Annotated in this window: 49 protein-coding genes (1 of these 49 only partly in view); 26 read left to right on the top strand and 23 right to left on the bottom strand. The window is 68.3% G+C overall.

Features of this window, described 5'->3' with window-relative positions:
* The first annotated feature begins 161 nt into the window (after positions 1-161).
* Positions 162-2,072, top strand: a complete 1,911-nt coding sequence (locus C1931_RS11385; RefSeq protein ID WP_108756426.1) for a CocE/NonD family hydrolase — start codon at positions 162-164, stop codon at positions 2,070-2,072.
* 169 nt (positions 2,073-2,241) lie between these two features.
* Here the strand turns inward: C1931_RS11385 and C1931_RS11380 are convergent, their stop codons facing one another.
* Positions 2,242-3,366, bottom strand: coding sequence for an alkene reductase (locus C1931_RS11380; protein ID WP_325051536.1), 1,125 nt, complete (start codon positions 3,364-3,366; stop codon positions 2,242-2,244).
* 146 nt (positions 3,367-3,512) lie between these two features.
* On the opposite strand from C1931_RS11380, the gene C1931_RS11375 reads away from it, so the two are divergent.
* The 7 genes from C1931_RS11375 to C1931_RS11345 all read left to right on the top strand — a co-directional run bounded on the left by C1931_RS11375 (position 3,513) and on the right by C1931_RS11345 (position 11,709).
* Entirely contained in the window at positions 3,513-4,271 is a 759-nt protein-coding gene (locus tag C1931_RS11375; RefSeq protein ID WP_108756424.1) for an SDR family NAD(P)-dependent oxidoreductase, read from the top strand.
* 123 nt (positions 4,272-4,394) lie between these two features.
* Positions 4,395-4,844 (top strand): MgtC/SapB family protein, encoded by a 450-nt coding sequence (locus C1931_RS11370; RefSeq protein ID WP_108756423.1) that lies wholly within the window; start codon positions 4,395-4,397, stop codon positions 4,842-4,844.
* Positions 4,845-5,146: 302 nt separating this feature from the next.
* Entirely contained in the window at positions 5,147-6,805 is a 1,659-nt protein-coding gene (gene lldP / locus C1931_RS11365; protein WP_108756422.1) for an L-lactate permease, read from the top strand.
* Between the two features lie 53 nt (positions 6,806-6,858).
* A complete protein-coding gene (gene lldR, locus C1931_RS11360) occupies positions 6,859-7,623 on the top strand; it encodes a transcriptional regulator LldR (protein WP_108756421.1) in 765 nt (254 codons plus the stop codon).
* An 18-nt stretch (positions 7,624-7,641) separates the two neighbouring features.
* Positions 7,642-8,781, top strand: a complete 1,140-nt coding sequence (gene lldD, locus C1931_RS11355; protein WP_108756420.1) for an FMN-dependent L-lactate dehydrogenase LldD — start codon at positions 7,642-7,644, stop codon at positions 8,779-8,781.
* Complete coding sequence (gene dld, locus C1931_RS11350; RefSeq protein WP_108756419.1) at positions 8,778-10,481, top strand: D-lactate dehydrogenase; 1,704 nt, start codon at positions 8,778-8,780, stop codon at positions 10,479-10,481. Before lldD ends, dld begins: the two co-directional genes overlap by 4 nt.
* Before the next feature lie 340 nt (positions 10,482-10,821).
* Entirely contained in the window at positions 10,822-11,709 is an 888-nt protein-coding gene (locus C1931_RS11345; protein ID WP_108757740.1) for a hypothetical protein, read from the top strand.
* Between the two features lie 87 nt (positions 11,710-11,796).
* Here the strand turns inward: C1931_RS11345 and C1931_RS11340 are convergent, their stop codons facing one another.
* Entirely contained in the window at positions 11,797-12,093 is a 297-nt protein-coding gene (locus C1931_RS11340; RefSeq protein ID WP_108753333.1) for an I78 family peptidase inhibitor, read from the bottom strand.
* Positions 12,094-12,224: 131 nt separating this feature from the next.
* Between C1931_RS11340 and C1931_RS11335 the strand changes: the two genes are divergently transcribed.
* Together C1931_RS11335 and C1931_RS11330 are read left to right on the top strand one after the other, a co-directional pair.
* Positions 12,225-12,872: a decarboxylase gene (locus tag C1931_RS11335; protein WP_234412653.1), complete on the top strand. Its 648-nt coding sequence runs from the start codon at positions 12,225-12,227 to the stop codon at positions 12,870-12,872.
* A gap of 50 nt (positions 12,873-12,922) precedes the next feature.
* The gene (locus C1931_RS11330; protein ID WP_108756418.1) at positions 12,923-13,699 is read left to right on the top strand and encodes a CDP-diacylglycerol diphosphatase; all 777 of its coding nucleotides are present in this window, start codon (positions 12,923-12,925) and stop codon (positions 13,697-13,699) included.
* Here the strand turns inward: C1931_RS11330 and C1931_RS11325 are convergent.
* Together C1931_RS11325 and C1931_RS11320 are read right to left on the bottom strand one after the other, a co-directional pair.
* On the bottom strand, positions 13,696-14,307 hold the full coding sequence (locus C1931_RS11325) for a GNAT family protein (RefSeq protein ID WP_108756417.1): 612 nt from the start codon (positions 14,305-14,307) through the stop codon (positions 13,696-13,698). The genes C1931_RS11330 and C1931_RS11325 overlap by 4 nt on opposite strands.
* Before the next feature lie 74 nt (positions 14,308-14,381).
* On the bottom strand, positions 14,382-15,023 hold the full coding sequence (locus C1931_RS11320; RefSeq protein WP_108756416.1) for a hypothetical protein: 642 nt from the start codon (positions 15,021-15,023) through the stop codon (positions 14,382-14,384).
* 171 nt (positions 15,024-15,194) lie between these two features.
* On the opposite strand from C1931_RS11320, the gene C1931_RS11315 reads away from it, so the two are divergent.
* Complete coding sequence (locus C1931_RS11315) at positions 15,195-16,355, top strand: amidohydrolase family protein (protein ID WP_108756415.1); 1,161 nt, start codon at positions 15,195-15,197, stop codon at positions 16,353-16,355.
* 615 nt (positions 16,356-16,970) lie between these two features.
* On the opposite strand, the gene C1931_RS11310 is transcribed toward C1931_RS11315, so the two are convergent.
* Positions 16,971-17,852: a LysR substrate-binding domain-containing protein gene (locus C1931_RS11310; protein ID WP_108756414.1), complete on the bottom strand. Its 882-nt coding sequence runs from the start codon at positions 17,850-17,852 to the stop codon at positions 16,971-16,973.
* A gap of 107 nt (positions 17,853-17,959) precedes the next feature.
* Here C1931_RS11310 and C1931_RS11305 point away from each other — a divergent pair, with 107 nt between their 5' ends.
* Both C1931_RS11305 and C1931_RS11300 read left to right on the top strand, forming a co-directional pair.
* Positions 17,960-18,655, top strand: a complete 696-nt coding sequence (locus tag C1931_RS11305; protein WP_108756413.1) for an ankyrin repeat domain-containing protein — start codon at positions 17,960-17,962, stop codon at positions 18,653-18,655.
* A gap of 46 nt (positions 18,656-18,701) precedes the next feature.
* Positions 18,702-20,159, top strand: a complete 1,458-nt coding sequence (locus C1931_RS11300; protein ID WP_108756412.1) for an amidohydrolase family protein — start codon at positions 18,702-18,704, stop codon at positions 20,157-20,159.
* Positions 20,160-20,262: 103 nt separating this feature from the next.
* Here the strand turns inward: C1931_RS11300 and C1931_RS11295 are convergent, their stop codons facing one another.
* On the bottom strand, positions 20,263-20,913 hold the full coding sequence (locus C1931_RS11295; RefSeq protein ID WP_108756411.1) for a response regulator transcription factor: 651 nt from the start codon (positions 20,911-20,913) through the stop codon (positions 20,263-20,265).
* On the bottom strand, positions 20,906-23,923 hold the full coding sequence (locus tag C1931_RS11290) for a sensor histidine kinase (protein WP_108756410.1): 3,018 nt from the start codon (positions 23,921-23,923) through the stop codon (positions 20,906-20,908). The genes C1931_RS11295 and C1931_RS11290 overlap by 8 nt, the downstream gene beginning before the upstream one ends.
* A 104-nt stretch (positions 23,924-24,027) precedes the next feature.
* Here C1931_RS11290 and C1931_RS11285 point away from each other — a divergent pair, with 104 nt between their 5' ends.
* From C1931_RS11285 to C1931_RS11255, 7 genes are all read left to right on the top strand, one after another.
* Positions 24,028-24,360 (top strand): hypothetical protein, encoded by a 333-nt coding sequence (locus C1931_RS11285; protein ID WP_108756409.1) that lies wholly within the window; start codon positions 24,028-24,030, stop codon positions 24,358-24,360.
* 78 nt (positions 24,361-24,438) lie between these two features.
* Positions 24,439-24,879, top strand: coding sequence for an AraC family transcriptional regulator (locus C1931_RS11280; protein WP_108756408.1), 441 nt, complete (start codon positions 24,439-24,441; stop codon positions 24,877-24,879).
* Positions 24,880-24,881: 2 nt separating this feature from the next.
* Positions 24,882-25,538 carry a hydrolase gene (locus tag C1931_RS11275; protein ID WP_108749849.1) on the top strand — a complete coding sequence of 219 codons (657 nt, stop codon included), beginning with the start codon at positions 24,882-24,884 and terminating at the stop codon, positions 25,536-25,538.
* A 2-nt stretch (positions 25,539-25,540) separates the two neighbouring features.
* Positions 25,541-25,966 carry a DoxX family membrane protein gene (locus C1931_RS11270; protein WP_108749848.1) on the top strand — a complete coding sequence of 142 codons (426 nt, stop codon included), beginning with the start codon at positions 25,541-25,543 and terminating at the stop codon, positions 25,964-25,966.
* 119 nt (positions 25,967-26,085) lie between these two features.
* The gene (locus C1931_RS11265) at positions 26,086-27,933 is read left to right on the top strand and encodes an amidohydrolase (RefSeq protein WP_199913931.1); all 1,848 of its coding nucleotides are present in this window, start codon (positions 26,086-26,088) and stop codon (positions 27,931-27,933) included.
* Positions 27,912-29,195, top strand: a complete 1,284-nt coding sequence (locus C1931_RS11260; protein ID WP_108756406.1) for an alginate export family protein — start codon at positions 27,912-27,914, stop codon at positions 29,193-29,195. Before C1931_RS11265 ends, C1931_RS11260 begins: the two co-directional genes overlap by 22 nt.
* Complete coding sequence (locus C1931_RS11255; RefSeq protein ID WP_108756405.1) at positions 29,189-30,835, top strand: MFS transporter; 1,647 nt, start codon at positions 29,189-29,191, stop codon at positions 30,833-30,835. Before C1931_RS11260 ends, C1931_RS11255 begins: the two co-directional genes overlap by 7 nt.
* A 104-nt stretch (positions 30,836-30,939) precedes the next feature.
* On the opposite strand, the gene C1931_RS11250 is transcribed toward C1931_RS11255, so the two are convergent.
* Positions 30,940-31,764 carry an alpha/beta hydrolase gene (locus tag C1931_RS11250; protein WP_108749844.1) on the bottom strand — a complete coding sequence of 275 codons (825 nt, stop codon included), beginning with the start codon at positions 31,762-31,764 and terminating at the stop codon, positions 30,940-30,942.
* 165 nt (positions 31,765-31,929) lie between these two features.
* Between C1931_RS11250 and C1931_RS11245 the strand changes: the two genes are divergently transcribed.
* Positions 31,930-32,292, top strand: coding sequence for a hypothetical protein (locus C1931_RS11245; RefSeq protein WP_108756404.1), 363 nt, complete (start codon positions 31,930-31,932; stop codon positions 32,290-32,292).
* A gap of 64 nt (positions 32,293-32,356) precedes the next feature.
* Here the strand turns inward: C1931_RS11245 and C1931_RS11240 are convergent, their stop codons facing one another.
* The 13 genes from C1931_RS11240 to C1931_RS11180 form a co-directional block, all read right to left on the bottom strand.
* Positions 32,357-33,061: a DUF2968 domain-containing protein gene (locus C1931_RS11240; protein ID WP_108756403.1), complete on the bottom strand. Its 705-nt coding sequence runs from the start codon at positions 33,059-33,061 to the stop codon at positions 32,357-32,359.
* Between the two features lie 98 nt (positions 33,062-33,159).
* Positions 33,160-35,313, bottom strand: a complete 2,154-nt coding sequence (locus C1931_RS11235; protein WP_108756402.1) for a TadG family pilus assembly protein — start codon at positions 35,311-35,313, stop codon at positions 33,160-33,162.
* Between the two features lie 8 nt (positions 35,314-35,321).
* A complete protein-coding gene (locus C1931_RS11230; protein WP_108756401.1) occupies positions 35,322-35,756 on the bottom strand; it encodes a DUF3613 domain-containing protein in 435 nt (144 codons plus the stop codon).
* Positions 35,753-36,613 carry a Flp pilus assembly protein TadD gene (locus C1931_RS11225; RefSeq protein ID WP_108756400.1) on the bottom strand — a complete coding sequence of 287 codons (861 nt, stop codon included), beginning with the start codon at positions 36,611-36,613 and terminating at the stop codon, positions 35,753-35,755. Before C1931_RS11225 ends, C1931_RS11230 begins: the two co-directional genes overlap by 4 nt.
* A gap of 5 nt (positions 36,614-36,618) precedes the next feature.
* Positions 36,619-37,542: a type II secretion system F family protein gene (locus C1931_RS11220; protein WP_108756399.1), complete on the bottom strand. Its 924-nt coding sequence runs from the start codon at positions 37,540-37,542 to the stop codon at positions 36,619-36,621.
* Positions 37,543-37,570: 28 nt separating this feature from the next.
* Positions 37,571-38,518 carry a type II secretion system F family protein gene (locus C1931_RS11215; protein ID WP_108756398.1) on the bottom strand — a complete coding sequence of 316 codons (948 nt, stop codon included), beginning with the start codon at positions 38,516-38,518 and terminating at the stop codon, positions 37,571-37,573.
* A 2-nt stretch (positions 38,519-38,520) separates the two neighbouring features.
* Positions 38,521-39,870: a CpaF family protein gene (locus C1931_RS11210; protein ID WP_108749836.1), complete on the bottom strand. Its 1,350-nt coding sequence runs from the start codon at positions 39,868-39,870 to the stop codon at positions 38,521-38,523.
* Positions 39,855-41,111, bottom strand: a complete 1,257-nt coding sequence (locus C1931_RS11205) for a fimbrial protein (protein ID WP_108756397.1) — start codon at positions 41,109-41,111, stop codon at positions 39,855-39,857. The genes C1931_RS11210 and C1931_RS11205 overlap by 16 nt, the downstream gene beginning before the upstream one ends.
* Before the next feature lie 23 nt (positions 41,112-41,134).
* Entirely contained in the window at positions 41,135-42,493 is a 1,359-nt protein-coding gene (locus C1931_RS11200; RefSeq protein ID WP_108756396.1) for a type II and III secretion system protein family protein, read from the bottom strand.
* Positions 42,494-42,511: 18 nt separating this feature from the next.
* Positions 42,512-43,552 carry a Flp pilus assembly protein CpaB gene (gene cpaB / locus C1931_RS11195; RefSeq protein WP_108756395.1) on the bottom strand — a complete coding sequence of 347 codons (1,041 nt, stop codon included), beginning with the start codon at positions 43,550-43,552 and terminating at the stop codon, positions 42,512-42,514.
* 24 nt (positions 43,553-43,576) lie between these two features.
* Positions 43,577-44,050: a TadE/TadG family type IV pilus assembly protein gene (locus tag C1931_RS11190; protein WP_108753307.1), complete on the bottom strand. Its 474-nt coding sequence runs from the start codon at positions 44,048-44,050 to the stop codon at positions 43,577-43,579.
* Complete coding sequence (locus tag C1931_RS11185; protein ID WP_108756394.1) at positions 44,047-44,574, bottom strand: A24 family peptidase; 528 nt, start codon at positions 44,572-44,574, stop codon at positions 44,047-44,049. The genes C1931_RS11190 and C1931_RS11185 overlap by 4 nt, the downstream gene beginning before the upstream one ends.
* 99 nt (positions 44,575-44,673) lie before the next feature.
* Complete coding sequence (locus C1931_RS11180) at positions 44,674-44,877, bottom strand: Flp family type IVb pilin (RefSeq protein WP_108749830.1); 204 nt, start codon at positions 44,875-44,877, stop codon at positions 44,674-44,676.
* A gap of 694 nt (positions 44,878-45,571) precedes the next feature.
* Between C1931_RS11180 and C1931_RS11170 the strand changes: the two genes are divergently transcribed.
* The 4 genes from C1931_RS11170 to C1931_RS11155 all read left to right on the top strand — a co-directional run bounded on the left by C1931_RS11170 (position 45,572) and on the right by C1931_RS11155 (position 52,610).
* Positions 45,572-46,552, top strand: a complete 981-nt coding sequence (locus tag C1931_RS11170; protein ID WP_108749828.1) for an AraC family transcriptional regulator — start codon at positions 45,572-45,574, stop codon at positions 46,550-46,552.
* 200 nt (positions 46,553-46,752) lie between these two features.
* Positions 46,753-51,303 (top strand): YadA-like family protein, encoded by a 4,551-nt coding sequence (locus C1931_RS11165; RefSeq protein ID WP_108756392.1) that lies wholly within the window; start codon positions 46,753-46,755, stop codon positions 51,301-51,303.
* A 62-nt stretch (positions 51,304-51,365) separates the two neighbouring features.
* Positions 51,366-52,199 (top strand): OmpA family protein, encoded by an 834-nt coding sequence (locus C1931_RS11160; protein ID WP_108756391.1) that lies wholly within the window; start codon positions 51,366-51,368, stop codon positions 52,197-52,199.
* Positions 52,200-52,319: 120 nt separating this feature from the next.
* Complete coding sequence (locus C1931_RS11155) at positions 52,320-52,610, top strand: hypothetical protein (protein ID WP_108753301.1); 291 nt, start codon at positions 52,320-52,322, stop codon at positions 52,608-52,610.
* Positions 52,611-52,629: 19 nt separating this feature from the next.
* On the opposite strand, the gene C1931_RS11150 is transcribed toward C1931_RS11155, so the two are convergent.
* Both C1931_RS11150 and C1931_RS11145 read right to left on the bottom strand, forming a co-directional pair.
* On the bottom strand, positions 52,630-54,402 hold the full coding sequence (locus tag C1931_RS11150; RefSeq protein WP_234412810.1) for a chloride channel protein: 1,773 nt from the start codon (positions 54,400-54,402) through the stop codon (positions 52,630-52,632).
* Positions 54,403-54,464: 62 nt separating this feature from the next.
* Positions 54,465-56,543, bottom strand: coding sequence for a TonB-dependent siderophore receptor (locus C1931_RS11145; protein ID WP_108756389.1), 2,079 nt, complete (start codon positions 56,541-56,543; stop codon positions 54,465-54,467).
* A gap of 131 nt (positions 56,544-56,674) precedes the next feature.
* Here C1931_RS11145 and C1931_RS11140 point away from each other — a divergent pair, with 131 nt between their 5' ends.
* On the top strand, positions 56,675-57,292 hold the 5' portion of the coding sequence (locus tag C1931_RS11140; RefSeq protein WP_108756388.1) for a M14 family metallocarboxypeptidase. The gene runs 303 nt beyond the window's last position; the window shows 618 of its 921 coding nt (coding positions 1-618); it begins with the start codon at positions 56,675-56,677; the stop codon falls past the right edge of the window.

Here is a 57,292-nt window from a genome sequence, read left to right as displayed (position 1 = left end):
CAGGAATACGGTAGCGCCGGGCCATGCCCGGCGAGCGCAGCGGCCGCCGACCGCACATGTGCCATCAGTCGTGCCCCGGACACCACAGAACGCAAAGCCGGCGCACACTTCGGCGCGGTGGGCAGGAGTACGCTGGAACCTTTCCTGCCGAGGGGTCATCCATGCATGTGCGTGCCGTTGCTGTAGCCATCGCCCTGTGCCTGTCCAGCAGCGTGCTGGCCGCCGATACCCCGCCGATGACCCCGGACATCAGTGGCAAGCCGTTCGTTGCACCGGATATCGGCCGCGACTACGACAAGCGCGTGGTGATGGTGCCGATGCGCGACGGCACCCGCCTGTACACCGTGATCGTGGTGCCCAAGGGCGCCCACAATGCGCCGATCCTGCTGACCCGCACCCCCTACGATGCTGCCGGCCGCGCCAACCGCAGCGATTCGCCGCGCATGCGTGACCTGCTGCCACAGGGCGACGAGGTGTTCGTCGACGGCGGCTATATCCGCGTGTTCCAGGATATCCGCGGCAAGTACGGTTCCGAAGGCGATTACGTGATGACCCGGCCGCTGCGCGGGCCGCTGAACAACACCAAGGTCGACCACGCCACCGATGCCTGGGACACCATCGACTGGCTGGTCAAGCACGTGCCGGAAAGCAACGGCAAGGTCGGCATGCTGGGCTCGTCCTACGAAGGCTTCACCGTAGTGATGGCGCTGACCAACCCGCACCCCGCGCTGAAGGTGGCCGCGCCACAGAGCCCGATGGTGGATGGCTGGATGGGCGATGACTGGCTGAACTACGGTGCCTTCCGCCAGGTCAACTTCAACTACTTCGCCATGCAGACTGAGAAGCGCGGCAAGGGCACGCCGCTGCCCAGCCTGGGCTACGACGACTACAGCACCTTCCTGCGCATCGGCTCGGCCGGTGACTACGCGCGTTTCACCGGCGTGGACCAGCTGACCTGGTGGAAGAAGCTGGTGCAGCACCCGGCCTACGATGCGTTCTGGCAGGGCCAGGCGCTGGATGCGGTGATGGCCAACACCCCCTTGAAGGTGCCCACGATGTGGCTGCAGGGCCTGTGGGACCAGGAAGACATGTGGGGCGCCAACCATGCCTACCAGGCCATGGAAGGACGGGATACCGGCAACAACCACAACTACCTGGTGATGGGCCCGTGGCGGCACAGCCAGGTGAACTACAGCGGCAGCGAACTGGGCGCCCTGAAGTTCGATGGCGATACCGCCCTGCAGTTCCGCCGCGATGTGCTCAAGCCGTTCTTCGACCAGTATCTGGTGGACGGTGCGGCGAAGGCCGACACCCCGCCGGTGCTGGTCTACAACACCGGTGAAAACCACTGGGACCGCCTGCAGGGCTGGCCGCGCAGCTGCGAAACGAACTGCACGGCGGCCAGCAAGCCGTTGTACCTGCGTGCCGGCGGCAAGCTGGCCTTCCAGGCGCCGGCGGCAGGCGAGGGCGACTACGAGGAGTACGTGTCCGACCCGGCCAAGCCGGTGCCCTTCGTGCCGCGCCCGGTGCGCTTCGCCGACCGTGACATGTGGACCACCTGGCTGGTGAAGGACCAGCGCTTCGTGGATGGTCGGCCCGACGTGCTGACTTTCATCACCGAACCGTTGCGCGAACCGCTGCGCATTGGCGGTGCGCCGGTGGTGCACCTGCAGGCGTCCACCAGTGGCACCGACAGCGACTGGGTGGTGAAGCTGATCGATGTGTATCCGGACCAGGAAGCATCGACGCCGGAGATGGGCGGCTATGAGTTGCCGGTCTCACTGGCGATCTTCCGCGGCCGCTACCGCGAAAGCTTCAGCGAGGCCAAACCGCTGGCCGCCAACCAGGTGCTGCCGTACCGCTTCGATCTGCCCAACGCCAACCACACCTTCCAGAAGGGGCACCGGGTGATGGTGCAGGTGCAGTCCAGCCTGTTCCCGCTGTATGACCGCAACCCGCAGACCTACGTGCCGAACATCTACCTGGCCAAGCCGGGCGATTACCAGAAGGCCACGCAGCGGGTCTGGCACAGTGCCGCGCAGGCCAGCTACATCGATCTGCCGGTGTATTGAGGGGGCGGGGTGACGCCGGGCATGGCCCGGCGGACCCGATTGTGATGACGTCCAACACGTGTCGACCAAGGTCGACACCTACCAGAGCGGGTGGCAGCGCCGGGCCATGCCCGGCGGATGCGTTCCAGAGCGGGTGGTAGCGCCGGGCCATGCCCGGCGGATGCGCGGCTTATGCGCCCAAGGCGGGGTAATCGGTGTAGCCGTGCTCGCCGCCGCCATACAGCGTGGCCGGGTCCAGCTCGGCCAGGGCCGCGCCGCTGCGCAGGCGTGCAACCAGATCGGGGTTGGCGATGAACGCACGACCGAACGCAACCATGTCGGCGTAGCCGCTGGCGACGGCCTGCTCGGCACTGTCCACGTCATAGCCGTTGTTGGCGATCCACGGGCCGCGGAAGCGGGCACGCAGCGCGGCGTAGTCGAATGCGATGTTGTCCCGGTCACCGCCGGTGGCGCCTTCGATCACGTGAATGAAGGCCAGCCCTTCGATGCTGTCCAGACGTTCCACCGCGCGGTTGAACAGCGGCTGCGGATCGCTGTCGTGTGCATCGTTGACCGGGGTGACCGGCGACAGACGCACGCCGGTACGGGCCGCGCCGATGGCCTCGGCCACGGCACTGGTTACTTCAAACAGCAGGCGCGTGCGGTTTTCGATGCTGCCACCGTAGGCATCGCTGCGGTGGTTGCTGCCGTCGCGCAGGAACTGGTCGATCAGGTAGCCGTTGGCTGCATGGACTTCCACGCCATCAAAGCCCGCCGCGATGGCGTTGCGTGCGGCGATGCGGTAGTCCTCGATCAACGCCGGAATTTCATCGATGGCGAGTGCGCGCGGCGCGGACACATCCTCGAAGCCGTTGGCGGTGAAGGTCTTGCCGTTGGCGCGGATCGCGCTGGGTGCCACCGGCACTTCACCTTCCGGCAGCAGGCTGGTGTGGGAAATGCGGCCCACATGCCACAACTGCAGCACGATGCGGCCGCCTTCTGCGTGCACGGCATCGGTAATGGATTTCCAGGCCGCAACCTGTTCGGCGCTGTAGATGCCCGGGGTGTCCAGGTAGCCCTGGCCAAGCGGACTGATCTGGGTGGCTTCGGCAATGATCAGGCCGGCGCTGGCGCGCTGCTGGTAGTAGGTGACCGCCAGCGGCGACGGCACGCGATCGGGCAGGGCGCGGTTGCGCGTAAGCGGGGCCATGGCGATGCGGTTGGCAACGGCGATATCACCCAGGCGGGTGGGCGTGAACAACACGCGGGATTCAGCACTCATCGGGGGTCCATGCACGGCAGGGGAGGTGTGCATGAGCATAGGGCGCTGCGCGTTGCAGCGATGGGAAGGATCGTTGCGTGGCGGCGGTGCGCCGCGTGCCGTTTCCGTAACACGTTGCGGCGTAGATTCGAGAGCAGGCGGGCAGGCCCGCATCGATTGCCAACACGTGGAGTACACAGATGATCGACTATCAGCTGGGCGGAAAGACCGCCATCGTTACCGGCGGTGTTTCCGGCATCGGCTTGGCCGTGGCCGAGCTGCTGGCTGCATCGGGCGCGCGCATTTCGGTGTGGGACCTGAAGCAGGACGCCGTGGATGCGACCGTACAGGCCTTGAAGGCCAAGGGTGCCGAAGCGATCGGCATCGCGCTGGACGTGACCGACGAGGCAGCGGTGGAAGCGGCCGTGCAGCGCACGGTGAGCGAACTGGGCGGGCTGGATGTGGCCGTGAACAATGCCGGTATCGGCGGCCCGGCGGCCAGCAGCGGCGATTACCCGGTTGATGGCTGGAAGCGCGTGGTGGATGTGAACCTGACCAGCGTGTTCCTGTGCCAGCGTGCGCAGATCCAGGCGATGCGCGCGGCGGGCAAGGGCGGCAGCATCATCAACATGGCCTCGATCCTGGGCCAGGTGGGCTTTGCCGGTTCCACCGCGTACGTGGCGGCCAAGCACGGCGTGGTGGGCCTGACCCAGACTGCGGCATGGGAACACGCCGCCGACGGCATCCGCATCAACGCCGTCGGTCCGGGCTTCATTGCCACGCCGCTGCTGGACAAGATGGATGCCAACGCGCGTGCCACGCTGGAAGCCAAGCATGCCCTGAAGCGGCTGGGCAAGCCGGACGAGGTGGCGGCGCTGGTGGCCTGGCTGGCCAGCAATGACGCCTCGTTCGCGACGGGGACCTATTACGCGATCGATGGCGGTTACCTGGCGCAGTAATGCGCTGAGGTGCGGTGCCGCCGGGCAGGGCCCGGCGCTACCGGGTGAACCGCCCGTGCGGGCGCCTTCACTGTGGTGCCACGCGCCGCGCGCGACGCTCCGGGAAAATCCCGGAGCCTGCCGATGGAACTTACCCAGGACGTATCCATCCTGCTGCGCGTTGCCGCCGCCATGCTGTTTGGCGGCGTGCTGGGCGTCGAACGCGAGATGGGCAAACATGCCGCGGGCCTGCGCACACACATGCTGATTGCAGGCGCGGCGGCGCTGATCGTCGGCCTGGGCGATTCGGTGGCCGAACATTTCCAGCAGGAGCGCTACCGCGACCTGCTGCAGGTCGATCCGGTGCGCCTGATCGAGGCCGTGGTGGCCTGCGTGGGGTTCGTTGCCGCCGGCACCATCCTGCGCGGCAACCGCGAAGACCAGGTCAGCGGGCTGACCACCGCCAGTTCTCTTGTGATGGCCGCCGCCATCGGCATTGCCGTGGGCATTGGCAAGTACGTGATCGCCATGGGGGTGAGTGTGCTGTGCCTGCTGGTGCTGGCGGTGATACGGCGGGTGGAGAAGAAGCTGTGAGTGCCGGGGTGGGGTCAGAGCCCCTGCGGGGATCCGACCCCGATGCCATGTAGGTCGCAGCCCCTGCGGGGATCCTACCCCGCCGCGCCCAGGGTCAGATCCCCGCGAGCGCTCTGACCCTTTCCGCCGAATGGTCCTACCAATAAACCAGAACTAACGCTATGGTCTAATAGGCGTCCTGCGGGAATAGCGGTTCAATCCGCCATCAGTGGTGCATTTGTTGCGGGTAATGGTACGACCAATATTCGCGCGCCACGGACCGCCCCACTGCGGTGGGTTTCCCGTCAACGCCGAGATTCTTCATGCAGCCCTGGCAACACCTGTACGACCCCGCCGGCAACCTGTGGTTGTCCAGCCTGATCGCGCTGCTGCCGATCGCCTTCTTCTTCGTCGCCCTGGCCGTGCTGCGCATGAAGGGCTGGCTGGCCGGCACGATCACCGTGGCCATCGCGCTCGGCGTGGCCCTGCTGTTCTACCGCATGCCGCTGGCGCAGGCGCTGGGCGCGGCCGGCTATGGCTTCGTCTACGGGCTGTGGCCGATCGCCTGGATCATCATCGGCGCAGTGTTCCTGTACAAGGTTTCGGTCAAGACCGGGCAGTTCGACATCATCCGCGCCTCGATCCTGTCGGTTACCGAAGACCAGCGCCTGCAGATGCTGATGGTGGGCTTCGCCTTCGGTGCCTTCCTGGAAGGCGCCGCTGGGTTCGGCGCGCCCGTGGCGATTACCGCCGCGCTGCTGGTCGGCCTGGGCTTCAAGCCGCTGTATGCGGCCGGCCTGTGCCTGATCGTCAACACCGCACCGGTGGCGTTCGGTGCCATGGGCATTCCGATCATCGTCGCCGGGCAGGTGACCGGCCTGGACGCGTTCGAGATCGGCCAGATGGCCGGCCGCCAGCTGCCGTTCCTGACCATCATCGTGCTGTTCTGGATCATGGCGATCATGGATGGCTGGCGCGGCATCAAGGAAACCTGGCCGGCGGTGCTGGTGGCCGGTGGTTCCTTCGCCATCGCCCAGTACCTGACCTCCAACTTCATCGGCCCGGAGCTGCCGGACATCACCGCCTCGCTGGCCTCGCTGGTCTGCCTGACCCTGTTCCTGCGCCGCTGGAAGCCGGTGCGCATCTTCCGTTTCGATACCGAAACCAGTGCCCAGGCCGCGGCGCAGGCGCTGGAGGCACCGCGCCATAGCGTGGGCCAGATTGCCAAGGCGTGGTCGCCGTTCCTGATCCTCACCGCAATGGTCACGCTGTGGAGCATCAAGCCGTTCAAGGCGTTGTTCGCCGCCGGCGGTGCGCTGCAAGGCTGGGTATTGAAGATTCCGGTGCCGGGTCTGGACCAGATGGTGCAGAAGATGCCGCCGATCGTGCCGGCGCCGCTCAGCTACGAAGCGGTCTACAAGTTTGACTGGTTCTCGGCCACCGGCACCGCCATCATCCTGGCCGCGGTGATCGCCATCATCGCCCTGCGCATGCCGGCCAAGGCCGCGCTGCAGACCTTCGGCGAAACCGTGCGCGAGCTGCGCGTGCCGATCTATTCCATCGGCATGGTGCTGGCCTTTGCCTTCATCGCCAACTACTCCGGGCTGTCGGCCACCCTGGCGCTGGCGCTTGCCCACACCGGTGATGCGTTCCCGTTCTTCTCGCCGTTCCTGGGCTGGCTGGGCGTGTTCCTGACCGGTTCGGATACCTCTTCGAACGCGCTGTTCTCTGCCTTGCAGGCGACCACGGCGCAGCAGATCGGCGTGTCCGATGTGCTGCTGGTGGCGGCCAACACCACTGGCGGTGTGACCGGCAAGATGATTTCCCCGCAGTCCATTGCCATTGCCTGTGCGGCGGTGGGCCTGGCCGGCAAGGAATCGGACCTGTTCCGCTTCACCGTCAAGCACAGCCTGATCTTCACCACGATGGTCGGCCTGATCACCCTGGCCCAGGCCTACTGGCTGACTTGGATGATTCCCTGAGCCATGGCCGCTCTGCTTCTCCAGCCTCGTGCGGTTCGGGTGACAATGGCGCCATGAGCATGCAACGGGTTTCGGACAAGGTGGCCGCGCAGCTGCGCGCGCTGGTGCAGGAACAGCAGCTGCAGCCGGGCGACCGGCTGCCGGCCGAACGCGCCCTGGCGGTGCAGCTGGGCGTATCGCGCACGGCGTTGCGCGAGGCCATTGCACAGCTGGCCAGCCAAGGCCTGCTGACTGCCCGTGTGGGTGGCGGCACCTTCGTGGCCGCACCGGCAGCACGCGCCCGGCAGACGCTGGATGAACCGCTGGCGCCGTACCTGCCGCTGTTCCAGGGCGACCCGGAATACCGCTTCGACGTGCTGGAAATCCGCCATGCACTGGAGGGCGCCACGGCCTGGCACGCCGCATTGCGTGCGACCGATGAGGACCGCACGCGCATCGCCGCCGCGTTCCAGACCATGATGGACGCGCACGGCAAGGATGACCCCGCCGGCGAAGCGCAGGCCGACGCCGCGTTCCATCTGTCCATTGCCGAGGCGTCGCACAACCTGGTGCTGCTGCAGGTGATGCGTGGCCTGTTCGAACTGCTGCAGACCAACATCTCGCAGAGCCGCGAGAAGCTGTACACCTCGGCCCGCACCTTCTCGCCGCTGTCCGACCAGCATCGGGAAATGATGGATGCGGTGCTGGCCGGCGACCCCGAGCGTGCGCGCGCGGCCGCGCATGCCCACCTTGAATTCGTGCACACCACGCTGCGCACGCTCGATGACAACGAAGCCCGGCGTGCACGGGCCTCGCGCCTGCCGTCCCCGCACGGCTGACTACTTCCGGTTGACCCCATGATCATTTCCGCCTCCACCGATTACCGTGCCGCAGCGCAACGCCGGCTGCCGCCGTTCCTGTTCCATTACATCGATGGCGGCGCGTATGCCGAGCACACGCTGAAGCGCAACGTTTCCGATCTGTCCGACATCGCGCTGCGCCAGCGCATCCTGCGCAACATGTCCGACCTGAGCCTGGAAACGGAGCTTTTCGGCGAGAAACTGGCGATGCCGGTGGCGCTGGCGCCGGTGGGCCTGACCGGCATGTACGCACGTCGTGGCGAAGTGCAGGCGGCACGGGCCGCGGACAGTCGCGGCATTCCGTTCACCCTGTCCACGGTGTCGGTGTGCCCGATCGAGGAAGTGGCACCGGCCATCCAGCGCCCGATGTGGTTCCAGCTGTACGTGCTGCGCGACCGTGGTTTCATGCGCAATGCGCTGGAGCGGGCGCAGGCCGCCGGCGTGACCACCCTGGTGTTCACCGTGGACATGCCGGTGCCCGGCGCGCGCTATCGTGACGCGCACTCGGGCATGAGCGGCCCCAATGCGCCGCTGCGTCGCATCGGCCAGGCCATGACTCATCCGCGTTGGGCGTGGGATGTGGGCCTGTTCGGCCGCCCGCACGATCTGGGCAATATTTCCGCCTACCGCGGCCATCCGACCGGCCTGGCGGACTACATCGGCTGGCTGGGCAGCAACTTCGATCCGTCCATTTCCTGGAAGGACCTGGAATGGATCCGCGAGTTCTGGAAGGGGCCGATGGTGATCAAGGGCATCCTCGACCCGGACGATGCGCGGGATGCAGTGAAGTTCGGCGCCGATGGCATCGTGGTCTCCAACCACGGCGGCCGCCAGCTCGATGGTGTGCTGTCCACCGCGCGGGCGCTGCCGGCCATTGCCGATGCGGTGCAGGGCGATCTGAAGATCCTGGCTGACTCGGGCGTCCGCAATGGCCTGGACGTGGTGCGCATGCTGGCGCTTGGCGCCGACACGGTGTTGCTGGGGCGCGCCTTCGTCTACGCTCTGGCGGCCCAGGGCGAGGCCGGCGTAGCCAACCTGCTGGACCTGATCGCCAAGGAAATGCGGGTGGCGATGACGTTGACCGGCGCGCGCCGCATTGCCGATATCGGCCGCGATTCACTGGTGAGCCTGCCGTGAGCGGCGATGACGCGGTGCTGCAGCAGCTGCGCCAGGCGGTCGGCCGCCGCCATGTACTGACCGGCGACAAGGCCACCCGCCGTTTCCGCCGCGGCTACCGTTTCGGTGAAGGCCCGGTGCTGGCGGTGGTGCGCCCCGGTACGCTGCTGGAACTGTGGCACGTGCTGCAGGCCGCGGTGCAGGGCGGCGCGGCGATCATCCTGCAGGCGGCCAACACCGGCCTGACCGGCGGCTCGACCCCGGATGGCGATGACTATGGGCGCCCGATCGTGCTGGTCAGCACACTGCGGCTGACCGGCATCCAGCTGTTGAACGAAGGCCGCCAGGTACTGTGCCTGCCCGGTGCCACCCTGGACCGCCTTGAGCAGACGCTGGCGCCGCTGGGGCGCGAACCGCATTCGGTGATCGGTTCGTCCTGCATTGGTGCCTCGGTGCTGGGCGGGGTCTGCAACAACTCCGGCGGCGCCCTGGTGCGCCGTGGTCCGGCCTACACCGAGCTGGCGCTGTATGCACAGGTCGATGCGCAGGGCCGGCTGCAACTGGTCAACCACCTGGGCATCGCCCTGGGCGATACCCCCGAGCAGATCCTGCAGCGCCTGCAGGACGGGCAGTACAGTGCGGCCGACGTGGGCGATGGCGATGGGCGCGCCGCGTCCGACCAGCGCTACAGCGACGACGTGCGCCAGGTCGATGCCGATACCCCGGCACGCTTCAATGCCGACCCTGGCCGCCATTTCGAGGCCGCCGGCTCTGCCGGCAAGCTGGCGGTGTTCGCCGTGCGCCTGGACACGTTCGAGAAAGAAGCGGCCGAAGTGTTCTACATCGGCAGCAACCACACCGCCACGCTCACCGCCATCCGCCGCCAGCTGCTGACCGGCTTCGAGCGGCTGCCGATCGCGGGGGAATACATCCACCGTGATGCCTATGACATCGGCGAGCGCTACGGCAAGGACACCTTCCTGCTGATCGACCGGCTGGGCACCGCGCGCGTGCCAGCGGCCTTCGCCTTGAAAAGCCGGGTGGATGGCTGGTTCGAGCGGATCGGGCTGCGCGGCGTGACCGACCGGGTAATGCAGACGTTGACCACGCTGCTGCCTTCGCACCTGCCGCCGCGCATGGGCGAGTTCCGCCAGCGCTTTGAGCATCATCTGCTGTTGAAGGTCTCCGCGCAGGATGCGGCCGAGACCGAGCGATGGCTGCGCGAGTGTTTCGCCAACCATGAGGGCGGTTTCTTCCGCTGCACGGCCGAAGAAGGGCGCAAGGCGTTCCTGCACCGGTTCGCGGTGGCCGGTGCCGCGGTGCGCTACCGCGAAGTGCATCGCGCGCAGGTGCAGGACATCGTGGCGCTGGATATCGCGCTGCGCCGGGATGACGCCGAATGGTTCGAAACCCTGCCGGCAGATATCGACGGACGGCTGCTGCACAAGCTCTACTACGGCCACTTCCTGTGCCACGTGTTCCACCAGGACTACATCGCGCGCAAGGGCGAAGACCCGATGGCGATCGAACATGCGATGTGGGCACTGCTGGACCAACGCGGTGCGGAGTATCCGGCCGAGCACAACGTGGGCCATCTGTATCCGGCCAAGCCGGCGCTGGCGGCGTTCTATCGGTCGCTGGATCCGAGCAACACGTTCAACCCCGGCATCGGCCATACCTCGAAAGCGAAGGGGTGGGGCGGGTGTGATTGCAGCGCATAGGTTCGGGGGATTGCGCCGCTTCGGCGGCGTGCGATTGCACCGCGTTGCTGGGGTGGGATTGAACTGCTTTGCTGGGGTGGAATTGCACTGCCTTGCTTGGGGCGGGATTGCACTGCTTTGGTAGAGTCGAGCTTGCTCGACTGAACGAAGGCAGTCGAGCAAGCTCGACTCTACAAATGCCGGAGCCAGAGCAGTCGAGCAAGCTCGACTCTACAAATGCCGGAGCCAGAGCAGTCGAGCAAGCTCGACGCTACGAAATGCCGGAGCCGGAGCAGTCGAGCAAGCTCGACTCTACTATCATGCGGGTTCGGCATGGATGCGCGGATGCGCAGGAGCGATGATGCACACCCCGATGTCACACGCGGCATTGGCCGCGCTGTTGCTGGCCAGCCCGGTACTGGCGCTGGCGCAGGGATCGATTCTTCCGCAGCAGCGCGATGCCGCTGGCAATGTGATGGAGCCCTTGGGCCAGGTGCTGCGCGTGGATGAGCGCGGCGGACCCTCGGGTCTGTATGAATGCACCCGCGATGGCTTTTGGTGCGTGCGCGTGCAGCCGGCCGCTGCGGACGGCGAGCGGCCGAGCATGCTGGAAGTGCTGGAGAAAGTGGCGGGCGAGCGTGAGCCGCACGCCTACCACGTGAGCATCGATCTCCCGCCCGACGGCGAACTGTCCGTATGGCCGTGGATCGTGCGGCTGGCGCCGGGCGTGGGCGCCGACCAGACGGTAGCCGATCCGCAGCAGCGTGCGCGGCAGAATGTGCTGGTGGGCGGCATCAGCAAGGTCAGCACGATGTATTCCGGCGGCGGTGCCGAGGCGTCGCGCCTGCAGTTGGCGCGCGTGCGGCACCTGGACGACGGCATCCAGATCGACGATGCGGTGCTGGGCCTGGCGTGGACGGGCGAGGCGGAGATCCGGGCCTGCTTCGGCGAGCAGGACGTGAAGCGGCGCGCCGGGGCGTGCCATGACACCTACGGATTCACGGCACGGCTTTCGCTGGATGCCGCTGCCACGGGCATGCCGGTGCTGCGTTACCAGACCGTGGCCACGCGTTTTCCGGCCGGTGTTTCGCGAAACGAAGATTCATTGGCCAGGGCGCCACTGACCAGGAAGGACCTGCGGACCGAGCAGGTCCCGGCGTGCACCTATGCGCGCATGTTCCACTTCAGGGGTGGTGCATACCAGCCGGACCAGGCATTGCCCGATTGTTCGGGTTACACGGATCGGTAGAGTCGAGCTTGCTCGACTGAACGAAGGCAGTCGAGCAAGCTCGACTCTACGACATGCCGGGGTGCGGGCCGTGGGGCACGCGCGGGGTCATTCGCAGCGGGCGGCGGTAATGATGTTGTCCTTGTCCACGTACACGCGCAGGCGGTCGGGGCGGATGTCCTTGGTGGTGATCGTGTTCGGCCCGATCGGGTTGACCAGGCCGGCGCCGCTCTCGCGTGACAGGCGGCGCATGTTGGCTTCGTCGGCCGGCTGCCCGACGGCCCAGCCCAGTGCGCTGGCGTTGCATTGGCCGCTGCCGCTTACCTGCGGGCCGGGCGTGCTGACACAGGCCGACAGCAGCAGGGCCGAGGCGGGCAGCAGCAGGGACAGGCGGATGGCGGTCATGCGGGCGCTCCTGCGCAGGGGATTGGCTGCACCATAGCACCGCCGCCGTGCGGCCGGGAGCGATGCGATCATTGCCGCTGGCGGCGCCACGCTGCATAGTGGCCGGTGTATCGACAGGCGTGTGATCGCAGATGAAGGCAGGCAGGTTCCACCCGGCGCAGATCCTGGCAGGCGTGCTGTGCCTGTGCACGGCAGTGCTCGCCCACGCGCAGGTCGACCCGGCCCCGGCGGCCGATGGCACCCCATTCGGTGCCTGGCGCAATCTGCAGACCGAAACCGGCTACGAGCCGGCGCAGCGCAACCTCGCCTTTGCCATGCTGCCGCAGGCGGCCACCCGCGGCGACCGGTTCGCGATCCTGGACCGCGAGGGCCGGCGCACGGTGTGCTGCCTGCAGGTGGCCAGTCCATCGCTGGGGGTCAATGCACTGCGCGAGCAGTACCACCTGCCTGCCGTATGGGTGGCCGATCTGAGCAATCTGCACAGCGCCGCGCGACCGTATGTGCCGCATGTGTATGCCATGCAGCGGGTGGACGAGCTGATCGACTACCGCTTCGCCGATGTGCCTGGCGCGTACAGCGATCTGGGCGGCCTGCTGCTGCCCGAAGGTGCCGCGGTGGATGCTGCGGGCACGACCGTGCGCTGGGGCCAGGCGCAGTACCAACTGAAGTTCCAGCGTCTGCCGCAGGCCGATGAGGAAGGCGCGCTGGACCGTTACACGCTGCAGTTGCTGCCTGCCGGTACGCCGCTGCAGGTCGAAGTGCCGTTCGGCACCTACTGAGGCGTTGCCGGCAGCCGGTAGAATGGCGGCCCGCCTGTACGGAACCCGCCGTGTTCACCCGTTCGTTGCTGCTGTTGTACCTTGCCTGCGTGGCTGGCTGTGCCAGCACGCCGCCGCCGCCCGCCCACTCAGATGCGCTGTGGCGGGTCATCCAGCGTGACTGCCTGAGCGAGCGGGGCCCGCAGGGAAGCTGCCTGCAGGTGGAAACCGCCGCCGACCGGCGCGACGTGCTGGTGAAGGATACCCACGGCGATTACCAGTACCTGCTGATGCCGCTGGACAAGGTGAGCGGCATTGAAAGCCCGGTGCTGTACCGGCGCGGTGTGCCCAACTATTTCGCTGCGGCCTGGCGGGCCCGCGTACACAGCGAACGGGCACTGGGCCAGGCCCTGCCGCGTGAAGTGGCCAGCCTGGCGCTGAATTCGCCGCACGGACGTTCGCAGCACCAGCTGCATATCCATGTGGACTGCCTGCGCGCCGATGTACTGCAGGCGCTGGACGCGCATGCCGCTGCGCTGGAAACCCGCTGGGCGTCGCTGCCTGTGCCCTTGCGCGGCCACCAGTACCAGGCGCGCCTGCTGCCCGGTGCCGAACTGACCGCCAATCCGCTGAACCTGCTGGCCCATGAGCTGAGCGGCGTGGGCGATGTCGGCCAGTGGAGCCTGCTGGTGGCGGGCCGGCAGAACGTGCAGGGTACGCCCGGTTTCGTGCTGCTGGCGACCCGACTGGATCCGGCCAGCGGCAACGACGCCAGCGCCGAGGAACTGCAGGACCATGCGTGTTCGGTACTGACCGGCGCCGGCCAGGCGCTGGAGCGGGTGCGCTAGCCCAACTCGCCCTGGCGGCGGCGCCATTCCGGCGCGGTCAGCGCGTGCAGGTGGCGATCCTGCCACTGCTGGCCGTCGTAGTGCTGGCCGCGCAGCACGCCCTCGTGGGCGAAGCCCGCTTCGGTCCATGCCGATGCGATGGCCGTTGGGGTCCGTGCCGGCAGCAGGACGTACAGGCGGTGCAGGCCCACCTGTTCGAACAGGAACGGGCACAGCGCGTGCAGCGTGTCGCTCAGGCGTTCGGCACCACGCCACGGGCCCTGGCAGAACGGGTGCAGTTCGGCGCTGCGCGCCTGGGTGGACTGCAGGCGTACGCCCAGTTGATCCACCAGGCGACGGCTGCTGGCGTCGAACACGCCCAGCAGCAGTTGATCGTTGTCGAACTGCAGGCGTGAGCGCTGCACGCCGATCAGCAGTTGTACGTCGGCGTCCGGGCGGCAGCTGAAGCCGTGCTGCGCGCGGCGTGTCACGCACAGACCCAGCCACTCGTTCAGGTCATTGCGGTGCAGCGGGCGCACGATCACGCCGCCGTGGGCCAGGTGCAGCAGGTGCCGGCGCAGGACCGGGTGCAGTGCGGGAATGGGAGAGGGAAGGGGTTCGGTACACATGCATTCGACGGTGACCTGCCGGCCCGGCAGAAACCATCGAATACGTTGCAAAACGCCTGCAGGCGTCCAGTACGCTAGGGCAACGCAGCGACGCCGTAGGATTCGATCACATAGCTGAAAGGCTGCTGCTCGCGGTCGCGCAGGAGTGCACGTACTTCCAGGATCACGCCCTGATTGCCTTCGCCACGTGGCGGCCAGAACGTCTGGTCGGCCAGGGTCTGGCGCTGGAACCCGAGCGGCCCGACCACGCGGCCGAAGGGCTCGTCGGTGCTGTCCAGCACCTGGTTCATCGCCGCGCTCAGGCGGGCAGGCAGGTACCAGTTGTCGGCCTCGGACAGCACACGGCTGCCGCAGACGAGCTGCACGCGACGGTAGTGCACGGCGCTGCCATCGGTTGCACCCAGCGCGAGCAGCACATCGGCCGGGGCAGCCTTGTCCTGGCCACGCACGCGTACCGCACGCACCCGCGCCTGCTCGGCCAAGCCGTGCTCGGCACACCAGCTTTCCAAGGTGGCGGTGGCGCTCTGGCCACTGAGCACCCGCTGGTGCAGGCGTTCCACCAGCACGGCGGCGGCGATGCGCTGCTGGCCGGGGGGCGCGGGCGGCGGGGTGGTGGCCGCGGCATCGCTGGCGGACAGGCTGGCGATCGGAGCGGCGGCCAACAGGGACGCGGCCTGCCAGCGGCGAAGACGATCGTGGCGGTCGGACGGGCCCATGCGGCATCTACAGCGGGAACAGAGCGCTATGTTACCTGTTCAGGGGTGTGTGCAGCGTGGCGACGAGACGGACGCATCGCTTTGGTGAATGTGTGGCATTGCCATATTTCGTTTGCCGATGGCAGCGAGTGGGCGCACGATGGGCCCCTTGTCTGGCCTGTGGAGTAACCCATGACCCTTCAGTTCGTTCATGGTGGCGTCGACCGCCACGGGGCGCCGCTGCACTTCCACATCCGTGACGGCCAGCTGCAGGCGATCAACGCAGCGGGCGGCGCGGCAGAGGGGGCGGAAAGCGTCAATCTGGCCGGTTTCACCCTTTTGCCGGGGCTGGTCGATGGCCATATTCATCTGGACAAGAGCTTCGTCGGTGACCGCTGGCACCCGCACCAGCCGGTAGCCAGCCTGCGCGAGCGCCTGGCCGTGGAAAAGGCCGCCGTCGCCGCGGCCGCGCCCATGGTCGAGCGTGCCGAGGCGCTGATCCGCCAATGCAGTGCCTTCGGCACCGTGGCCATGCGCTGCCATGTGGACATTGATGGCAGTACCGGCCTGCAGCATCTGCAGGCGGTACGCGAAGCGGCCGAGCGCTGCGCGGACATCATGCAGATCCAGCTGGTGGCGTTCCCGCAGGCCGGGGTGATGTCCTGCCCGGGCACCGCCGAGGTGCTGCGGCAGGCCCTGGACGCTGGCGTGCAGGTGTTGGGCGGCATCGATCCGACCACGCTGGACGGTGATGCGGAAGCACAGCTTGCCCTGTTGTTCGGCTTGGCCGAGCGCCACGCCGTGCGCCTGGACATCCATCTGCATGAGCCGGGCGAAACTGGACTGGCGCAGTTGCTGCGGATTGCCGCGCGCACCCAGGCCGCTGGCCTGCAGGGCCGGGTGGCGGTCAGCCATGCCTATGCGCTGGGCGAAGTGCCGCTGGCGCGTGCGCTGCAGGTGGGCGAGGCGCTGGCCCGCGCGGGCGTGGCGATCATGAGCAATGCACCGGGCGACCACCCGTTCCCGCCGTTGCGTGCGCTGCATGATGCCGGGGTACGGGTGTTTGCCGGCAACGACAACATCCGCGATTGCTGGTGGCCCTACGGCAATGGTGATCTGCTGCAGCGGGCGATGCTGCTGGGTTACCGCTCGGGGTTCTACACCGATGCGGATCTGGATCTGGCGCTGGACATGGTGACCACCCATGCCGCACAGGTGATCGGATTGCCGCAGTACGGCATTGGCGAAGGGCTGCCGGCGACGTTCGTGGCAGTGCGCGCGGACCACGGCCCGGCGGCGGTGGCGGGCGTACCGGTCGAACGGCGCGTGGTCGTGCAGGGGCGGTGGTTGTAGTTGGCAGAGCTGCGCCCTGCACCCGCTCGATGCAACGGCAACGGCCAGAGCAACAGCAACAGCTGCATTGCATGGGGTGGCGGGGCGGTGTCGGAGTGCGGGGACGCCGCAAGTACGTCCCTGTAGGCTTGGCAGCCGCATCCATGCGGCTGACACCCCGCACTCCGACACCGCCCCACCTCCGACAGATTCCCGCGCGATCCACGCCGTGCGTGGATGCATTTCGAATTCGATTCGAAATTTTCCATTTCGGTTGAGATTCATCCACGCATGGCGTGGATCTACTGTCGGTTATCGAAACAATTGTTGGTAGATCCACGCCATGCGTGGATGCATGTGTTGGATATCAATTTCAATCGGGGGTCAGAGCCCGTTGCGCAGCAACGGGATCCGACCCCGTGCCGTTCCGTCAGATCGCAGGAAACTGTCGAAGGCGGGGTGGTGTGGGTGGGCAGGACCGCAGGCGCCATGGATGGCGCCTACGAGCCTACACGGACGTACTTGCGGCGTGTCCTGCCCACCCACACCGCCCCGCCATCCCCCAGGAACCCAGCTTTTGACGTTGACGTTGACGTTGAATGGGCAGGTGCAGGGCGCAGCCCTGCAAACAAAGAACTACTCCGCTTCGCGCTGCACCTGGCGCCAGAGTTCGGCGGCCAGTGCGCGTACGGCTTCGTCTGCGTCGGGGCGGTGCAGCAACCCCAGCTCGTAGTTGTCGATCACCGGCAGGCTTCGTTCGCCATCGATGATGCGATGCTCGCGGCCCACCGCGCGGCGCGGCAGCAGGCTGATGCCGATGCCATCGGCCACCGCGCCCTGGATGCCGCTGAGCGAGGAACTGGTGAACGCAATGCGCCAGCGCAGCCCCAGTGCCTCCACCGCCTGGATCATCTCGTCGCGGTACAGCCCGCGCGGCGGGAAGGTGACCAGCGGCAGCGGATCGTGCTGCAGGCTGCTGCTGCGCACACTGTCGATCCAGTGCATCGGCTCGCGCCGGCAGTGCACCGCCTGGCGGGTGTTGCGGCGCTGCTTCACCAGCACCAGATCCAGCTCGCCATGGTCGAAACCATGGGCCAAGTCGCGGCTCAGGCCGCTGCTGATTTCCAGCTTCACCTGCGGGTGGCGACGGCTGAAGGCGGCCAGCATGCGGGTGGTCTGCGGGTTGACGAAATCTTCGGGCACGCCGATGCGTACCGCAGTTTCCACCGTGGCACCGGCCAGTGCCTGGGCCAGCTCCTCGTTCAGATCAAGCATACGCCGTGCGTAACCCAGCAGGGTGTGGCCGGCGTCGGTGGGGTGCACATCGCGGTGGCCGCGTTCCAGCAGGCGGTGTCCAGCCAGCTCCTCCAGCCGCCGTACCTTCTGGCTGACGGTGGACTGGGTGGAGTGCAGACGGGTGGCAGCGGTGGTGAAACTGCCGCAGTCCGCCACCATCACCAGGGCCCGCAGCAAGTCCAGTTCGAACAAGGTTCTAATCGATTTGGCACTGTCAGCCATTTGAACATTTCACTTCTGGATGATTGCTGCGACTTCTACCATGCAGGAAAGGGTGCGGCAAGCGGGCCGCAGCGCCGCACCGGCCCCGCCGCAGAGGAGAAACGCAGATGCGCATCCATCGTTGCCGCCGCTGTCCCACGCTGGGGCGCCTGTTGCTGCTGTGCCTGCTGGCGGTGCTGCCGACTGCCTGCTCGGCCAGCACCGGCGCGGCCGATGTGCGCCTGCGCGAAGCCGCCGCCCGCGGTGACGCCGCGGCCGTACGGGTGGCGCTGGAGGGCGGTGCCCAGCTGGAAGCGCGCGACGCGCAGGGCCGTACGGCCCTGCTGCTGGCCACCCACGGCAACCGGCTGGAGGCAGCACGTGTGCTGATCGACGCCGGTGCCGACGTCAACGCCAAGGATGCGATGCAGGACAGCGCCTACCTGTACGCCGGCGCGCGCGGGCTGGATGAGATCCTCGCGCTGACCCTGGCCCACGGTGCCGATCTGCGCAGTACCAACCGCTATGGCGGCACGGCCCTGATTCCCGCCGCCGAGCGCGGCCACGTGCCCACGGTGCGCATGCTGCTGCGCGCCGGGGTGGCCGTGGACCACGTCAATCGCCTGCACTGGACCGCGCTGCTGGAGGCCATCCTGCTCGGCGATGGCGGCCCACGCCACGTGCAGATCGTGCAGTTGCTGCTGGAGGCCGGCGCCGATCCGCATCTGGCGGACGGCGATGGCGTAACGCCGTTGGCGCATGCCCGCCAGCGCGGCTACACCGCGATCGAAACCCTGCTGCGCCAGCACGGCGCGACCCATTGATACCCCTTCCACCCCGCACGTGCGCGTGCCTGCCAGGATGCCATCCATGCTCCGTTCCCGCCCCTTGTCCCTTGCGATCCTTGTTGCTGTCGCGCCGCTGTCGGCGTCTGCGGCCGAACGTGCTGATTTGCTGATCCGCAATGCCACCGTGGTCGATGTCGAGCACGCGCGCAGCCTGCCCGGGCAGAGCGTGGTGATCCGTGGTGATGACATCGTGGCGGTGGGCCCCGACGCGCAGCTGCGCAGCCAATGGAGCGCCAGCCGCCAGATCGATGCCGCCGGCAAGTACCTCATCCCGGGCCTGTGGGACATGCACGTGCACTTCGGCGGCGGCCCGGCGCTGGTGGAGGAAAACAAGGCGCTGCTGCCGCTGTACATCGCCCACGGCATCACCACCATTCGTGATTGTTCGGGCGATCTGCCGGAACAGGTGCTGCAGTGGCGCGGGCAGATTGCCGACGGCACCCTGTTCGGGCCGCGCCTGCTCAGTTCAGGGGCGAAGATCGAGGGCATCAAGCCGGTGTGGAAGGGCACTATCGAAGTCGGTGACAAGGCGCAGGTCGATCAGGCAATCACGCGGCTGCAGCACGACAAGGTCGATTTCGTGAAGATCACCGACAGCACGCTGAAGCCGGACTTGTTCCTGTACTCGGCCACCGCCGCGCGCAACGCCGGTCTGAAGGCATCCGGCCATATTCCGATGGCGCTGACGGTGGAGCAGGCGGTGGATGCCGGATTGGCGTCCATCGAGCACCTGGATTACGCCTTCAAGGCCGGCAGCAAGGATGAGGCGCAGATCGCTGCCGATTTCGGTGCGGGCCGCATCGATCGCGCCGAGGCCAACCGCCGCCTGGATGCCAGCTTTGACCGCGATACCGCAATGCACGCCTATCGCGACTTTGCCAAGCGCGGTGTATTCGTGACCCCGACCCTCAACGGCGGGCGCATCCTGGACTTCCTGGACCAGGATGACCATGCCAATGATCCCTACCTGGCCTACATCGGCCCCGGTCTGCGCGCGACCTACACCTGGCGCGTGGAGCGTGCGGCCAAGGCCACCCCGGCGCAGATCGAAGCACGCCATGCGCAGTACCAGCAGGTGGCCGCGGTGCTGCCGATGCTGCAGGAAGCGGGGGTGACGATCATTGCCGGCACCGACGCGGGCTTCCTCAATTCGTACAACTTCCCCGGCATCGCCCTGCACCAGGAGCTGCAGTTGTTCGTAAAGGAAGGGCTGAGCGCACCGCAGGCGCTGTCGGCGGCTACCCGTTCCGGCCCGGCGTGGTTCGGGCAGATGGATCGATACGGTGGCGTGGCCGCGGGCAAGGCTGCCGATCTGGTGCTGTTGACCGCCAACCCGCTGCAGGACATCGCGGCAACGCAGAAGATCGACAGCGTGATCCTGCGCGGGGATGTGTATGACCGCGCCGCGCTGGACAAGATGCTGGCCGATACCCGCGCCAAGGTGGCCGCGTGGAATGCGCAGTCGAGCAAGCCCGACTGAGCGGAACGCCATGAACGTAGAGTCGAGCTTGCTCGACTGAGCGCAAAGCCGTCGAGCAAGCTCGACGCTACGGTGAGGCAGAGGCCGTCGAGCAAGCTCGACGTTACGGGTTGCCGTCGTCCAGGCTGATGATGCCGCGGCGCAGGGCCTGGGTGACCGCGTGGGTGCGGTCACCCACCCCCAGCTTGTCCATCAGGCTCTTCATGTGCGCTTTCACGGTCTGCTCGGAGATCTGCATGCGCTCGCCGATGCGCTTGTTGGACAGGCCGCTGGCCACGTGACGCAGTACTTCGGTTTCCCGCGGCGACAGGCGGTCTTCCACCACGTGCGCGGCGATGCTGGCGGCCACTTCGGCCGGAATGGCCGCGCGGCGGCCGTCGGCGACGGTGCGGATGGTATCCACCAGCTCGTGGCGCAGCATGTCTTTCAGCAGATAGGCACTGGCGCCGGCCTGCAGTGCGCGCACCGCACGCACGTCGCCGCGGTAGGTGGTCAGCACGATGATGCGCGCGCGCGGATCGAGCGCGCGGATACGCACGATGGCTTCCACGCCATCCAGGCGTGGCATCTGCAGGTCCATCAGCACCACGTCCGGCTGCAGCTGCTGGTAGCGGGCAACGGCTTCCTCGCCGTCTGCGGCTTCGCCCAGCAGGCGAAGGTCGGCATGCGTGCCCAGCAGGGCGGCCAGGCCATCGCGCAGCAGGGGGTGGTCATCGACCACCAGTACGCCGATGGGGGCAAGGGAATCAGTCATGGGTGGGGCGGCTCCAGGGCCAGCGCCAACGTGGCGCGCGTCGTTGGTACAGGCGGCGGCCGGGCACGGCCAGCGCGACTTCGGTGCCCAGGCCAGGGCGGGTCCACAGCTGCAGTTCGGCGCCCAGCCGCTGTGCACGCTCGCGCATGCCCTGCAGGCCCCAGTGGCCGTGGCTGGCGCCAGGGTCGGCAATGCCGATGCCATCGTCGCGCACGTGCAGCAGGAAGCTGCGTGGGCCGTAGGACAGCTCCACTTCGATGGCGCTGGCCTGGGCATGGCGCAAGGCGTTGCGGATGGCCTCGCGGCCGATCAGGAACACTTCCTCGGCGGCGTCGGTCTGCAGGGGCGGCGGGGTGCCTTCCACGGTCAGGCGCAGCGGATTGGTGCCTTCGCCGGCGTACTCGGCGTGCACATCGGCCAGCGCCGTGGCCAGGTCGCGCCCACTGAACGGGCCATCGCGCAGCGCGTTCACCCGTTCGCGGCCCTCGGCCAGGTTGCGCTCGGCCAGTTGCATGGCCGATTCAAGCTGCGCGCGCACCGGTTCCGGGGTGCGTTCGGATTGGCTGATGGCATGCAGGCGCAGGATCAGCCCCTGGCTGCCCTGCAGCAGGGTGTCGTGCAGGTCGCGGGCAATGCGTTCGCGCTCGCCGTGGCGTTCCTGCAGGCGGGCGCGGAACAGCGCGGCCAGCTGGCCACTGCGCACGCGCACGGCCATGGCCAGCACCAGCAGCACCGCCAGCGCGCACAGCAGCTTGAACCACACCGTCTGCACGAACGTGGGGGCGATGCGGAAGCTGCGGCTGGCCGGCTCCTGGCTCCAGACGCCGTCCTCGTTGGCCGCTTCCACTTCGAAGCGGTAGCTGCCGGCGGCCAGGTTGGTGTAATAGGCACGGGTGCTGCTGCCGGCATCCTGCCAGCTGTCATCCACCCCGGACAGGCGGTAGCGATAGCGGTTGCGTTCGGGCCGTGCCAGTGACAACGCCACGAAGTCGATCTGCAGCTGGGTGGTGCCGGCCGGCAGGTGCAGGCCTTCGGTCAGCGGCTGGTGCGTATCGCCGTACAGCACATCGCCGATACGCACGCCGGGTGCCTGGGTGTCGATATGGTTCTGGGTGGTGTCCAGCCAGGCCAGCCCTTGGTTGGTGGCCAGCCACAGCAGGCCGTCGGCGGCCAGCACCGCGGTGGGAATGGGGCCACTCTGCAGGGCGATGCCCGGCATCCCATCCACCGCATCGAACAGGCGCGGGCTCAGCGGCGTGCCCTGCAGCAGCGCGCTGCGCAGGGTGGTTTCCTGCAGGCGTACCAGGCCGCGGCTGCCGTTCAACCAGACCCGGCCGCGGCCATCGACCACGATGCCGGTGATGCCCTCCAGCACGCCGGCCAGATCGGTGCGCACGCTCATGAACCGGCCGTCGCCGATCCGTACCGACAGGCCCGACTCACCGGCAACCAGCAGCAGGTCACGGTGCTGCAGCAGGGCGGTGATCGGCCCCACGTCCAGCCCCTGCGCGCTGCCGTAGGTGGCTACGCCGTTGCTGTCCAGGCGGCGCACGCGCCCATCGGCATATCCCAGCAGCAGGCTGCCATCGCTGCCCTGGGCCAGGCTGGAGCAGGCACGCTCGGGCAGGCGCGGTTCGCGCAGCCAGTGCCCGGCCTGGTAATGCAGCACGGCCTGTTCGCCGGCACAGACCCATGCATTGTCGTTGTCAGGGAACAGCAGGGCGTGGCTGGGCTGGCCGGTGAACGGCGCCGGCAGCGGAATGCGCGTGGTCTTCCCGGCTTCGGTGCGGGCCAGGTTCACCCAGTCGAACTGCCACATCGGGCGCGCATCCCGGCGCGCGGCCGCCTGCAGCTCTTTTGCGCTGCGGTCCAGCAGCTGCCGGCGCAGATCGTAGGGCTGCAGGTCTTCGCCATAGCCGTACACGCGGCCATCGTCGGCGCGCACCAGCGAGCGGTACGGATCGGTCGGTCCGACGGTCAGGGTCTGCACGCTGCGTGCGCGGAAGCGGTTCAAACCCAGGTTGGTGCCCACCCAGATATTGCCTTCGCGATCGAGCACCACCGGTACCGCCGACGTGGCGGTCAAACCTTCGGCGGTATCGAAGCGCTCGATGCCGGTGGCGGTGTCGCCGTCGAAGCTGACCCGGGCCACGCCACCGTGCGGGCTGAAGGTCGCCCACAGGTCGCCATTGGCGGTGAACTGCATGCGCGATGCGAGCAGGCCGGGCAGGCGTCGCGCCTCGCGCTCGCTGGCCGGCAGCAGACCGTCGCGGTCGGCCAGCGGCAGGGTGCCGCGGTTGCGGTCGGCCAGCCACACTTCGCCACGCGGGCTCTCGGCCAGGGTGGACATCTGGGAGACGGCGATGCCGGTCGAGGTGAAGCGTGAGGCACCGGCCGGGCGCGACCAGACCTGCAGGTCGGCCAAGACCCACAACGTGCCGTGGCTGTCCTGGAACACCCACTGCACGCGGCGGTCGGGCAGGCCGGTGCTGGCATCGGCCTGCCAGCGCTGCCCGTCGAACCAGCGCAGGCCGCCGTTCACTGCGGCCCACAGCCGGCCATTGCGATCGTGCTCGAAGCGCGGCACCACGCCCACGGGAATACCCTGGGCGCGGCCGTAGTTGTCCAGCCGCCCGGGCTGGCTGTGGCTGATGCCCGCCTGGAAATAACCGATCCACAGGCCCTGCTGCGCGTCGCGCGCCAGGGTGACCATGTTGGTCGAGGGGAAGCGCTGGCCCGCCGGTGGCGCCTGGCGCTCGAAACGGCGGCCATCGAAGCGGTAGAGACCCGAGCCGGTGGCCAGCCACAGCAGGCCGTCGCGGTCCTGGGCGATATCCCAGATATCGCCCGGTGCGCCCTGGCCTACGCGCCAGGCCGTGTGCTGGTAGCCGGGCATGCCGGTGCTGACCGGCGGCTGCTGCACGGCCAGCGCCATTGCCGGCAACGCCAGCGACAGGCAGCAGATCAGCCCCTGCAGGCACTGCAGGAAAGAGCGGGGGAGGGCGCGCATGCCGTCATTCTGGCAGGTGCGGGGCAGCCCGGGGTGACCCGAACGGGGCAGGCGCCCAGCGTGTGGGTGCGCTATCACATCCGCATGGAGCAGGGAGGCCACCGATGCAACGCTTGTTTGTGATGTTCCCCGACCGCGCGCCGGGGATCGGCCTGCTGTGGCTGCGCCTCTGCCTGGCGGCGGCGCTGTGGCCACCGCAGGCGCCCGGCAGTGGGGTCTGGCTGGTCTGCGTGGGTACACAGGCGCTGTTGCTGCTGGGTTGGCTGACGCCGCTGGCGGTGCCGATGGCGCTGCTCGGGCTGTGGCTGCAGGCCGCGCCGTGGCCGCTGCTGGTACTGCCGGTGGCGCTGTTCCTGCTGGGCCCCGGAGCCTATTCAGTGGATGCACGGCAGTTCGGACGGCGTGTTCTGGAACGCGGGCCTCCCCCAAAAGGGTGAGTGGCGCGCTGGACCGTCGGGGGTAGGGCGCGGCACGACCGCAGCGCACCATGAAGGCCCCCGTCGCGGTGCATTCGCATGGCCCTGCAAACCCCGCCTGCGTTCGCGGCAGACGCGCTTGCGCCGAACCAGTCGGCCGCCCTGCAGCGCGCCCTGCGCTACATCGATGAACACCTGTCACAGCCGCTGCGGGTGACCGAGCTGGCCGAAGTGGCCTGCGTCAGCCGCTTCCATCTGGTGCGCCTGTTCCGCACCGGTACCGGTGCCAGCCCACTGCGCTATGTGCGCCGCCGGCGTATTGAACGGGCCCGGCAACTGCTGCCCGACAGCACCGGTTCCATGTCCCACCTGGCCCAACACCTGGGCTTCTTCGACCAGAGTCATTTCGTGCGCAGTTTCCGCGCCGAGACCGGCTGCAGCCCGGGCCAGTACCTGGCCGGTGATGCCGCGCTGCGGCTGCCTACCGAGCGCGCCTGCGGCCGCCTGACGCCCCCGCCTTCAACCACCCCTGGAGTCTGACCATGACCACCGCAACCGCCACCCCCGCCAAGGCCCTGCTGTCGCCGACCGACCACGCCCTGGTGCTGATCGACTACCAATCGCAGATGGCCTTCGCCACGCACACCATCGACATCTCGGCCCTGCGCAACAACGTCTCGCTGATCAGCAAGGGCGCCAAGGGCTTCAACGTGCCGGTGGTGCTGACCACGGTGGCCGAGAAGTCGTTCTCCGGCCCGATGTTCCCGGAACTGCCGGAGATCTTCCCCGGCCAGACCGTGTTCGACCGCACTTCGATGAACACCTGGGAAGACCAGCCGGTGATCGATGAGATCAACCGCATCGGCAAGCGCCGCCTGGTGCTGGGTGGCCTGTGGACCAGCGTCTGCATCGTCGGCCCGACCCTGTCGGCGCTGGAGCAGGGCTTCGAGGTCTACGTGATCACCGACGCCTGTGGCGACGTGAGCGACGAAGCGCACGAGCGCGCGATCACCCGCATGGTGCAGGCCGGTGCCGTGCCGATCACCAGCGTGCAGTACCTGCTGGAACTGCAGCGCGACTGGGCGCGCGGTGAAACCTATGGCCTGACCACCGGCATCGCCCGCGACCACGCCGGCGGCTACGGCATCGGCATCCAGTACGCCAAGACCATGTTCGGCGCACAGGAAGGCGGTCACTGAGCATGACCGGCAGTCACGGCCTGGACCTGGCCTTGCTGATGCTGCGCGTGGCGGCAGGTGGATTCCTGCTGCCACACGCACTGGGCAAGCTGCTGGGCTGGTTCGGCGGCCCCGGCCTGGGTGGCTTCGCCGGCGAACTGCGCGGCTTTGGCCTGCCCTCGGCCGCGCCCCTGCCGTTGCTGCTGGCGCTGTTGCAGGTGCTGTCCGGCCTGGCCGTGCTGCTGGGCTGGCAGACCCGCGTGGCCGCCCTGGCGGCGGCCGCGTTCATTGGCTTCACCGCGCTGCTGGCCCTGCCCAAGGGCTGGTTCTGGATGCGCGGTGGCGTCGAATACCCGCTGATGTGGACCTTCGTCCTGCTGGCCATCGCCTGCGCCGGGCCCGGTGCCTGGGCGCTGGATGGCCCGCTGCTGCAGGGAGACCTTGCATGAGTTCCGACCCCCACCATCCCGGCCGCCGCAACGTGCTGCTGGGTGCCGGCGCCGCGCTGGCGCTGGGCCTGGCCGGCACTGCCGCCGGCGCCATCGAATCAACATCCAAGGAGCGCCGCATGAGCACCCTGGTCATCCGCAATGCCCGTATCACCACGCTGGACCCGCAACGCCCGCACGCGCAGGCACTGGCCGTGCAGGAAGGCCGCATCGTCGCCGTAGGCAGCGATGAGGAGATCATGCGCGGCTGGGGCAACGAGGCCACCATCCTGGATGCGCAGGGCCGTCGCCTGGTTCCCGGGTTGAATGACAGCCACACCCACCTGATCCGCGGTGGCCTGAACTACAACCTGGAGCTGCGCTGGGACGGCCTGCGTTCGCTGGCCGACGCCATGGCCATGCTGAAGGCGCAGGTCGACCGCACGCCGGCGCCGCAATGGGTGCGCGTGGTCGGCGGCTTCACCGCCAGCCAGTTCACCGAAAAGCGCCTGCCGACCCTGCAGGAGCTCAATGACATCGCGCCGGATACGCCGGTGTTCCTGCTGCACCTGTACGACCGCGCGCTGTTGAACCGTGCGGCGCTGCGTGCCTGCGGCTACACCAAGGACACCCCGGACCCGCCGGGCGGGCAGATCGTGCGCGATTCGCTGGGCAACCCGACCGGCCTGCTGCTGGCCAAGCCCAACGCGCTCATCCTGTATGCCACGCTGGCCAAGGGCCCGCGCCTGCCGGTTGAATACCAGGCCAACTCCACCCGCCACTTCATGCGCGAGCTGAACCGCCTGGGCATCACCTCGGTGATCGACGCCGGCGGCGGGTTCCAGAACTACCCCGAGGATTACCAGGTCATCGAGCAGCTGCATCGCGATGACCAGCTGACGGTGCGCATCGCCTACAACCTGTTCACCCAGAACAAGGGCAACGAGGTGAACGACTTCCGCGGCTGGAGCGAGATCCTGCAGCCGCGCCAGGGCGATGACCTGCTGCGCCACAACGGTGCCGGCGAGATGCTGGTGTTTTCGGCGGCCGATTTCGAGCTGTTCAACGAGCCGCGCCCGGAACTGCCGCCGGAGCTGGAGCCGGAGCTGCACGACGTGGTCAAGCTGCTGGTGGAAAAGCGTTGGCCGTTCCGCATCCACGCCACCTACGATGAAAGCATCACCCGCATCCTGGACGTGTACGAACAGGTGAACCGCGAGGTGCCGTTCGATGGCCTGCACTGGTTCATCGACCATGCCGAAACCATCACCCCGCGCAACATCGAACGTATCCGTGCGCTGGGCGGCGGCATTGCCGTGCAGCACCGCATGGCCTACCAGGGCGAGGCTTTCGTGCAGCGCTACGGTGTGCAGGCCGCGCGCCACACCCCGCCGGTCAAGCGCATGCTGGCCGAGGGCGTGCCGGTGGGCGCCGGTACCGATGCCACGCGTGTGGCCAGCTACAACCCGTGGGTGGCGCTGTCGTGGCTGGTGACCGGGCGCACCGTGGGCGGACTGGCGCTGTATGGCGACGAGAACCTGCTGGAACGCGAACAGGCGTTGCGCCTGTGGACCCAGGGCAGCGCGTGGTTCTCTGGCGACGAAGCGGTGAAGGGCACGCTGAAGGAAGGCCAGCTGGCCGATTTCATCGTGCTGTCGGCCGACTTCTTCCGCGTGGACGATGGGCAGATCGCCGATATCACCAGCCTGCTGACCGTGGTCGGCGGCCGCATCGTGCATGCCGACGGTGACTACGCCGGGCTGGCCCCGCAGTTGCCGCCGGCCATGCCGGACTGGTCGCCGGTGAGCAAGTTCGGCGGCTACCACGTCGGTGGCGCGGCCACGGGACTGGCCGCGGCCCACCACCATCACCACGGGGCCGCATGTGGCACCCACGGTGCGCACGGCCATGCCGCCCACCACGCCGCACCGACCGATGATCTGACCGCGTTCTGGGGCGCCATGGGGTGCTCGTGCTTCGCGTTCTGACCTTGGCTGCGTTGGCCGCGCCGTCGCTGGCGCTGGCCTGCGACGGCGGTGCCTGCACGGCAGTGGGCGATGGCCAGCTGCAGTGGGATGCCTCGGTGCGCGTGCGTGGGCTGTACTACGACCCCACGCGCTTCGGCGTGGGCGGCGGCGAGGATGGCTACGGCCTGCTGCGCGCGCTGGCCGCGGCCACCTACCGCCGGGATGACTGGGAAGCCAAGCTGCAGTTGGGCGTGCACGCCGAGGACGGCAAGGCCGGCGGCCCCGGCCGCACCGATCGCAGCGCGCTGGATGTACAGCAGGCCTACTGGCGCTGGCAGGGCGAAGGCTGGCACGTGCAGCTGGGCCGGCAGGAAGCCGGCTACGGCAGTTCGCGGCTGCTGTCCGTGCGCGATGGGCCGAACATCCGCCTGGCCTTCGATGGTGCGCGCGTTGGTTGGAACGGGCGCTTGGGACAGCTGGACCTGTTGGCGCTGCGCCCGGTGGAAAACCGCCCCGGTGTATTCGATGACCGCGGCGAACACGGTGCCCACCTGTGGGGCGCCTATGCCACCACCGCGCGTGGGCACGGTGCCGGGCAGTGGGATGTCTACGCGCTGGACTACCGCCGCGACGGCGCGCGCTTCGCCGCTGGCACGGGCGTGGAGCGGCGACAGACCGTGGGCACGCGCTGGTTTGGCCAGGCCGGCGGCCTGGACTGGAACACCGAACTGGTGGCCCAGGGCGGTGAGCTGCGCACGGCCGGCGCCGATCTGGACATCCGTGCGTGGACCATTGCCACCGATACCGGCTGGCGCTGGGCCGCGCTGCCGCTGCAACCGCGGCTGGGCCTGAAGGCCGACCTGGCCAGTGGCGATGGCAACCTGCATGACGGCCGGCTGGGCACGTTCAACGCGCTGTTCCCCAAATCGGCGTACTTCAGCGAGGCCAGCCTGTTGGCGCCGGCCAACCTGATGGACGTGCAGCCGACGCTGGCGCTGCGGCTGGACCCGAAGGTCACCACCGAACTGGGCGTGCAGATGGCCTGGAAGCACCGCCGCGCCGACGCGGTCTACACCACCCCCGCGCCGCTGTCGGCGCTGCCCGGCAGTGCCGGTGGCGCACGCCGCATCGGCACCCAATACAAATCCGAAACCCGCTGGCAAGCCAGCGAACACTGGCAATGGCAGCTGCAGCTGGCCTGGGTCGATGCCGGTCCTGCACTGAAACAGGCCGGCGGCCAGGACACCCTGTTCGCCTCGATCGTTGGAGCATGGCAATGGTGAACGCAACCGCGTCACAACCTTCCCCCCAGGCCGCAGGTGCCTGGTCCCCGCTGAAAGTCAGCATGTTCCGGGCACTGTGGCTGGCGATCCTGGCCAGCAACATCGGCACCTGGGTGAACGACGTCGCCGCGGCCTGGGTCATGGCCGAGCGCACAGGCTCGCCGCTGATGGTGGCCCTGGTGCAGTCGGCCACCACGGTGCCGATCGTGCTGCTGGCGCTGGCCGCCGGTACATTGGCCGACATCGTCGACCGCCGCAGATACCTGTTGTTGACCCAGGGCTGGATGCTGCTGGTGGCCGCGGTGATGGCCACGCTGACCGCGTTCGACCTGCTGACCCCCAACCTTTTGGTGCTGCTGACGTTCTGCATGGGCTGCGGTGCGGCCATGGCCATGCCGGCACAGGCCGCGATCGTCTCTGAACTGGTGCCGCAGCCGATGCTGGCCTCGGCGGTGGCGCTGAATTCGATCGGCATCAACATCGCCCGTTCGATCGGCCCGGCCATCGGCGGCGTGATCGTGGCGCAGCTGGGTGCGGTGTGGGCCTTCGGCTTCAATGCCATCACCTTCGCCGCCATGCTGTTCGTGGTCTGGGGCTGGAAGCGCGACCCGAAGGCATCGAGCCTGCCGCCGGAAGGCTTCGGTGCCGGCCTGAAGGCCGGCCTGCGCTATGCCAGCCGCGCCGGTCGCCTGCAGGCGGTGCTGATCAAATCGGTGGGCTTCTTCTTCTTCGCCGCCGCGATGAACGCGATGCTGCCGGTGGTGGTGCGTGGGCAGATGCATGGCGGGGCCGGGCAGTACGGCATCCTGCTGGGCTGCATCGGGATCGGCGCGGTGGGCGGTGCGCTGCTGCTGCCAAAACTTCGCGCCAAACTCGATCGCGACCTGCTGGTGCTGCTGGCGACGCTGGCGCTGGCGTGCAGCCTGGTCGGCCTGGCCCTGACCCGCAGCTGGTACGTGCTGCCGGTGGTGATGCTGGTCAATGGCTTCGCCTGGATCACCGTGCTGTCTTCGCTGCAGATCGCGGCGCAGACGGCGGTGCCGGCGTGGGTGCGTGCACGTGCGCTGGCGCTGTACATCATGGTGTTCTCGGCGGGCATGGCCGCCGGTGGCTTGAGCTGGGGCGCGCTGGCCCAGCGCACTTCGCCGGAACTGGCCCTGCTGGTGGCGGCCGTGGGCGCGGTGGTGGGCGGCCTGCTGGTCTGGCGCGTGCGCATTGCCGGCACCGAGGAACTGAACCTGCGCCCGGCCGGGCATTGGCCGGCGCCGGAGCTGGCAGTGCCGGTGTCGCATGATCGCGGCCCGGTGCTGGTGACGGTGGAATACCGCATCGAAGCCGGCGACCGCGCACTGTTCCAGGCGCAGATACGCGCGCTGGGCACGATCCGCCGCCGCGACGGTGCCGTGGTGTGGGGCGTGGTGGAAGACGTGGCGACGCCTGGCGTGCACCTGGAGTATTTCGTGACCCCGTCGTGGCTGGAACACCTGCGCCAGCATGAGCGCATCACCGCCGACGACAAGGCGATCCAGGAAACGCTGCGCGGCCTGCACCGTGGCGAGCGTGCGCCGATCGTGCGGCACTTCGTGGGTGGGCAGGACCCGTTGCCGGCCAACGTGCCGCACCATCACAGCGACATCTGAGAGCGGTCGCCGGGCATGGCCCGGCGCTACCGTGCTTCAACCGCCGGGCATGGCCCGGCGCTACCGTGCAGGGGCGGCGGCGCGCTGGGCGCCGCCGCGGCACGTCATTTGCGTGCGAACGCCAGCAGGTCGGCGTTGAACTGGTCGGCGTGGGTGACGGTCAGGCCGTGCGGCGCGCCCGCGTACACCTTCAGCTCGGCATCCTTGATGATCTGCGAGGACAGCTTGGCCGAGGCATCGAACGGCACGATCTGGTCATCGTCGCCATGCACCACCAGCGCCGGCACATCGATCTTCTGCAGATCGGCGGTGTAGTCCACTTCCGAGAACTCGTGGATGCAGTCGTACTGACCCTTCACCCCGCCCAGCATGCCTTGCTGCCAGAACGAATCGCGCATGCCCTGGGTAACGGCATTGCCGTCGCGGTTGGCGCCGAAGAACGGCGTGGTCAGGTCCTTGAAGAACTGCGAGCGGTCACCGGCGGTGCCCTTGCGGATGCCGTCGAACACCTCCAGCGGGGTGCCGGCCGGGTTGCTGGCGGTCTTCAGCATCAGCGGCGGCACCGCGCCGACCAGTACCACCTTGGCCACGCGCTTGCTGCCGTGGCGGCCAACGTAGTGCGCCACTTCGCCACCACCGGTGGAATGGCCGACCAGGATGGCGTCGTGCAGGTCCAGTGCTTCGATCACCGCGGCCAGGTCGTCGGCGTAGGTGTCCATGTTGTTGCCGTCCCAGGTCTGGCTGGAACGGCCGTGGCTGCGGCGGTCATGGGCGATTACGCGGTAACCGTTCTGGCCCATGAACAGCATCTGCGGGTCCCAGGCGTCGGACGACAGCGGCCAGCCGTGGGCGAACACGACGGGCTGGCCGGTGCCCCAGTCCTTGTAGAAGATGCGGGCGCCGTCTTTGACGGTAACGAAATTGCTCATCTTGGATTCCTTTGGCGGAAGGTGGAAGGCACCGGTCGCGGCGACCGGTGTGCGCGCAGTACAGCGCAGCCTGCTCCGCCGGCATTGCACGGCTGTGGCAGGAAGTCGCATTGGCCTCTGGCGGCACACTGGCCGGGGCGGGACCATGCCGGCAAGGAGGGCGTCATGAGCGGAGTGGTGGCAGGCGCGGTGCTCGCGCTGTTGTTGGCCGTGCCGGTGCAGGCACAGACCAACGTCTACAAATGCGTGGATGGCCCGCACCCGGTCTATCAGCAGACCCCGTGCCAGGGCCGGGCGGAATGGAAGTGGCAGGTGCCTGCGGACACGTCATCGGCCAGTCCGACCGTGCCAGCGGCCGCCGCTCGCCCGCGCAAGCGGCACGCAGGGGCGGCACGGGCGGTGCTGATTCCCATCGAGCGCGATCCGGCCGGCTGCAGTCGTGCGCGCCAGCGGCGGGCGGAGGCACTGCGGCCGGACTATCTGCAGCAGCGGCAGCTGGACGACGCCGTGCGTGCGGCCTGCCATTGAGCGGACATGAAAACGGCACCCGAAGGTGCCGTTTGCGACATGCGTGGCCGCAAGGCGCGAGGGCTTAGTGGCCGTCGCCGCCCGCACCTGCGCCAGACGCGGCATCGGTCTTGGGCAGGCTCAGTTCCGGGTTGCCCTGTTCGGCCTGCAGGATCTGGATGCGACGCTGCAGGGCATCGAGCTGGCTGTTGGTGCTCTGCACATCGGTGCTCAGGCTGACCGCCTGCTGCTGTGCCTGCTGCAGCGCCGCGCTGACCTGCGCCGACTGCGCCTGCTGCTGTTCCATTTCCTGCTGCAGGGTGCGCAGGCGCTCTTCGTTGTAGGCCACCAGGCGTTCGGTGTAGCGCTTGCCCGCTTCCAGACGCGTGGTGTCGATGTACACCTGGGCCAGCTGCTCGGTCTGCTGCACGAACGTGCGGTACACGCGCTCGGCGTTGTCCACCGCATCGGTCTTGATCACGCGCCAGAAGTTCTTTTCCTGGAACAGCGCCACGTAGTAGGTAAGCGTGTTGGCGTTGAACAGCAGGCTGGCGCCGTAGTTGCCGTTGTAGGTGGTGCGCAGTTCGGTCAGTTGCTGGGCATCCATCAACTGCTTCAGTTCATCCACCGTGTTGCGCACCACCGGGGCCGGGCGTGCCGGTTCGGCGGGCGCCTGGCGGTCGCCACGGGCAGCCATGGCCGACGGTGCGGCCAGGATCATGGCCGTGGCCAGCAGCGCTACCGCGCGCGGGTACCGGGCGAAGACAGTGCCCCCTGAAATTTCTCGCATGTCTGGACCATCCACGAACGTAGTGTGGTTGAGATGAATGTGATTCCCCGCCCGGAGTCTAGCATGGGCGCGCGCGGCGCCAAGGCGGGCGGCGGCGCTCAGTAGACCAGCTGCGCGGGCGTGCACTGGATCGACTGCACCTGCACATCGGTGCGCCCCAGCTCCAGCCCCAGCAGGCTGGCCAGGGTGCCGCTCAGCAGTGCGCCCACGCTGTTCAACACCGGCTTCAGCGCGGCCAGCACCGGGGTCAGCACCGCGCACAGCAGGCCACTGCAGCTGACCGCATTGCCGGGCGTGGTCACGCCGCCGCCGGCGTACTGGTCCAGGAAACCGGCCGGGGCGGTCTGGATGTAGGCCGCCAGGTTGTTGCGCACGCAGCCGTTGTAGTTCAGCAGGTTGCTGACCAGGCTGTCGCAGCGGTTGATCAGCAGCCCGCCCAGCAGTGAGCCCAGCACGCCGTCCAGCACGCCCAGGCCCTGGCCGGTGACGGTGGTGCGGTAGCCATCCCACACCGGGCCATCCTTGCGGCAGGTGGTCAGGTACAGCGGCGGGCAGGCGTAGGGCACGCCCTGGGTGACGGTCCAGGTGCCCAGCGGGTTCAATTGGCGGCTGGCATCGCCGTCGCGCAGCAGTGGAATCACCTTGTCCACGTCGTAGCGGCCGCCGGTGGGGTGCGCGGCGGCCAGGTAGCGGTCGGCCAGCGCCTTGGCGGTATCGCTGGAGCTCATGCCCTGCTGCGGGCTCTGCAGCATGCCCGACAGCACGCGCAGCAGCTCGTTGACCAGATCGGACACCGCCGTGCCCACTGCCAATGGGTTGATCCGGGTGGAGCCGGTCTGCCCGGCGGCCAGGGTGAGATCCTGTTGCGCGGTCAGCGCCGGCAGGGTGATGCGGTCATTGATCAGCGGCTGGCCCAGCAGGGTCAGCAACTGCTCGTTCTGCAGGGTGGCATCGCAGACGTTCTGCTTGGAAAAGCGATCGGCCTCGGCAATCCTGCCTACGCAGGCACGCAGCACCGATGAATCGACGCGGATGGTGGCAGTTGGCGGCGCGGCACCGCACTGCAGCGATGTCAGCGTGCCCATCGCATTGGTCACGTCCACGTGCAGCGGCAGCTTCAGGCGGGTGCCCAGCAGGTTCAGCAGCGCGCCCACGGCCGGCACGCGGTTGCTGTCCACGTCCACCATCAGGCGGACCTGTGCATTGTAGGCGCGCGCGCCAACGCCGCCGATGGCGATGGAGGGGGGCTCGATCACCCCTGCCTTGACCTCGATGCCGACCAGGTTCAATCCGCTGATCTGCACGCCGTTGTTGTCGTTGGCAATGGAAATGGCGGTGTTCAACAGGTCCAGCACGTTGACCTTCGATTCCAGCGCGCTGCCGATGGTGCCATCGGGCGAGATGACTTCGGCGAACAGGCCACCTCCACCGCTTTCGCTGCCCAGCGCGATGTTCAGCTGGTTGATGTCCAGGCCGGTGGACACCAGGCTGGACAGCGCCTGCAGCTGCACGCCGGCGGTGCTGTTGCGGCCCACCACTTCGGCGGTGGCGTTGACCAGCTGTGCCAGCGACACGCGGTGCACCGCCAGCAGGCGATTGAAGTCGGCCACGCTCAGGTCGGCAGTAACCGGAATGCCCAGCGCCTGCAGCAGGCCCGAAGGCGTAACGCTGACCTGGGCCAGGCCATCGTAAGACAGCACGGTGGCATTGCTCACATCCAGCCCGACCAGGCGCAGGGTGGCCATCAACGGCGAATTGCCATTGCTGCGCAGCAGCTGCGAGCCCACGCTGAACACCGCGGTGGGTTCGGCGCGGCGCGCGACCGCCTGGGTGCGTACCGTGGGCAGCGTGTTGTTCTGGCCGAAGAACGGCAGCACGCTGCGTTCGGTGGTCACGCGCACGGCGTTGCGCGGATTGGCCGCATCCACGGTGCTGCTGAAGTGGTCCTCGGCGGCGTGGGCGGCATTCCAGTTGCCGCACTGCACCTGCACCTGGCCGGGGAAGCGGTTCTGGTTGACCGCGTTCTGCCGTGCCGCGATGTTGTCACTGTTGTCGGCGCTGCACAGGTCCAGGCGTTGGGCGCCGGCCAGCGCTGCCAGGTCGGCCACCTTCTGTGCATCGCGCTTGGCCCAGTACAGGTAGCCCACTTCGATCAGGCCGAGCATGGCCACCAGCGCGATCATCACCAGCATCAAGGTGACCGACATGCCGCCGCGCTGGCGGTTGAAGGTGATGCGGCGTGACCGGTGCATGGCCGACCTCAGCGTGATGAGCTGGAACGGTTGCTGGAACGACCGACGTCTGGATCGAAGAAGTCGGGGATCTCGTGCTCGAAACTCTTCAGGTAGCGCGCATAGCTGGCCGTGGCCTGGTCGCCCAGGATCGGCAGGCGTGCGCCGGCCTGCTGGCCCGAGGCCTGCAGCCGCAGCAGGTTGCGGACGCTGTCGCCGTGCTGCGGGCGGGCGGTGCTGGCCGGGATATAGGTGGGTGGCGGCGGTGCTGGCGGCGCAGCCGTGGTATCCACCGTGGCCAGCGGCTGCGCGGACTGCACCGTGGGTGCCGGTGTCATCCGCTCGCCCAGCATCTGTCCGGTCAGCGGTGACTGCGTGGATTGCGCCGATGCGTGCGGCGCCGACAGGGCGACGGCAAGGGTTGCCAGGGGCAGCACGGTGCGCAGCAGGGCGGGCAGGGTCATGGGGTTCCCTCGTTGGCAGGGCGGGCGGAGCCGAAACGTTCCAGCATGGACGGTGGCAGGTGCGCCGGATCGCGGTCGGTGGTGCTGTCGCGCCGGGCTTCCGCTGCCAGCCGCATGCTGCGCGCCGGCGCTGCGGTGGCCGGCGGCGGCGGTGCCATGGCGGCGCTCTGGCGCTGCTGCAGACGGCTGCGGATCTGCTGCGCCTGCTGCTGGATGCTGCGACGGGTCTCGTCGTTGAGGTTGGCCTGCTGCGCGAGCTGTTCGGCCGTGGCCGTATCACCGCGCAGCAGCGCCCACAGCGACAGGTTGGCGGTGGCCTTGGCGTTGCCCGGGGTCAGTTCCAGCGCCTTGGCCAGCGGTTCGCGCGCCTGGTCGAACTGCCCGGCGCGCAGCCGCGCGTAGCCCAGGTCGCCCAGGTAGTCGGTGTTCAAGGGTTGCAGCTGGCTGGCGCGTGCCAGTGCCTGCTCGGCCGCCGCATCATCCCCGGCATGGGCGGCGATCAGTCCCAGCCCGTGCGCGGCCGCGGCGGCCTGCGCGCCGTTGGCCAGTTGCTGGTAGAGCGCGCTGGCAGCGGCGGTCTGCCCGGTTTCGCGCAGCGCGTCGGCCTGCAGCAGGCGCAGCGCGGGCAGGTCGCCGTAGCGCTGGCGGAACGCATCCACGTGCGCCAGCGAGGCGTACCACGCGCCCTGCTGCTGCATGCGCGAAATCAGTTCCAGATAGGTGTTGCGGCTGTCCTGCGGTGCCGGCGTGGGTTCGGCCAGCGTCGGGGTGTGCAGGTACTTGGCGGTGCTGGACGCACAGCCGCTGGCCAGGGTGGCCAGGGCGAACAGCAGCAGGGCAGGGCGTGCAGCAGGCATGGACGTCATCCCATCTTCGACATGGTGGTGGCCAGCGCGACCAGCGCCGGGCCGGAAAGCACGAGCATCAGCGCTGGCAGCAGGGTCAGCATCATCACCACGGTCATCTTCACCGACAGCTTGCCGACCTTCTCTTTCAGGGTGTTGCGGCGCTGTTCGCGCAGGCGCAGGCTGAACTGCTTCAACGGCTCCTGTACCGCGCCGCCGTGCGCATGCACCTGCAGGATCAGCTGCACAAGGCTGGACAGATCGTCATCGCCGTACACCTCATTCAAGCGGCGCAGTGATTGCGCGCGGCTGCGGCCGTGGGTGTAGGCCACGTTGGCTTCCTGCAGTTCGCCGCCCAGCACCGGCAGTGCGTCGCGCAGCTTGTCGCCCAGGGTCTGCAGGCTCTGGTCCATGCTGAAACCCACGCCCTGCAGCAGCCGAAGCAGGTCGATCAGCAGGGGCAGTTCGTTGTGCACGGCGCGCTGGCGGCGCTTCACCCAGGCGCCCAGCACGAACTTGGGCAGCAGCAGGCCGGCGGCCAGTGCGCCGACCACCACCATCACCTTGGCCAGCCCCTGTGCATCGCTGAGAGCGATCGCCAGTGCGACCACCACCGCGGCCAGCAGCAGGCGCAGGCCCAGGTAGATGGCCGTGCCGCGGCGGGTGTTCCAGCCGGCCAGGTCCAGCAGCAGGCGGTCTTCGCTGGCCAGCAGTGCGGCCTCCAGGCGGCCGCCGCTCAGTTGCCGGCCCAGGCGTTCCAGCCAGCCCAGCGAATCGCGGCGGGTCGCTTCGGTCTCGGCATCACGCGGCTGCAGGGCGGTCTTCAGCGTGGCCTCACCACGCGCCTCGCGCTGCCCGCGCACCCAGCCGCCCAGGCCGAGCAGGGCAATGCCGGCGGCCAGCAGCAACAGCGCGCACATCCACCAGGTGTTGGCGCTCATGGTTCACCTGCGCTGGCAGTAAGTGCGGTCATAGCGATTTGGCCAGTCGGTACAGCAGGAAGGCGCCCACCAGTTCCAGGCCGACGGCCAGCGCCAGGATCTTGTGGCCCAGCGGGTGGTGCAGGATCGGCTGGAAGAAGTCGGGGCTGGAAATGGCCATCAGCACGGCACTGGCCGGCGGCAGCAGGCCCAGCACCCAGGCCGACATGCGCGTTTCCGACGTGGTCGCGGCCAACTCCTGCTGCGCCTGTTCCAGGTCGCGCATGAAGTCGCCCAGCCGTTGCAGGATCTGGTCCGAGCGCCCGCCAATGCGTACGCTGACCCCGATCACCACCGCCAGCACCTTCAGCACGTCCATGCGGTAGGGCTGCGCGGCCAGCGACAGGGCGCGGTCCAGTTCCATGCCGCCGCGCGCGTAGCGCACCGTGGTGTCCAGCAGCTCGCGCAGGGGCGCGGCGGTCTGCGTGCTGGCCACCTGGAAGGCGGCCTGCAGGCTGTTGCCCAGGGCGGTCAGGCGCACCAGGTTGTCGAGGAAATCCGGCAGCTGATGCAGCAGCTTGGCCTGCAGCTTGCCGATGCGGCGCAGCAGCCACAGCCAGCAGCCGATCAGGTACAGGCCCAGGGTGAGCGGGAACATCCACGCGGTGCCCAGCCGCGCCACCGCGATGGCCGACAGCACCAGGCCGGGCACCAGCAGCAGGACCGGCAGTTTCCAGCCGGGCTGCAGGCCTGCCCGCTGCAGTAGCGGATCCCACGGCAGCGTTCGCCGGTTGCTCGCGGCAGCGGCAGCGGCCACGGGCGTAGCGCGGCCGCTGTCTGCAACCGGGCTGCCGGCGCCGCGGGCCAGCTGCTGTTCGGCATGCTGCAGCGAGGCCTGCCGCTGCTCGCGACTGTGCGCACTGCTCCACAACCAGGCGGCCAGGCCCAGCAGCACCGAGACGATGCTCAACACCATCAGCAGTACGCCGGCGCCCATGCTTACAGGTCTCCGTACAGCGAATCGCGCAGCTGCTGGCGGAAGGGCTCCAGCTTGTGCGAATGCGGGTGGAAGCCCAGCCCGATCCAGCGGTCGGTTTCGCGCCCGCTGCCGTCGACCTGCACCTCGTGGCGGAACATTTCCTGGGTGGTGATCAGGTTGTCGCTCACCCCGGTGATTTCGGTAATCGAGACCAGCACGCGGCGGCCGCTGCCCAGCCGCGAGATCTGCACGATGAAGTCGATGGCGCTGGCGATCTGCCGGCGCAGGCTGTCTTCGCTGCCCTGGAAGCCGGCGAAACCGGCCAGCATCTCGATGCGGTACAGGCAATCGCGCGGGGTGTTGGCGTGGATGGTGGCCATCGAGCCATCGTGGCCGGTGTTCATGGCCTGCAGCATTTCCAGCACTTCGGCACCACGCACTTCGCCCACCACGATGCGGTCCGGGCGCATGCGCAGGCTGTTGCGCACCAGGTCGCGGATGCTGATCGCACCGTGGCCGTCGGCACCGCCGATGCGGCTTTCCAGGCGCACCACGTGCGGGTGGTTCAACGACAGTTCGGCGGTGTCTTCCACGGTGATCACCCGCTCGTTGGCCGGGATGTAGCTGGCCAGCGCGTTCAGCAGCGAGGTCTTGCCCGAACTGGTGCCGCCGGACACCAGGATGTTGCAGCGCCCCAGCACCATGGCTTTCAGCAGCGCCTGCATCGGTGCATCGAACGTGCCCTTGGCCAGCAGCTCGTCGGGGGTGAACGGGTCCTTGCGGAACTTGCGGATGGAGACCATCGGGCCGTCCACCGCCAATGGCGCGATGATGGCATTCAGGCGGCCGCCGTTGGGCAGGCGCGCATCCACCATCGGGTTGGAATCGTCCAAGCGGCGGCCCAACGGGGCCAGGATGCGGCGCAGGATGCGCAGCAGATGGGTATCGTCGGTGAAGCGCTGGGTGGCACGCTTGAGCTGGCCGCCCTGCGATACATGCACATCCTTGAAGCCGTTGATCAGGATGTCTTCGATGGTCGGGTCATGCAGCAGATCATCCAGCGGCCCGAAGCCGGTCAGCTCCTTCACCAGGCCTTCGGCCACCACCTGCATTTCTTCTTCATTGATGGGAATGCGCCATTCCTGGATGAAGCTGACCGTCTGGACCTGCACCCAGCGGGCGATGGTGTCCGGCGCCCAGGAATCGATGTCGATGCGCTCGTCTTCAATGCTGTTGAGCAGGTGTTCGTGCGCGGCCGACAGCACCTTCTGGTACTGCTCGGTCTGCGCGAACGGCAGCACGCCCGGGGCCGCGTCGGGGGCGCTGGCACGGGCGAGGGCGTTCGGGAACAGGGTTACTTTGTCTTCCATTGCGATCCACCCAGGGCAAGGGCAAGTCTTTCCCGCAGGCCGTGCGGCTGCACCGGGCAGGCAGCAGGGTCCAGGCGCTGGACCAGCGGGGCGAGGGCGCGCAGGTACGGGTCGCGCGGGGCGTCCTGCAGCAGCAGATGGCCGTGGCTGGCGGCGGTGCGCACGCGCGAGCGTTCGGGCAGCGTGGCCAGCAGGGGCAGTTCGAAGCGTCGTGCAATCTGTTCCGGGCTCATGCCGGCGCTGTCGTCATGGCGGTTGATGACCAGCTGCAGGCGCTTTTCGCGGTCACGCTGGCCGGAAAGATGCTTCAGCGCGTGGTCCAGCGACACCAGGGTGGCGATGGACGCATCGGCGATCAGCCAGATCTCGTCGGCCTGTTCCAGCAGCAGCGGCGGCAGTTGCCGCAGCGGGCAGCCGCCGGCATCGCACAGCACGCTGGCAAAGACCCCGCGCAGCCGTTGCAGCAGGGCGCCGGGATCGGAGGGCGGCACCGCGTCGCTGCCGCTGGCGCGATCCAGCAGCACCAGGCCGCTGGTGTGGCGTGCCATGGCCGTGCGCGCCAGCGTGGCATCGATGCGGCTGGCATTACGCAGGGCGTCTTCGTAGTGGAAGCGGCTGTCCAGGTTGAGGTACAGGGCCAGATCGCCGGCCGGCTGCGCCAGTTCCAGCAGCAGGCCGTCCTGGGGGTTGGTTTCGCCCTGCGCAAGCAGGTGGGTCTGCTGGGCCAGCACCGAAAGATGCGCGGCCAGGGTGCTGGTGCCCACGCCGGCGCGCACACCCAGCAGCACGATCAGCCGTGCCTTGTGCGCCTGCTGTGGGACGGCGGCGGTACGTGGCGACAGCGCACGCCGCAGCGCGGCCTCGATGCCGGTGTTGTCGCTGTCCATGTCCAGCACATCGCGCAGCCCCGCGCGCAGCGCCAGCACCACCCCTTCCACCTGGCCGGCACTGGTCGAACCCACCGCCACAAGGACCAGGTCCGGCTGGGTCTGCTGCAGTTGCTGGGCCAGCACGGTGGACGCCGACGCGTGCTCGGGGCGGAAGTCGAGCAGCACCAGGTTCTGCTGCCCGCGCTGCAGATCCTGCGCGGAGGTCGGCTGGGTACTGTCCTGCCAATGCAGCGCCGTGCCCGGTGGCAGCTTCGCGGCCAGACGCGGCAGCAGATCGCGGTCCACGCCGTACAGGACCAGGTTCATCGGTGGTCCGGCGGCATGCAGGGGCTGTGCGGTGGCATAGGGCATGGGGGTGTCCTTGCAGTGGCCGGTCAGCGCGAGAAGCCCGGTACCGGGTCGCGACTGATCGGGCCCAGCAGCCAGGCGCCCCATTCGGGCAGGTTCGGGCGTGCTTCCTGTTCGCCGGGCAGCGCCAGTTCGGTGTCGCGCGCCAGCGGTTGCACCAGGCGCGGGGTCACGATGATCACCAGTTCCTTGTCCTGGCGCTTGTAGTCGAAGTTGCGGAAGAACGAGCCGATGATCGGCAGGTCGCCCAGCAGCGGAATCTTGTTCACCGTCGATGCCACGCTGGAACTGACCAGGCCGCCGATCACGAAGCTCTCGCCATCGCCCAGCTCTACCGTGGTATCGGCGCGGCGGGTGGTGATGGAGGGGATCTGCACGCCATCGAGCGCGATTGCATTGCTGTAGTCCAGGTCGCTGGCTTCGGGCGCGACCTTCAGCGCAATGCGGTTCGGTGCCAGCACCGTGGGGGTGACGGTCAAGCCGATGCCGAACGGCTTGTAGGTGATGGTGGTGGTGCCCAGGCCCTGCGGCTCCAGGATCGGCAGTTCGCCGCCGGCCAGGAAGCTGGCGCTCTGCCCGGAAAGTGCGACCAGGGTGGGTTCGGCCAGCACGCGGGCCATGCCGTTGGCCTGCAGCAGGTCCACGTCGGCATTCCAGCGGTGCTTGGTGGAACCGAACACCAGGCGGAACGCGGAGGACAGCGGCGAATCATCCTCGTTGGCGCTGCCGCCTTCTTCCATGCCCGGCAGCAAGCCGGTGTCGCCAGCCAGACGGCCGCCGGGGCGGGCGATGCCATAGGCGAACGAACCATTCTTGTTCTGGAAGTTGATGCCGATCTGCTTCAGCGCGGTCTTGTTGAACTCCACCACCTTCACTTCCACCTGCACCACGCCGCCGCTGGCAATGGTGGAGGCATCGGCCAGCAGGCCGTCCTTGCCCAGCGCCATGGCGGCGGTCTTCTGCGCCTGCATGTGCGACAGCACGCTGTCGGTGCTTCCCTGCAGCAGGCCCTGCTGGTCCTGCTGGGTGAACGAAAGCCCGCTGTCGGCGGCGCCCGCAGCGCCCTGCACCGCGCTCTGCACGCGCACCTGCACGCGCTGCGGTTCGGCGCGGGCGCGGTGCCACAGCAGCAGCGTGGTGCTGCCCGGCGCCTTGCCGACCAGCAGGGCCTGGCGCTGCCCACGCAGCATCACGATGTCGGCCACGCCGGGATCGGCAATGGCCACCCGTTCCAGATCGGCGGGCAGGGTCCACGGGCGCTGCTCACGTGCCTGCAGCACCAGATCGTCGGCGGCCAGGCTGGTGGCAGGCGCCAGCACCACCAGCAGCAGGGCCAGCCAGCGCTGGTGCAGTGATCGGGCAGGGCGGTGGCGGCGTTGGGTCATGGAGGCTCCGGAATCCGGTCAGAGGGAACCGCGGGGCGCAGCGCTATCGCCGCGGATGATTTCGATGCCGGCCGGGCGCGGCGCAGTGCGGCGCGGCGCGCTGGCACGGGCAGTGGGTGCGGCGGGGGCGCGTTCGGTCAGGCCCTTGCCGGCCAGTGCTTCGCCGTCCAGGCCGGCAAAGGCGTTGTTTTCGGGGCGTTGCAGCGCCGCCTGCTGTTCGGCGTCCAGGCCGCGCACGGGATCGAGCACGCCCTTGGACGGCGCGAACAACGCCACATCGGGCAGGCCGGTGTCGGCCGGATTGCGCAGGGCCAGGAACAGTTTGCCCTGCTGCGCGCCCAGCAGCAGCCGGTTCGCTTCGGCGACCGGCACGGCCAGCACCGCGCTGCGCGCCGGTTGGGTGGCCTCGGCGCTGCCCTTGCTGGCGCTGCTGGAACTACCGCCGCCGGTGATGTCGGCCGCGCGCGGGTCGTTGTCGGCGGGCGTGGTCGCTGCCGGTTCCGCCGCAACGGGAACGATGTCCTGCTGGCCGTAGCTCAACACCCGCAGCCGTGACAGCAGCAGGCGGGTCTGTGCCACCTCCTGCGTGCCATTGATTGCATTGCTGTTGCTGCGCAGGTTCATGAAGACATCGACGAAATCACCGGGAAGAATGCGGTTGCCGGCGCCGACCAGTTCATCCACCGGCACCGCCAGCGCGCGTTCGCCAGGCCGCAGCTGCAGCGAGAAGCCCTGCGCCAGCAACCCCTGGCTGATCGCGCTGCCTTCGGCGATGTCCTGCACCGGCACCTTGCCGACCACGGCCGCCAGTTCCGTGGGGGCGCCGGGTACCGGCTGGGTGCGCTGGGCCAGGCGTACGCCGGCCGCGGTGATCGGCTCACCGGCGGGCAGCCGGGCAAGGGCTTCCACCACGGTAATGGTGGCCGCGCCGGGCTGGCTGGCAATCGGTGCGGCGGCCGGCGCGGCGGCGGGCGTGCGGCCGACAACGAAGGCGACCAGGGCCAGCAGCACGGCCAATGCGATCAGCGCGATGGCGGCGATGCGGGTCAGCTTCAACATGATTCGCCTCTCCTGGTACGTGGGTCAGTTGCTGCCCAGATCGAGCTGGGCCACGGCACTGCTGCGGATCGGATCGCCCATCACCCAGCCATACAGCGTGCCGGTGCCGGGCAGGAAGGGGTGGGCGGCATAGTCATAGCTGACCGTGACCGTCACGCATTGCGCGCTGGCCAGGCCGTTGCATGCGGCCAAGGGGGAGACGACGATGGCGCCACTGCCGCCAGCGCTGCAATCCGGTTCCTGGCTGGAAAACTGCAACAGCCACTGCATTGAGCGGCGTGCTGCGGTACAGGCGGCCACCCGGCGCTCGTTCGCGCTGGCATAGCGCAGCGATGCGCGTGCGCCCTCGGCCGACGCCGTTGCCAGCGTCTGCTGCGCGGCCATGATCATCACCCCGGAAAAGGTAAACATCAGCAGCGGAATCAGCCCGAGCATCAGCATCAGCGCGAATTCAATCGTGGCAGCGCCGTGTTGCCGGCGTGGCGCGCAGCGCTTCATGCGGCGCCTCCATAGGTGGTAACCAGCAGCCAGCCGATGGCCGCCAGGGCCAGATAGCTCGCGTAGGGCGCGCCCGTACGGCCCTGTCGCGCCTGCTGCATGTCGCGCAGGGCAGGGTGGGCCTGCCAGTGCTGCGCCTGCAGCGTTGCCGGCAGTCGCGGTGCCAGCAGCCGCGAGGCCACGACGATGCCAGCGTGCAGTCCTGCGGCCAGGCTGGCCACGATCCAGGCCGGCAACAGCGCCTGCCAGCCCAGCAGCAAACCCAGCACCGCGAAGAACTTCACATCGCCGGCGCCCATCATGCGCAGCAGATGGAACGGCAGCAGCGCCAGCAAGCCCAGTACCGCGCCCAGCAGGTGCGCCGCCAGCGGTTGCGGCGTGGCGGTCAGCTGGCTGACCAGCAACCACGGCAGCGCCAGTGCGCAGGCGGCCAGCAGCCAGGCGTTGGGCACCCGACGGGCGTACAGGTCGCTGATCGCAACCCGCAGGCACAGTCCAATGGCCAGCAGTCCCAGCAGTGTCATCACGCACCCTCGTCGTCCATTACCCGCTTGTTCCGTCTGCCCCGGGCGCGGCATCGCGGTGCGATACCGGCACCGGGCCGGCGGCAGCTGCGCGTTCGGTCAGCTGCCGGTGCCGCCGCTGGCCGAGCCAGCCGCGTTGGTCACCACGTTCTTGAGTGTGGTGAACAGCGTTTCGAAGAAATCGCGGATCTGGTCGTTGCCGACCGCCACCAGGATTCCGGCGATCACGGCGGCCAGCAGGCCGTATTCCAGCGCGGTAACGCCGTCTTCTTCTTTCAGGAACTTCTTGATGGAAGCGTTCATGACGGTGATCTCCCTCTACCTGTCAGATGGTGTTGCAGGGCACTGCATGGGTGGTGGCCCGGCTCCGCCGGGATCACTCCTGGGCCTTCGCCGTCCTGGCGGAGGAGGCCGGGCGGATGGTTCCGCCTGGCGCGTCTGCGAAGATCCGGCTCCCGGGGGCGGGCATCGGCGCATACGCGCACGCAGCCGACCGGTCATGGCCGTCGTGCGTGCCTGTCGTGCTGCTGCGCATGTCCATCGTCTTCCCCCTGGGTGCGGCCGCTGCTGCAACGCCGGATCACCGTGCTATCGACTTTGCCTGAACGAGGGTGGGCTGCAACCGGAACCTATATGCAAATTCGGCAGATCCGGAAAAATCATGAAGATTTCAGGCCGCTTTTGTGATCGATATCCGTTGCCTGCCACAACGATTCACGAAAGTGCAGGTTTCGTGATTATGTGATGGCTGCATGCGAAAACTGTGCCATAACCCTGTTTATATTCAGGAATGAACGCGTTGGCTGCAACGAAAGTGTGATCTGTTTACGGACACCGATTATCGGGCATACTCCCATTCAAGGTTATGCGGTTTCCGATGGGCGGTATCTGTGAAGGCCGCCGTCGGCATGCACCAGGAGGTTCGTGGAAGCAGTGCACGCCCTGTAAGGCAGTGGGGGCGGTGCTGCGCGGCAAACCAACAGGGGAAAACACTGTCATGGTCGATGGTGGGGTGGCGGACAGCGCCGACAGCGGGCTCAGGTCGATCGACCTGGCCACACTCAGCGGTGTGCTGCGGGTGTGCGATGTGGAACTGCTGCTGCTGGATGGCAACGGTCCGCGCGCGGCATTCGCTTCGCGGGTGCACGAAGAAGCCTTGTTCTGCAGTCTGCACTGCGGGTTCCATTGCCGTGGCCGGTTCATGCTGCCGCCGGACTGGGCCATGCTGGGGTATCTGCATACCACCGATGACACGCTCAGCTGGTGCCACGGCGTGCCGCTGGCGCCGGGCATGGCATTGACCATTCTTCCCGAAGGCATCAGCGAATTCACCCTGAGCCCGGGCACCCAGATGACCCTGATGCTGGTGCCAGTGGAGCGCGTGCAGCGCAAGCTGGCCGAGCTGAGCCTGCGCAGCACGCCGCCGGCGGGGCAGGCCCTCTCATTGTTTACCCTGGGCGCCGATGAGCTGCCTCTGGCCCGGCATTATCACCAGCTGCACCAGCAGTTGGGCCAGGGCGGGGTGCTGCAGGCCGAAGAAACCGAGCGCCTGCTGCATGAGCACGTGCAGGCGCTGCTGGCCACCGGCCCCGGTGATCGCCCCGGGTGCAGCCGTGCGCGCCGCACCCATTACCTGATCGCGCAGCGCGCCGAGAACTTCATGCGGCTCAACCTGCGTCGCAATATATATATGAATGAAATCTGCGATGCCGCCGGGGTCAGCGAGCGTGGCCTGCGCTACGCGTTCGAGGATCTGTTTGGCACCTCGCCCAACCGATACCTGTCGATGCTGCGGCTGTGCGCGGCCTGCCGCAGCCTGTCCATGGCCGATTCCAGCCGGCGTTCGGTCAAGGCCATCGCCCTGAGCTGCGGGCTGTGGGATCTTTCGCGCTTTGCAGACAATTACCGCAAGGTATTTGGCGAACTGCCGCGCGACACGCTGATGCGCGCGCCGGCACAGATCGGCCAGCCGGCCTGAGTTACTCCCTGCGTTGCTGAATACCCGGTTCTGCCGGTTTTGCATATCCGGCTGCCGAATCTGGCCGTCGTTTTGCCGGAATGCGCGATTGCCGTGCCGGAATGAAGTGCCCCGTGCGCGTGGAAAGGCGCGAAATGTCAGTCACCTGCCTTGCGGCACTCCACTGACTTTCAAGCTGTACGCCTACGGGGGAATTGCTCATGAACCGCATCTACCGACGCGTCTGGAACCGCCAGCTCAATGCCATGGTGGTCGCTTCGGAACTGGCCACCGGTGATAACGCCGGCGCCACCCTGCACGACGCGCGCAGCGCGATGCCGGCGCCGAGCCTGCTGGCCCTGGCGCTGCTGTGCGTATTGGCCAGCGGCACAGCACACGCGACCGAAAGCAACCAGTCACTGCGTGACCTGCAGGCGCTGGCAGCCAAGTACACGCAGACGATGCCGGTGAAGGTCGATGCCGAAGTGGCGTTGGCGGCACGGGCGGCGCAGGCCAACACCGCAACCAATGCCGATGCGCGCGTTGCGCTGCAATTGAACACCGGCGTGCTGCCGATCGTGCGCACTGTGCTGCCGGCCAAGGTGAACGTGACGCTGGCTGCGCCGGCGCAGTCGGCACCGGCGCTGGGCGGCCAGCTCAACGCATCGGTCGTGCTGGGCGGCAGCGAAGCGGTCACGCTGGATACGGGGGTGACCGCCGCACTGCAGCCTTCGGAGCAGGCGCCGCTGGCGGCTGTGCAGGCCAACGCAAAGGCGAACATCGGCGTGGGCGGGCACACCGTGGCCGCGGTCGAGGCCGCACCGCGCGTCACCCTGGGTGGCAGCGCAGACCCGGCCGGGCTGAAGGCGGCGGTGGAAGGCAAAGTGGGTGCCAAGCTGGCGGTGATCGGGCAGCGCATCGAAGGCGATGCCGATGTGGCCGCAACCGCTGCGGTCACCCTGCCGGCCAAGGAAGAAACCCCGGGGGACACCGACGACCGCGCGATCACCGCCGCCTTCGATACCGGCGTGGCAGGCAACGTGCGCGTGCAGGGCCTGGATGGCCAGCCGGTGGTGGCCGACCGCAACCTCAAGCTGGCCGCCAACGCGACCGCTACCGCACAGACCTCGGCGCTCGGCCTGGGCGGCCTGTTGAACGGCGTCGGTTCGGCGCTGGGCGGGGTGGGCGACGCGGTGGGCAGCCTGCTCAATGGCGATCTGAACGGAACGGTCGGCAACCTGACCGGCGCCGTGGGTGGTTTGGTTGGTGGGGTGGTCGGTGGCCTGGGCCTGTCCTCGCCGTCGCCCATTGCCGCAAACACTGGCAAGGCGCCGGTCGCCGGCGATCCCAACGCCGGGCTGATCATCGGCAACGGCGGCGTGGTCGGCGGCCTGGGCGCGCTGATCGGCCCGACCACCAACGGCCTGTTCGGCGGCGATGGCTACCTGAGCAACGGCAACCTGCGGGTCAGCACCGCCAACGTCATGCAGACCTATTCGGCGGTCAACGCGCTGGGCATTCCGCTGGTCAATGCCTCGCCGGTGGGCAGCACGCTGAACGGCCTGGGCGGTGCGGTCACTGGCGGCAATTCGCATCTGACGCTGATCGGTGGGGTGACCTCCGACAGCTACATCTACAACATCAACAACGGCAATCCCGGCGGCCTGCTGGGCCTGCTGCTGCCCTCCGATTCGCCCGAATGGGCCGGCAAGTGCCTGGACATCGGCCTGGCCGACATCTCCTGCTGGGCGGTCAATGCCGCGCAGGACTACCAGGTGCTGATGGGTGACGGCGCCTACGCCAACGGCTCGCGCGAAGTGGTGATCGGTGCCAACGCCCGCCACGAACTGCCGCAGGTCGATGCCAACGTCGCCTTCCCCGGCAACGGCACCAATGACCCCAGCAATCCCACCGGCGTGCCCACCGCCGACTACGCCGCGCGCATGGGCCATTCGGTCATCGTCGGCGACAGCGCAGTCGGCACCGCCAACGGACAGACCCTGTTGGGTGCCGAAGCGACCTCCAACCAGGCCAATTCGGTTGCACTGGGCTTCCGCTCGGCCGCGGTGCGCGGCGCCCAGGCCAGCTACAGCGCCTACGGCCTGACCACCGCGCAGGTGTCGGCCGGTGAAGTGTCAGTGGGCAGCGCCAACGGCGGCGAACGCCAGATCACCAACGTGGCCGCCGGTAGTGCCACCACCGATGCGGTGAACGTGGCCCAGCTGCAGGGCGCCATCTCGCAGATCCAGGCCGTGGGCGATGCGGCGGTCACCTACGATCTGGACGGTGCGGGCGAACCGATCTACACCCGCGTCACCCTGGGCAATGGCACCGGCGCCACCACAGTGGCCAACCTGGCCGCCGGGGCGATCAATGCCGGCAGCACCGAAGCGGTGAATGGCGCACAGCTCTACGCCAGCAACGATGCCATCGCTCGCTTCTTCGGCGGCCAGGCTGCGTTTGATCCGGCCACCAGTGCCTTCACCGCGCCGCTGTTCCAGATCAGCACGATCGGCAGCGACGGCGCGATCGCGCAGGGCCTGTATGACAACGCCACCGACGCTTTCGATGCCGTTGATGGCTCGCTGGTCAACCTCAATACGCAGATCACCGATATCCGCAACGGCGGCACCAAGTACCTGCGGGTCAATTCCACCGGTGTGGAAGCGCTGGCTGCGGGTGCCGATTCGATTGCGGTCGGCAGCAATGCGCAGGCAGCCGCAGCCAACAGCATCGCCGTCGGTGCCGGCAGCCTGGCCGACCGTGACAACACGGTGTCGGTGGGCGCGGCCGGTGCGGAGCGGCAGATCACCAATGTTGCCGCGGCCACGGCGGCCACCGATGCGGTGAACCTGTCGCAGCTGCAGGCCTCGGAAGAGGGCGCGCTGCGCTACGACCTCAACGGCGACGGCAGCGTGAACTATGCCAGCGCCACGCTGGGCCAGGTCGGCACGACCACCACGCTGCGCAACCTGGGGCCGGGCCAGGTCAGCGCGGCCAGCACCGAAGCGATCAATGGCGCGCAGCTGTTCGCGGCCAACCAGACCCTGGCCACCCACCTGGGCGGTGGTGCCACGGTCGATGCCAGCGGTGTGGTGCTGGCGCCCACCTACACCCTGAACAACGTGGCCGCCGATGGCTCGCTCAGCCAGGGCAGCTACAGCGACGTCGGCACCGCGTTCGATGCGGTGAGCGTCTCCTTGGCCAACGTGGCCGAACAGAGCGACGAGCTGGACGCGCGCGCGGTGAAGTACGACGTGGACGGCAGCGGCAACGTGGTCGATTCGATCACCCTGAGCGGTACCGGCGGCGCGCCGGTGAAAGTGACCAATGTGGCCGCCGGCAGCATCCTGGCCGGTAGCAGCGATGCCATCACCGGCGACCAGCTGTTCGCCACCCACGCCACGGTGGCCAACTACTTCGGTGGCAGCACCACCTACGATGGCAGCACCGGCCTGTGGGTGGCGCCCAGCTTCCGCATCTCCTCCATCGCCACCGATGGCACGCTCATCCAGAACGACTACAGCAACGTCACCGCGGCGTTCTCGGCCGTGGATGGTTCGCTGCAGGTGCTCAACCAGCGCATCAGCAGTGGCGGCAGCAGCCCGTATCTGGCAGTGAACTCCAGCGCCGCCGCCGCGACCGCCGCTGGCGCCGAAGCGCTGGCGCTGGGGCCGCAGGCCAGTGCGGCCGGTGCCGGCAGCTTGGCGGTGGGCAACGGGGCCAGTGCCAGCGCAGACAACAGCGTGGCCCTGGGCAGCGGCGCGGTGGCCAGCGTGGGCGCGCAGAGCGGCTACACCGGCGCCTATGGCCAGGCCGGTGCCAGCAACTCGGCCGGCGAAGTGTCGGTGGGCAGCACCGGCAGCGAACGCAAGGTGACCCATGTGGCCGATGGTTCGGACACCTACGATGCGGTGAACGTGGGCCAGTTGAACAACGGCGTGAACTACGCCATCGACCAGTCCAAGGCCTACACCGACCAGAAGATCCAGAACATCACCAACGTGGCGGGCAGCTTCCGCGCCAACAACAGCAACAACCTGGCCGATCCGGCCGCCACCGGCGCCAATTCCGCCGCCGGTGGTGCCGGTTCGGTGGCTGCCGGGGCCAATTCCACGGCATTGGGCAACGGCGCCCAGGCGCAGGCCGACAATGCGGTGGCGCTGGGCGCTGGTTCGGTGGCCGACCGTGCCAACACGGTGTCGGTGGGCGCGGCCGGGGCAGAGCGGCAGGTGGTGAACGTGGCCGACGGCAGCGCCGCCACCGATGCGGTGAACGTGCGCCAGCTGCAGGCCTCGCAGCAGGGCAACATCCGCTACGACACCACCACCAACGGTGCCACCAACTACAACAGCGTCACCCTGGGCAGCACCAGCAGCGGCCCGACCACGGTGCGCAACGTGGCCGCCGGCACGGCCGGAACCGATGCGGTGAACGTAGACCAGCTGAAGTCGGGCATGGCACAGACCCTGGACTGGTCCAAGGCCTATACCGATGAGCGCATGGGCGGTTTCGAGCGCAACCTGCGCAAGACCGACAGCCGTGCCTCGGCAGGCGTGGCCTCGGCCATGGCCACCGCTTCACTGCCGCAGCCCAGCGAAGCCGGCCGCAACATGGCCTCGTTCGCCGCAGGCAGCTACAACGGCGAATCGGGTGTGGCGGTCGGTATCTCCGGTGTCTCCGAAGGCGGGCGCTGGATCTACAAGTTCAGCGGTTCCACCAACAGCCGCGGCGAAGCCGGCGTGGCCGTCGGCGCCGGCATCCAGTGGTGAAGCACGCCGCCGGGGTGCCAGCGCATCCCGGCGACGCTGTTCCGAACAACAGGGGGAAGCACATGAAACCGCATCGCATCCTGCAATCGCGCCGCATCGTGGCCTGGCTTGTACTGCTGTTGGTGGCCGGCCTGCTGGCCGCCTGCCGCAGCCACGCGCCGGCCGGCGATGGCCCGGCCGAAGCCAACGTGGTCTTCCCGGAGGCACGCAAGGCCTCGCTGAAGGAAGGCATCTATCCGGACATCGCCGATCTGCGCCGGTTCGCACCGGGCATGAGCAAGCGCCAGCTGTACACCCTGCTGGGCACGCCGCATTTCAACGAGGGCATGTGGGGCGTGCGCCAGTGGAATTACCTGTTCAACTTCCGCACCGCGCAGGGCGCTGAATACTTCACCTGCCAGTTCCAGGTGCGCTTCGATGACAAGGGCATTGCCCAGGGCGGCTACTGGAAGCCCGAATCCTGCGCCGCCGTGCTGGACCCGCCGCGCCCGCCGCCGCCGCCGCAGGCCGCTGCGCTGCCGGAACAGCCGCTGCATCTGTCCGCCGATGCGCTGTTTGCCTTCGACAGCGCCGCGCTGGGCGCCAACGGGCAGCAGGTGGTGCAGGGCGTGCTGGGGCAGGTGCGTGAAGCCAGCCAGGTGCAGTCCATCCAGGTGGTGGGTTACACCGACCGAATCGGCAGCGCCGCGTATAACCAGCACCTGTCGCAACGGCGCGCCGAAGCCGTGCGCAGTGCGCTGGTCCAGGGAGGGGTCCCTGGCGCCAGCATCCGTGCGGAAGGACGCGGCGCTGCCGACCCCCTGGTGCAGTGCGCGCAGCGCGATCGCGCCCAGCTGATCGCGTGCCTGGCGCCGAACCGGCGTGTGCAGATTGCCGGTGTGGCGCAGCCGCATTGACAGCCTTGCCAGCGGCGGTGCGTTGTTCGGCGTGTTTTCCCCCTGGTCTACCGGCGGGCAGGGCTACGTCTCCCCCGTCACCCTGCCTGCCGGTGGTCCAGGCTTTACCCGGTGCCCACGATGAATGCCCAATTCCTGCCCCTGCGCATGAAGACCGATGAAACGCTGACGGTGTACGGGCCGCTGGGCAACCACGCGGTGGTGCGCATACCCGGCCGCCGCCTGCCCGGATTGATCGTGCAGGCCGATACGGTGCTGGGCTTCCTGACCCAGTTGCAGGAAGCCCAGGCCAGCCTGCGCAGTGGCCGGGCGCAGCGCGCCGATGCCGAACTGGACATGCTGGTGGACCTGCTGCAGCAGTGGCAGGCGCTGATCGAATCGCGGCTGGCCGACGCCGGCGAGGCGTTGTAGCCTGGCGCCCGCGCCGGGTCTATTCGCTGTCGTCCACCCGTTCGCCCATCAATTCGCGCTGGCGCTTGTCCAGTTCTTCTGCATAGCGCTTGCGCACGAACGCCTCGGACACCACGCCCAGTACCTGGCCATCGCTGGCCACCACGGCCAGCTCATCGGCCTGGGTCTGGTCGAAGCGCTGCATCACGCTCACCACGTCGGCGCTGGCCGACAGGGCCACGTCGCGGTTCTCGGCGAAATCGGTGAGCGGTGCATCGGCCTTCACCCCGTCGCCGAACAGGCGGGCAATCTGCACGATGCCGGCGTAGTGGCCTTCGCCGTCGATCAGGATCACCCGGGTGCCCGAGCCCAGCGGGAAGCGCTGGCGGAAGGTGGCCGCGTCCAGGCTGTCCGGCGCGGTGGCCACGCCCTTGCGCATCATCCGCCCGGCGCTGAGGGTATGAATCCAGCCCACGTCGCGGGCACTGCGGATGTTCTCGCCACGCAGATGCATGCGCCAGGTGGAGAACGAGTAGCCGAACCATTGCCGCACCAGCGTGCTCGATACCAGCACCGCGCTCATTACCACGCTGGTCAGCAGGAAGTCGTGGGTGCCTTCCAGCACCAGCATGGCCATGGTCATCGGTGCGCCCACCACCGCCGCGGCCAGTGCGGCCATGCCCGCCAGCGCGGCCGAGGTGGCATCGATCACCGGCACGCCGGTGGCCAGTGCCAACAGGCCGGCGAACAGCGCGCCCACCAGGGTGCCCATGAACAGTGAGGCGAAGAACAGCCCGCCGCGGAAGCCGAAGCCCAGCGAAATGCCCGAGGCCAGGCACTTCAGGGTCAGCAGCCCGCCGATCCAGATCAGCGGCAGGTGGGTGGTCAGGTCCAGGTGCAGCGCGCCATGCCCGGACGACAGCACCTGTGGGCTGGCCAGCGCCAGCGGAATCAGCAGCAGGCCGCCCACCACCGGACGGCCCCAGGCGGGGAGGGGGCTGCGCTTCACTCCGCCTTCGATCGAGGCGATCAGGCGCATGATGACGATGCCCACCATTGCGCAGCAGCAACCCAGCAGGCCGTAGATCGCATAGTCGGCCGCGCGCACGTCGATGGTGGCGGCAGCCGGCAGCAGGTAGGCATCCATGCCGGCCTGATCGGCCACGAAGGCACCGGCCAGCGCGGCCACCGCCACCGGCGCCAGGGCCGAGGGCGTGTATGCGCCAATGACGATTTCGAAGGCATAGAAGGCGCCGGCCAGCGGTGCGCCGAAGGCGGCGGCGATCGCCCCGGCCGCACCGGCGCCCACCAGGGTGCGCACATCATTGCGGCGCAGGCGCATCACCCGGCCCAGCTGCGAACCACTGCCCGCGCCCATCTGCGTGTACGAAGCTTCCAGCCCGACCGAGGCGCCGCTGCCGTTGGACAGCAGGGTCTGCACCAGCACGATCAGGTTGTCCCGCATCGACATGCGGCCGCCGTGCAGGGCATTGGCTTCCACGGCGTCCAGCAGCGGGCGCTTCAGGCGGCTGGCGGCCAGGCTGACCAGGCCCACCAGCAGGCCGCCCAGCGGCAGCACCAGCAGCGCGGTCCACGGCAGGGAAGGCAGCGAGCTCAGCCGGATGCCGTCGTCCAGGCCATACAGGCTGGCCTGCAGGCTGCGCGCCAGCCCGGCCTGCAGCAGGGTCAGGCCGCCGGCGATCAGGCCCACCACCAGGGCCAGCGCAATGAACCACAGGTCGCTGCCACGCAGGCGCAGGCGCAGGCCCTGGAAGGCCAGATGCAGGCGCGATGGCGAAGCGGTGGGCAACATGGTGGCGGCATGATACGCCGCCACCGTGATCGCCACCGTCACCGCATCAGGCGGCTAGGCGCTCAGAAGCGGTAACGGCCCTGCACGTAGAACGTGCGCGGTGCGGCCACCATGCGGCCGGCATTGCCGTCCACGTTGCGGGTGTACCAGCGCTTGTCGGCCAGGTTGTTCACGCCCAGCGCAATCTCGCTGTCGCCCAGCCCCGGCACCTGCCAGGCCAACTGCGCGTTCCACAGGCGCACGCCGGGCACGCGGCCCACGCGCGCATCGGCGCTCTCGGCCCAGGTGTTGGCGGCATCGGAGAACTGGCCGCTCTGGTGGGTGCTGGACAGGTTGAAGGTCCAGCCCGACAGGGCATAGCGGGCGCCCACGCTGTCGGTGTCGCGCGAATAGAAAGGCACATCCAGGCCGCGGTTGTCACCGGACTGCTGGATCGCCTTGGTCCAGGTGTAGTTCGCGTACAGCTCCAGCCCGGCCAGCGCGCTGTCTTCGGCGAACTGATAAGCCACGGCGCTTTCCACGCCCTTGTGGTCGGTGGCGCCGATGTTCTGGAAGGTGGCCGGGGTGATGCCCGGCACCTGCAGGATCTGGTTGTCAAAGCGCATCTTGAACACGGTCACTTCCGCGCGCAGCGCACCGTCCTGCCAGCGCGCACCCAGTTCGGTGGTCTTGGCCACTTCCGGGTTCAGCGGGTTGCTGGCGGTCTGCGAATTCAACTGGATGTTCTGCACCGGCCCGAACGAGGTGGTGTAGTTGCCGAACACGGTCAACTGCGGGGTCAGCAGGTAGGCGATGTTCAGCGACGGCAGCGCCTTGTCGTTGCGGCTGCTGAAGGTGGCCGCGCCACCGGCCTGGCGGCGGTCCATGTCGATCCATTCCATGCGCACGCCCGGGGTGATGCGCCACTGGCCCACGGCAATGCGGTCGTCGATGTAGAACGAATGCGCGTCGGTGGCGTTGTTGAAGCGGGTGGTGGCACTTTCCGCGCCGGTGCGGCGGGTGATGGTGTAGCTGCGGTCGTTGCCGCGTTCGCGCAGGAAGCGGTAGCCGGCGGTCACGTCATGCACGGTGCTGCCCCACTGCAGGCGCTGGGTATGGCGCGGCTCGACGCCCAGCACGCGGTAGTCGCGCGGCTGCACGGTGATCTGCGTGTTGGCGGCGTTGATGAGCGCGCTGGCGCGGTTGCTTTCGTTGTAATACGCCAGTACTTCGAATTCGCGGGTATCGGACAGGGTGTTGGTGTAACCCAGGTCGATGCCGGCGCGGTGGCCCTTCCAGAAATCGGTCGGGCGGGTGTTCTGGAACGGGTCGGCTTCGTACTGGGCGCGGGTCAGGCCGCCGGGAGTGAGCGAACGCACGTTGTAGTAGGACAGCTTGGCGCGCAGCTGCTGGCGCTCGTCCAGCGCATAGGCGAACTTCAGCGCCAGATCGTCGAAGCGGTCGTCGCTGCCCTGGCGCCAGCCGCGGCCATCCTGGCCGGAGTACAGCAGGGCCATGCCCAGTCCGTTGTCCGCGGTGCCGCCCAGGAAGGCGTTGTATTGGGTGCTGTCACCGCCGCCGTGGTCATTGGCGCTGTAGCGCACACCGGCCTCGCCGTGCAGGCCGGCTTCGGTAGGAATGGCGCGGGTGCTGAAGTTGATGATGCCGCCCACGTTCTGCGGTCCGTAGCGCACCGCGCCGCCGCCACGCACCACGTCGATCGATTCGATGTTGGACAGGCTGGCGGGCGCGAAGGAGAGCTGCGGCTGGCCGTACGGCGCCACCGCCAGCGGCACGCCGTCCAGCAGCACGGTGGAGCGCGGCGAGTAGCGGCCGGTGAGGCCGCGCACGCCGATGTTCAGCGAAATCGAGCTGCCGGCGGTACCGGAATTGTCGGTCACCTGCACACCAGGAATGCGGCGCATGGCATCGCCGATGCTGGCCGCGCCGCTGGCGTCGATGCTCTGCCGGTCGACCACGGTGCGGGCGCCGGCGAAACGCTTGACGCTGTCGTGCAGGCCGGTGCCCAGCCAGCTGCCCGAGACCTGGATGCTGTCCAGGGTGGTGGCGCTGTCCTGCGCCTGGGCGGTGGCAGTCAGGCACAGGGCAAGGGCGGCGGCCAGCGGCAGGCGCGCGCCGGGGCGCAGGGTAGGGGTAGGCATCGGGGCAGGTCGGGAAGGGTGGTAAATGAGAATTATTGCTGATTGGTTGCGCGAAGGGAATCGCTCCTTCGTTCAGTGCCCTGGCCCCGGTGCTAAAGTGCTGGGCTGCTTCCTGATACTGCGAGAACTGCATGTCCCACGCCGCTTTCTACCCCGTCGGAACCCCTGGCCAGCCGTGGGGCGCGGCCGAGCGTGCTCAGTGGCAGGCGCGCCAGCAACGCCTGCGCCGCTACGACCAGGACGTGCAGCCGCGCATCGAGGCGCTGGCCGATCGCTTCGACAAGGTGGCCTACGGCCAGCTGGACTATGCCGGCGAGACCTACACCCTGTTCGCCCTGCGCAGCCACAACTGGAACCCGGCGCTGCCGGCCGTGCTGGTCACCGGCGGCGTGCACGGCTACGAAACCAGCGGGGTGATGGGCGCGCTGGAGTTCCTGGAAAAGCAGGCCGGTCGCTACGCCGGCCAGGCCAATGTGCTGGTGGCCCCGTGCGTGAACCCGTGGGGTTACGAGCGCATCAACCGCTGGAACCATGATGCGATCGACCCGAACCGCAACTTCCGCGCCGACGGCCCGGCGCGCGAATCGACCGCGCTGATCGAGCTGATCGCCCCGTACCAGGGCCAGTTCGTGCTGCACATCGACCTGCACGAAACCACCGACAGCGACGAAAGCGAGTTCCGCCCGGCGCTGGCCGCGCGCGATGGCAAGCCGTTCGAGCCGGGCCTGATTCCCGATGGCTTCTACCTG

It is taken from the genome of Stenotrophomonas sp. YAU14A_MKIMI4_1, from assembly GCF_003086855.1.
GTDB lineage: Bacteria > Pseudomonadota > Gammaproteobacteria > Xanthomonadales > Xanthomonadaceae > Stenotrophomonas.
Note: the sequence above shows the minus strand (reverse complement) of the source record. Positions and strands in the feature narration are given on the sequence as shown.

Coding starts and splice junctions, on each gene's coding strand:
- C1931_RS11385 (WP_108756426.1), top strand. CDS start 162: ATGCATGTGCGTGCCGTTGCTGTAGCCATCGCCCTGTGCCTGTCCAGC.
- C1931_RS11380 (WP_325051536.1), bottom strand. CDS start 3,366: ATGCACACCTCCCCTGCCGTGCATGGACCCCCGATGAGTGCTGAATCC.
- C1931_RS11375 (WP_108756424.1), top strand. CDS start 3,513: ATGATCGACTATCAGCTGGGCGGAAAGACCGCCATCGTTACCGGCGGT.
- C1931_RS11370 (WP_108756423.1), top strand. CDS start 4,395: ATGGAACTTACCCAGGACGTATCCATCCTGCTGCGCGTTGCCGCCGCC.
- lldP (WP_108756422.1), top strand. CDS start 5,147: ATGCAGCCCTGGCAACACCTGTACGACCCCGCCGGCAACCTGTGGTTG.
- lldR (WP_108756421.1), top strand. CDS start 6,859: ATGAGCATGCAACGGGTTTCGGACAAGGTGGCCGCGCAGCTGCGCGCG.
- lldD (WP_108756420.1), top strand. CDS start 7,642: ATGATCATTTCCGCCTCCACCGATTACCGTGCCGCAGCGCAACGCCGG.
- C1931_RS11345 (WP_108757740.1), top strand. CDS start 10,822: ATGCACACCCCGATGTCACACGCGGCATTGGCCGCGCTGTTGCTGGCC.
- C1931_RS11340 (WP_108753333.1), bottom strand. CDS start 12,093: ATGACCGCCATCCGCCTGTCCCTGCTGCTGCCCGCCTCGGCCCTGCTG.
- C1931_RS11335 (WP_234412653.1), top strand. CDS start 12,225: ATGAAGGCAGGCAGGTTCCACCCGGCGCAGATCCTGGCAGGCGTGCTG.
- C1931_RS11325 (WP_108756417.1), bottom strand. CDS start 14,307: ATGTGTACCGAACCCCTTCCCTCTCCCATTCCCGCACTGCACCCGGTC.
- C1931_RS11320 (WP_108756416.1), bottom strand. CDS start 15,023: ATGGGCCCGTCCGACCGCCACGATCGTCTTCGCCGCTGGCAGGCCGCG.
- C1931_RS11315 (WP_108756415.1), top strand. CDS start 15,195: ATGACCCTTCAGTTCGTTCATGGTGGCGTCGACCGCCACGGGGCGCCG.
- C1931_RS11310 (WP_108756414.1), bottom strand. CDS start 17,852: ATGGCTGACAGTGCCAAATCGATTAGAACCTTGTTCGAACTGGACTTG.
- C1931_RS11305 (WP_108756413.1), top strand. CDS start 17,960: ATGCGCATCCATCGTTGCCGCCGCTGTCCCACGCTGGGGCGCCTGTTG.
- C1931_RS11300 (WP_108756412.1), top strand. CDS start 18,702: ATGCTCCGTTCCCGCCCCTTGTCCCTTGCGATCCTTGTTGCTGTCGCG.
- C1931_RS11295 (WP_108756411.1), bottom strand. CDS start 20,913: ATGACTGATTCCCTTGCCCCCATCGGCGTACTGGTGGTCGATGACCAC.
- C1931_RS11290 (WP_108756410.1), bottom strand. CDS start 23,923: ATGCGCGCCCTCCCCCGCTCTTTCCTGCAGTGCCTGCAGGGGCTGATC.
- C1931_RS11285 (WP_108756409.1), top strand. CDS start 24,028: ATGCAACGCTTGTTTGTGATGTTCCCCGACCGCGCGCCGGGGATCGGC.
- C1931_RS11280 (WP_108756408.1), top strand. CDS start 24,439: ATGGCCCTGCAAACCCCGCCTGCGTTCGCGGCAGACGCGCTTGCGCCG.
- C1931_RS11275 (WP_108749849.1), top strand. CDS start 24,882: ATGACCACCGCAACCGCCACCCCCGCCAAGGCCCTGCTGTCGCCGACC.
- C1931_RS11270 (WP_108749848.1), top strand. CDS start 25,541: ATGACCGGCAGTCACGGCCTGGACCTGGCCTTGCTGATGCTGCGCGTG.
- C1931_RS11265 (WP_199913931.1), top strand. CDS start 26,086: ATGAGCACCCTGGTCATCCGCAATGCCCGTATCACCACGCTGGACCCG.
- C1931_RS11255 (WP_108756405.1), top strand. CDS start 29,189: ATGGTGAACGCAACCGCGTCACAACCTTCCCCCCAGGCCGCAGGTGCC.
- C1931_RS11250 (WP_108749844.1), bottom strand. CDS start 31,764: ATGAGCAATTTCGTTACCGTCAAAGACGGCGCCCGCATCTTCTACAAG.
- C1931_RS11245 (WP_108756404.1), top strand. CDS start 31,930: ATGAGCGGAGTGGTGGCAGGCGCGGTGCTCGCGCTGTTGTTGGCCGTG.
- C1931_RS11240 (WP_108756403.1), bottom strand. CDS start 33,061: ATGCGAGAAATTTCAGGGGGCACTGTCTTCGCCCGGTACCCGCGCGCG.
- C1931_RS11235 (WP_108756402.1), bottom strand. CDS start 35,313: ATGCACCGGTCACGCCGCATCACCTTCAACCGCCAGCGCGGCGGCATG.
- C1931_RS11230 (WP_108756401.1), bottom strand. CDS start 35,756: ATGACCCTGCCCGCCCTGCTGCGCACCGTGCTGCCCCTGGCAACCCTT.
- C1931_RS11225 (WP_108756400.1), bottom strand. CDS start 36,613: ATGCCTGCTGCACGCCCTGCCCTGCTGCTGTTCGCCCTGGCCACCCTG.
- C1931_RS11220 (WP_108756399.1), bottom strand. CDS start 37,542: ATGAGCGCCAACACCTGGTGGATGTGCGCGCTGTTGCTGCTGGCCGCC.
- C1931_RS11215 (WP_108756398.1), bottom strand. CDS start 38,518: ATGGGCGCCGGCGTACTGCTGATGGTGTTGAGCATCGTCTCGGTGCTG.
- C1931_RS11210 (WP_108749836.1), bottom strand. CDS start 39,870: ATGGAAGACAAAGTAACCCTGTTCCCGAACGCCCTCGCCCGTGCCAGC.
- C1931_RS11205 (WP_108756397.1), bottom strand. CDS start 41,111: ATGCCCTATGCCACCGCACAGCCCCTGCATGCCGCCGGACCACCGATG.
- C1931_RS11200 (WP_108756396.1), bottom strand. CDS start 42,493: ATGACCCAACGCCGCCACCGCCCTGCCCGATCACTGCACCAGCGCTGG.
- cpaB (WP_108756395.1), bottom strand. CDS start 43,552: ATGTTGAAGCTGACCCGCATCGCCGCCATCGCGCTGATCGCATTGGCC.
- C1931_RS11190 (WP_108753307.1), bottom strand. CDS start 44,050: ATGAAGCGCTGCGCGCCACGCCGGCAACACGGCGCTGCCACGATTGAA.
- C1931_RS11185 (WP_108756394.1), bottom strand. CDS start 44,574: ATGACACTGCTGGGACTGCTGGCCATTGGACTGTGCCTGCGGGTTGCG.
- C1931_RS11180 (WP_108749830.1), bottom strand. CDS start 44,877: ATGAACGCTTCCATCAAGAAGTTCCTGAAAGAAGAAGACGGCGTTACC.
- C1931_RS11170 (WP_108749828.1), top strand. CDS start 45,572: ATGGTCGATGGTGGGGTGGCGGACAGCGCCGACAGCGGGCTCAGGTCG.
- C1931_RS11165 (WP_108756392.1), top strand. CDS start 46,753: ATGAACCGCATCTACCGACGCGTCTGGAACCGCCAGCTCAATGCCATG.
- C1931_RS11160 (WP_108756391.1), top strand. CDS start 51,366: ATGAAACCGCATCGCATCCTGCAATCGCGCCGCATCGTGGCCTGGCTT.
- C1931_RS11155 (WP_108753301.1), top strand. CDS start 52,320: ATGAATGCCCAATTCCTGCCCCTGCGCATGAAGACCGATGAAACGCTG.
- C1931_RS11150 (WP_234412810.1), bottom strand. CDS start 54,402: ATGTTGCCCACCGCTTCGCCATCGCGCCTGCATCTGGCCTTCCAGGGC.
- C1931_RS11145 (WP_108756389.1), bottom strand. CDS start 56,543: ATGCCTACCCCTACCCTGCGCCCCGGCGCGCGCCTGCCGCTGGCCGCC.